Consider the following 56,819-nt stretch of genomic DNA (forward strand, 5'->3'; position numbering starts at 1 on the left):
AGCAGGCCGCCCGCGATGCAGCGGCCCTGGACCGCGGCGATCGACGGCTTGGGCACGTTGCGCCAGCGCAGCGAGTACTCCAGATACCGGCGCGACTCCTCCCGGTAGATCCACTCCAGGGTGATCTTCTCGGGCCGCGTGGCGCCGCTTCTCAGGTCGTGTCCCGCGGAGAAGTGCCTGCCCTCCGCTCTCAGCACGATGACCTTGGCGTCCTCGTCCTGCGCCGCCTTCGTCCAGGCGGCGTCCAGCTCGTCGAGCAGCTCCTTGTTCTGGGCGTTGGCCGCCTCGGGGCGGTTGAGGGTGATGGTCGCGATCCCGTCGGCGACCTCGTAGTCGATGTACAAGTCAGGCTCCTCATCCTCGGGGCAGGCCGAGCACCCGCTCGGCGATGACCGTGCGCTGGATCTCGGAGGTGCCTCCGGCGATCGTGCCGCCGAAGCTCCGTGCGTAACGCTCGAACCAGCCGGTGATGAACACGTCGAGGTTCAGCGGGGCCTGCGGGCCCGTGGGCGTGGGGTACAGGCCTTCGGCACCGTGGGCGTCCAGCATCCGTTCCGCCGCCTTCTGCGTCGCCTCGGAACCGAACAGCTTGAGCACCGACAACGCGGCGACGTCCTGCTCGCCCCGCGACGCCCGCGCCAGGGCGGCCGAACCCATCAGGCGCAGCGCCTGGGCGTCCATGACGAGCGTGGCGTACCAGTCGCGATCGAGCACGGTCGCCGGTTGGAAGTCGCGGATCTGCTCCTCCAAACGGGTGGCGAAGTGCAGCCACAACATGTTGCGCTCGTGGCCGAGGGAGCCGTTGGCGACCCGCCATCCGTCGTTCAGCGCGCCGACGAGGTTCTCGGCCGGCACCTTGACGTCCTCGAAGAAGACCTCGTTGAAGTCCAGGTCGTCGGGGCCGACCAGGGAACCGAACGGGCGGCGGTTCACCCCGGGCAGGTCCGTCGGGACGATCAGCACGCTGATGCCCTTGTGCTTGGGCGCGTCCGGGTCGGTGCGCACGAAGGCGAGGATGAAGTCGGCGTCGTGGGCGCCGGACGTCCAGACCTTCTGCCCGTTCACCACGAAGTGGTCGCCCTGAAGGTCGGCACGGGTGCGCAGGGAGGCCAGGTCCGAACCCGCGCCGGGTTCGCTCATGCCCAGCGCGGCGGTGATCTCCGCGCGCAGGATCGGGACGGCCCAGCGGTGCTTCTGCTCCTCGGTGCCGAACGAAAGCAGCGAGGCCGCGATGATGCCCAGGCCCTGCGGGTTGAAGCTGTGATAGATCTTCCGCTTGGCCAGCTCCTCCAGGTGCACGTACTGCTGGAGCAGGCTCGCGTTCCGGCCGCCGAACTCCGGCGGGTTGGCCGGCAGCAGCCAGCCCTCCTCGAACAGCAGCCGCTGCCAGCGCCTCGCCCACTCGGGGATGTGCGAGCTGGAGCGGGGCCGCTCCGCGGCCTCTTCCGCCGCGGGCGCGTGCTCGGCGAGGAACGCCGCGAACTCGGCGCGGAAGGCCTCGACATCGGGATCGAACGTCAGCTTCATGCGTACTCCTCGGCGATCAGCGCCCGGTGCTCCGCGGCGCCGCCGAGCAGCAGCTCACCCGCCTTGGCCCGCTTGAGCGCGAACTGCAGATCGTTCTCCCACGTGTAACCCATCCCCCCGAACAGCTGGAAGCCGCTCTGGAACACCAGGGACTGGCACTCGCCCGCGGCGGCCTTGGCCATCGAGGCGGCCAGACGGCGGCGCGGGTCGTCGGCGGCGATCGTCAGCGCCGCGTAATACGCCAGCGCCCGCGCCCGCTCGATCGCCACATGCATGTCGGCGGCCTTGTGCTTGACCGCTTGGAACGAGCCGATGGGCACGCCGAACTGGTGCCGGGTGCGCACGTGCTCCAGTGTCAGGTCCAGGATGCGCTGGCAGGCGCCGACCATGGTCAGGGCCAGACCGGCGAGCGCCCGATGCCGAGCCCCCTCCAGATCCGCCGCGCTCCGGTCGTCGGCGGTGACCCGGACGCCGGTGAAAGAGACCTCCGCGACGTGCAGGAGCGGATCGAAGACCTGCTCGCGGGTGGCGGTGACCCGCGCGGCGGGGACGGTGAAGACGCCCTCGCCGGTGACGACGGCCAGCCGGTCGGCGCGGTCGCCGTCCAGGACATGGCGGGCGGTCCCGTCCAGCGTCCATCCGTCTCCGTCGCGGCGGGCGGTGACGCCCTCGAACACGGCGGTCCCGGACACGCCCTTCTCCACGGCCTCCGGGAAGAACGGGGCGAACTGCGTCATCGTCGCCAGGTAGGGGGTGGGATCGGTCGCCCGGCCCAGCTCCTCCAGCACGATCGCCAACTCCACCGCCTCACCGGAACCGGTCAACTCGGTCCAGCCGTGCCGGACGTAGGCCCTCCAGAGCGGCCCGGGGTCGACGCCCTCGTCCACGACCCCGCGGACCAGCGCGGGCGGGCACTCCTTGGCGACGGCCTCGCGGACCGTCGCCTGCCACAGGCGCTGGTCCTCGTCGAATTCAAAGATCATTCCCGACTTCCCTCACACACGGTCTCCCAGCCCTTTCCCTACGAGGCGGTCCCTCAGGGACGGCGCCCCGCCTCATTTCGCGATCAGCCTGGCCAGGTTCCCGCCCATGATCAGCGCCTTGTGCTCCTCGCTGAGGCCCTCGAGCTCGTCGACGTAGGTGATCGGGTCGGCCAGGCCCTCGGGGTGGGGGTAGTCGGAGCCGAACAGCACCCGCTCCACGCCGATGAGGTCGGACAGCCTGGCCATGTCGTCCTCCCAGAAGGGGCTGACGTGGATGTTGCGCTTGACCGCGACCACCGGGTCCTCGGTGAACTCCTGCGGCATCTTCTTGTAGATGCCGGCGAGCTGGTCCAGCAGCGGCCCCACCCAGGAGGCGCCGTTCTCGATCACGGCGATCTTCAGGTCGGGGAACCGCGACAGGGCGCCGTGGATGGCCAGCGCGGCCACGGTGTCCTGGATCGGCCGCCACTCGAAGATCATGCGGAAGGCGTTGGGCTTGAACGGCAGCATCTCGTTGCTGACGCCCTCCCAGTCGCTGATGTAGCGGCTGTAGCCGCTGTCGGAGGAGTGCAGCCCGACCAGGATGCCGTGGTCGACGACCCGCTGCCAGAACGGGTCGAACTCCGGCAGGCCGAACGAGCGGCTGCCCTTGTACCCGGGGACGGGGGCGGGGCGCACCAGGATCGCGCGGGCGCCGTTCGCCACGACCCAGTCGAGCTCCTCGATCGCCTTGTCGAGGATCGGCAGGGTGATGACCGGGGTGGTGAAGATGCGGTCCTGGTAGTTGAAGGTCCAGGTCTCCAGAAGCCACTGGTTGAGCGCGTGGATGACCGCGTGGGTCATCTCCAGGTCGTCCTTCATCCGCTCTTCGATGAGGCTGGCCAGCGTCGGGAACATCAGCGTCTGCTGGATGCCCAGCTCGTCCATGAGCTTCAGGCGCGGTTCGGGTTCGCGGAAGGCCGGGATGGACCGCATCGGCTCGCCGAAGATCTGCCGGCGGTCCTTGCCCTCGGGGTTGCCGACGCGGAAGTACTCCTCCATCGCGCCGGGCCGGGCGACCACCTCGAAGGTGGGGTTGGGGATGTACTCGCTGATGTGGCCGCGCACGGCGATCTTCGTGCGGCCGTCGACCTGCACGTACTTGATCGCGTTCTTGTACTTCTCCGGGAGGTACTTGGTCAGCGCCTCCTGGGGCTCGTACAGGTGGTTGTCCGCGTCGAACAGCGGATAGGGCAGCTCGCGTGACGGCATGGGGGTCTCCTTCATGAGGTCTGCGGATCGGTCGGACATGCCATGTCGCTCAGGTGACGGCGCCGGTCGTCTTGAGCTCGATGATGCGTTCCCAGGTGAGGCCGGACTCCAGGAGGACCTCCTCGGTCTGGGCCGCGAAACCCGGGGCCGGGGCCGGCTCGTGGCCGCGGACGTCGAACTGCACGGGGCTCGCGGCCAGCTTCAGCCCGCCCGCCCGGACCATGTACTCGTTCGCCCGGACCTGCGCGTCGTCGATCACCTGCAGGGAGTCCTGCACCGGCGCCCAGGGCCCGGACAGGGTGGCGAGGCGCTCGGCCCACTCGGCCAGCGTGCGGGTGGCGATCACCTCCCTGAGGATCTCGACGGCCTGCTCGGTGTTGGCCGCGATCAGCTCGCCGGTGGCGAAGCGCGGATCGTCGATCAGGTCGGGCCGGTCGAGGTGGCGGCAGACGTCGGCCCAGAACTTGGCGGCCTGCAGCATGACGAGCGACAGGTACCTCCCGTCGGACGTGCGGTAGAGCCCGACGAGGGGGTTGGCCGTTGAGCCGTGGGCCCCTGTCTCGGGCGCCTCCATCGGCTCGCCGAGGTGGGCCGACAGCGCGACGCCGTGGCCCAGCGACCACAGGCCGCTGCCGAGCAGGGAGACGTCCACGACGGACGGCTCGCCGGTGCGCCCGAGCCGGACCAGCGCCGCCGCGATGCCCCCGGCGAGGTTCGTGCCGGAGATGGTGTCGCCGTAGGCGGGCCCCGGCGGGCCGATCACCCCGTCGACGTCCGGCGGGGTGATGCTGGCGGCGGTCCCGGCCCGCGACCAGAAGGCCGTCATGTCGTAACCGCCGCGGGCGGCCTCCGGGCCGCGGGGACCCAGCGCGCTGCCCCGGGCATAGATGATCTTCGGGTTCACCGCGCGGATGTCATCGACGTCGATGCCGAACCTGCCGCGGTGTCCGGGCAGGAAGCTGGTCAGGAACACGTCGGACCGCTTGGCGAGCTCGTAGAGGACCTCGCGGCCCTCCGGGGCGGAGATGTCGAGGCCGATGCTGCGCTTGCCGCGGTTGGCGTGCTCGAAGTTGGGGTTGGGATCGCCCTCGACCCGCATCCTGCCGGTCTGGCGGAGCCCGCGCTGCGGGTCTCCGTGGACGGCGTGCTCGACCTTGACGACGTCCGCTCCCCAGTCGGCGAGCACCCCGCCCGCCGAAGGGACGAACCCGTACATCGCCACTTCGAGGACCCGGATGCCCTCGAGCGGCCCGCCCGTCATCCGACCACCGTCGCGAGGGTCTTGCGCTCCAGGAACTCCTCGAAGCCCGGGACACCGCCCTCGCGGCCGATGCCCGACTGCTTGTACCCGCCGAAGGACGCGTCGCCGCCGAAGTAGTAGCCGCCGTTGATGCTCAGCGTCCCGGCGCGGACGCGGCGGGCCACCGCGACGGCGCGCTCGTCGTCGGCGCTGAAGACCCCGCCGGAAAGGCCGTATATCGAGTCGTTGGCGATGCGCACCGCCTCGTCCTCGTCGTCGTAGGCGATGACCACGAGCACCGGCCCGAAGACCTCCTCCTGGGCGATCTCGCTCGCCGGGTCGACACTGGTCAGCAGGGTCGGCCGGTAGAAGTAGCCGGGGTCGACCTTCTCGCCGCCGGTCACCAGCGTGGCCCCCGCCTCGACGGCGCGCAGGACCATGCCGTGCACCTTGTCGCGCTGCGCCTCGCTGATGAGCGGCCCCATGTAGGTGGCCGGGTCGGCGGGGTCGCCGTACTTCACCCCGGCCAGCATGGCGGCGGTCTGCTCGACGAACGCGTCGTGGTGCGCCCGCGGGACGAGCACCCGGGAGGTGATCGCGCAGCCCTGGCCCGCGTGGCTGCAGATCGTGAAGGCGGCGGCCATCGCGCACAGGCCGAGGTCGGCGTCGTCGAGCACGATCATCGCCGACTTGCCGCCGAGTTCCAGGAACACCTTCTTCACCGTCTGCCCCGCGGCCGCCATGATGCGCCGGCCGGTGGCGGTCGAGCCGGTGAAGGTGACCATGTCCACGCCGGGGTGGGTGGTGAGCACCTCGCCCACGGCCACGTCGGTCGACGACAGGACGTTGACCACGCCGGGCGGGATGTCGGTGTGCTCGGCGATCAGCTCGCCCAGCGCCTGCGTGATGAGGGGGGTGTCCGGCGCGCCCTTCAGCACGACGGTGCAGCCGGCGGCGAGCGCGGGCGCCAGCTTCGCCAGCGCGATCTGGACCGGGTAGTTGTACGGGGTGATCGCCGCGACGACGCCCGCGGCCTCCTTCTCCACCCAGCGCCGGTGGCGCCTGCCCCGTGCCTCGATCTCGCCGAGCTCCTCGGTCATCGGGTAGGTCCGCAGCAGGTCCGCGTAGTAGCGGACGATCTCGATCGGCTCGTCGAGCTGGGTGCCGTACGTGATCATCCGCGGGGCGCCGGCCTCGGCGATCGTCAGCTCGCGCAGCTCCTCCTTGTGCTCGACCAGCGCCTGGTGGAACTGCTCGAGGCAGCGGACGCGCAGCTCCACGTCGTTCGCCCAGCCCGTCGTGTCGAAGGCGCGGCGCGCGGCCTCGACGGCGGCCTCGGCCTCGGCGACCGTGGCGTCGGGCGCGTACCCGACCACCTTCCCGGTCGCGGGGTCGAGCGATGCGAACGTCTTGCCGGTCTCGAGGAGCCGCCCGTCCACGAGCAGCTTCGCGCGCCTTTCCTGTGTTCCCACCGGTCCTCCTCGTCCATGGGTCGGGAACCACCCTAAATAAGTAAGTGAACACTCATCAAGACTGGTATTCCCCTCCTGTTGAGAGTAAGGTTCTCTCGTTCGGAATTGGAGATTTCGTAAACGAATATCGCCATATTCAAGCAGACGGGCGGCCGGCAGCCCCCCGGCGCCCGGAGTACCCGCCAGCCCACCCGCCCCGAGCGAAGGAGCCACCATGGGACGCGTTGAGGGAAAGGTCGCATTCATCACCGGAGCGGCGCGCGGTCAAGGCCGCAGCCACGCCGTCCGGCTGGCCGAGGAGGGCGCCGACATCATCGCGGTCGACCTCTGCCAGGACTACGAGACCGTCGACTACCCGATGGCGAGCCCGGACGACCTCAAGGAGACCGCGCGCCTGGTCGAGGCGCAGGGCCGGCGCATCGTGACCGCCCAGGCCGACGTCCGCGAGGCCGCCCAGCTCCGCGACGCCCTGGAGCGGGGCATCGCCGAGCTCGGCAAGGTCGACGTCGTCGTCGCGCAGGCCGGCATCGCCCCGCTGCACGGCAACCCCCCGCTGCAGGCCTGGACCGACGTCGTCAACGTCAACCTGCTCGGCTCCATCAACGCGGTCCAGGCGTCCCTCCCGCACCTGTCCGAGGGCGCCTCGGTCATCGCGGTCGCCTCCGCCGCCGCGCTCATGAGCCAGGGCATGGTGCAGAACCCCGGCACCAACCCCGGCGGCAGCGGCTACGCCTGGGCCAAGCGCGCCCTGTCGGACTACATGCACGAGCTGGGGCGGCAGCTCGCCCCCCGCTCGATCCGGGCCAACGTCGTGCACCCGACCAACGTCAACACCCAGATGCTGCAGAGCAAGCCCATGTACCGCTCCTTCCGCCCCGACCTGGCGGACCCCAAGCGCGAGGACGCCGAGCCGGCCTTCCGCGTGCAGCAGGCCATGCCGATCCCCTACATCGAAGCGGTGGACATCAGCAACGCCATCCTGTTCCTCGCCTCCGACGAGGCCCGCTACGTCACCGGCATGCAGCTGCGGGTCGACGCGGGCGGCTACCTCAAGTGGCACGACTTCCACGTCTGATCCGCAGGAGGAACCATGAAGGTCAAGGTCGACCAGGCACTCTGCCAGGGCCACACCCTCTGCGCCATGAAGGCCCCCGACGTCTTCGAGCTGGACGACGTCGACGGGCACTCCTCTCCGGTGAGCCCGGAGGTCCCGGCCGGCCTGGAGTCCCAGGTGGTCAGCGCCGTCAGGTCCTGCCCCGAGCGGGCGATCTCCGTGGAGGGCACAGCGTGAGCACGCAAGACGCGATCGGCGACGAGGAACGCAAGAAGATCAAGTACCACTTCGACCGGCACGCGCCCGACTACCGCGAACGCTTCGAAGACATCACCCACGAGATGCACGCCAAGTGCCCCATCGCCTGGACCGACACCCACGGCGGACACTGGGTCGCCGCCGGCAACCGCGAGGTGTTCGAACTCGCCGCCCGCTCCGCGGAGTTCTTGTCCAACGACCACGACGTCAACAACGAGCGACGCGGCTACCAGGGCATCTCCATCCCCGCACCCGCACGCGGAAAAGGCCGCCGCGGCGGATTCCTGGAAATGGACCCACCCGAGCAGCGCTACTACCGCCAGGCTCTCAATCCTTATCTGTCGCCTGCGGCCATCAGCCGGTGGATCCCGTGGATCGACGAACTGGTGCGCGCCTGCATCGACGACAGGATCGAGTCCGGGCGCATCGACTTCGTCGAAGACCTCGTCAACATCGTCCCGGCGGCGTTCACGCTGGCCATGATGGGCATCCCCATCAAGGACTGGACGGTCTACTGCGAACCGGCGCACGCCGCCATCTACACGCCTTTGGACTCCCCCGACATCGAGCGGGTCGGCCAGCTCCACATGCAGATGGGCATGGAGCTGTTCAAGCAGTTCGCCCACATCAAGGAGAACCCCCGACCCGGCCTGGTCAACGCGCTCATCAACGCCGACATCAACGGGCAGAAGGCGCCCGACATGGAGCTGATGGGAGTGCTCGGGCTGCTCATCGGCGGCGGGTTCGACACCACCACCGCGCTCAGCTCCCACGCCATCGAGTGGCTGTCGGAGAACCCGGCGGAGCGTGAGCGGCTCAGCCGTGAGCGCGACACCCTCCTGGACTCGGCCACCGAGGAGTTCCTGCGCTTCTACACCCCCGCCGTCGGCGACGGACGCACCATCTCCGCCGACTGCGAGGTCGCGGGGGTGCGGTTCAAGGAGGGCGACCGCCTCTGGTTGTCGTGGGCGATGGCCAACCGCGACCCCGCCGTCTTCGAAGAACCCGACCAGGTCAAGATGGACCGCGAGGGCAACCGGCACGCCAGCTTCGGCCTCGGCATCCACCGCTGCATCGGCTCGAATGTGGCACGCACGCTGTTCAAGCGGATGATCCTCCAGGTCCTCGACCGCATGCCGGACTACGTGTGCGACCCCGAGGGAACCGTGCACTACGACACGATCTCCGTCATCAACGGCATGCGCTACCTGCCCGCCACCTTCACTCCGGGCCCCCGGCTCGGCCCCGGCCTCGAGGAGACCCTCGGCAAGCTCCAGAAGGTCTGCGACGAGCAGCGCCTCGCCGAACCCGTCACCGTCCGCAAGAAGCGGGCCGAGATCGCCGGTTAGCGAGCGGTCCGCCGGACGGCGTGCCGTCCGGCGGACACCGCCTGCCTTGCCCTCATCGCCGCCGCGGGACTCCTCGCCGCTTTCCGGCGCCCCCGAGCGGAGGAAGCCGAGACGTCCGCTTTCCGGCGCCGCTCCGCTCGCCCGCCTCTTCGAGAAAGAAGGACCGATGCACGTCGGGTTCATCGGCCTGGGCAGCCAAGGCGCTCCCATGGCCCGCCGGATCATCGACGCCGGTTACGACACCACCCTGTGGGCACGACGGGCCGCCACCCTCGAAGCCTTCACCGACACCCCCGCCAAAACGGCCGGTACCCCCGCCGAACTGGCCGCCGCATGCGACATCGTCTGCGTCTGCGTCGTCAACGACACCGACGTCGAAGAAGTCCTCACCGGCAAGAACGGCGTACTGGACGGGCTGCGGTCCGGCGGCGTCATCGCCATCCACAGCACCGTCCACCCCGACACCTGCCGCAAGCTCGCCGAACCCGCCGGGAAACAGGGCATCCGCCTCGTGGACGCACCCGTCAGCGGCGGAGGCGGCGCCGCCGCCGAAGGACGCCTGCTCGTCCTGGCCGGGGGCGACACCGAAGCCGTCGAACTCTGCCGCCCCGTCTTCGCCACCTACGCCTCACCCATCATCCACACCGGAGCACTGGGCAGCGCACAACTCACCAAACTCCTCAACAACCTCCTGTTCACCGCCCACCTCGCCACCGCCGCCAGCACCCTCGCACTCGGCAGACAACTCGGCATCGACACCACCGCACTCGCCCAAGCCATCACCCACGGCACCGGCACCAGCTTCGCCCTCACCCGCGTCACCGCCGCCGGAGGCACCCTCGACCGCATGGCACCCGTCGCCGGACCACTCCTCCAAAAAGACGCCCGCCTCATCACCGAACTCGCCCGCACCCACCACGCCACCCCCGGCACCGTCCTCACCGCCGCCGACGACGCACTGGACCTCATGAACCACCGCAGATGACGGGCCGATCTGAGATCATCGGGTGACGCGGTGCGGGACGGGCGCGGCCTGGACCACGTCACCGCACCTACTACGATGAAAGTATGTGCCCACTCACCTCCTGTGGAGGACTGGCCGCCAGGAGAAGCTCATGACCAAGCCGGTAGCCCCTTCCCCTCCCGCGGAGGAGACGTCACGGCCCGCCGAGAACGCGCCGCGACGGCGGCGGCTCACCGCCGAGGCCCGCAAGAGCTCGATCCTGGCCGCCGCGAGGCGCGCGTTCATCGAGACCGGTGACATGAACGGCACGACGATCAAGGTGATCGCCGAGCACAGCGGCATCAGCGAGGGCGTGATCTACCGCCACTTCGAGAGCAAGGACCAGCTGTTCTTCGAGGCCGTGGTGGAGCCGCTCAAGCAGGCCGTGGACGACCTCGTCGCCGCGACCGCGGCCGTCGACCTGGACCAGCCGCTCACCCCCGAACGGCAGCTGAAGGCGATGACCGGCCTCTACCGGCAGCTCATCTCGACGCTGGAGGAGATCCTCCCGCTGCTGGGCCTGGTGCTCTTCGGCGACCCGCAGGTGGCCCGGCGGTTCTACCAGGAGAACTTCATGGTGGCCATGGACCGCCTCGCCGAGGCCTGGCGCGAGGTCGAGCACAGGTACGGCTACCCGTTCGAGTCCCCGGACATCTCGGCCCGCGCGGTGATGGGCATCGCGCTCGTCATGGCGCTGGAGAGCCATCACGGCAAGGGTTTCGACCGGCACCGCGCGATGACCCTGATCAGCGACGGCACGGTCAAGGGCTTCTTCCCGCCGCTGGAACCGGCGCGCCGGCGCCAGTGACGCCGCGAAGGGGGGCGAGGCTCGTGCCTCGCCCCCCTTTCCCGTCCCGGGAGCCGGTCTCCCGCTACGCGGGTGCGGGCACGTCGAGGACCAGGGCGGTGCCCATCCCGCCGCCCGCGCACATCGCGGCCACGGCGACGCCGCCGCCGCGGCGGCGCAGTTCGTGCACGAGGGTGAGGACCATCCGGGTGCCGGTCATCGCGACGGGGTGTCCCAGGCTGCAGCCGCTGCCCAGGACGTTCACGGTGTCCTCGTCGAGGCCGAGCGCCCGGGTGGCGGCGATGCTCACCGAGGCGAACGCCTCGTTGATCTCCCAGAGGTCGACGTCTCCCACCGACAGTCCGGCGCGGTCGAGCGCCTTGGGGATGGCCAGCTGCGGGGCCAGGCCCGTCTCGCCCGGCGGCACGCCGACCGAGGCCCAGGCCCGCACGGCCGCCAGCGGCTCCAGGCCCGACGCCTCGGCGAACGCCCGGTCGGTGACGACCACCGCCGCCGCGCCGTCGTTCACTCCGGCCGAGTTCCCCGCGGTGATGCCGAATCCCTTGATCTCCGGGTGCAGCGGCTTCAGCGAGGCGAGCTTCTCCGGCGTCGAGCCCCGCCTGGGGTGCTCGTCGACCTCGAAGGTGAAGGCGGTCCCGTCGCGGCGGACGACCTCGAGGGGGAAGATCTCCTCGGTGAAGCTTCCGCCGTCGATTCCGGCGACGGCGCGCCGATGGGAGCGCAGCGCCCAGGCGTCCATGTCCTCCCGGCTGATACCGGCCTTCACCGCGGCGTTCCACCCCACCGTGATGGTCATGTCCCGGATCGGCGCGTCGGGGGTCTCGCGGTGGCTGGGCGCCAGCCAGTCCTCCTCCCAGTCGTCGGTGCCCGGGACGCGCCGGTTCACCCTGGGCATCGTCGAGCTGGACTGCACGCCGCCCGCGACGACGACCCGGTCCATGCCCGCGATGACCGACGCCGCGGCGCTCTGCAGGGTGGCCAGGCCCGAGGCGCAGTGCCGGTTGTGCGCGAGGCCGGGGGCGTTCACCAGCCCCGCCTCGATCGCCGCGTAGCGGCCGATGGCGCCGCCGCCGTAGAGGGACTCGCCCATGATGACGTCGTCGAAGAGCTCGGGCGGCACGCCCGAGCGCCGCACGGCCTCGGCCACCGCCCTCGTGCCGAGCTCCAGCGCGTCGACGCCGGCCAGCGAACCCCGGAACGCGGTCCCGACCGCGGTCCGCGCGCCCGAGACGATCACCGCCTCATGGCTCATCGTCCACTCCCGTCGAATAAGTAAGTAAGTATTCCCTCACATCCGTTCGGATAGTAACTTCGGGGCATGGCGACGGCAAGGGTGAACGGCCTGAGGGTCGGCTACGAGGTGATCGGCGAAGGACGCCCCTGGGTGCTCACGCCGGGCGGGCGGGACGGCAGGGACACCCCGGGCCTGCGGGAACTGGCGGTGGCGCTGGCCGAGCACGGCAACCGGGTGCTCGTCTGGGACCGCCCCAACACCGGGGAGTCGGACGTGTGCTTCGACGGGGACTCCGAGTCGGCGATGCAGGCCGACGTCCTGGCCGGGCTGCTGGAGCGGCTGGACATGGCGCCCGCCGTGATCGCGGGCGGCTCGGGAGGCTCCCGCGTGTCGCTGCTGACCGCGGCCCGCCACCGCGACGCCGCCGCGGGCCTCGCCCTGTGGTGGATCAGCGGCGGCGTCTTCGGGCTGCTGTCCGTCGGCCTCCACTACTGCGCCGGATCGGTCCAGGCGGCGTGGAGGGGCGGCATGGAAGCGGTCGCCGCGCTGCCGGAGTGGGCCGAGGTCATCGCCAGGAACCCCGCGAACCGGCAGCGGTTCCTCGACCAGGACCCGCGCCGGTTCATCGCGACGATGGAACGCTGGCTGGCCGTGCACTGCCCCTCGGACGAGATGCTGGTCCCCGGCCTGCCGAACGCGGACGCCCGCGCCCTCGACGTCCCCGCGCTGGTGTTCCGCAGCGGCGCGAGCGACATCCACCACCGGCGTGAGACGTCCGAGCAGGTGGCGCGGACGCTTCCGGACGCCCGGCTCGCCGAACCGCCGTGGGGGGACGGGGAATGGCACGAGCGGCAGGCGGCGCGCACGTCCGGCGAGGCGCCAGGCCTGTTCGTGCGCTGGCCCCTGCTCGCCCCCGCCCTGCAGAAATGGGCGGAGGACGTCCTGCCCCCGCACGAGGCATGATCCGCCCTCGCCGTGCCCGCCGCCCGGAAGCCCGGCGCGGGGGCGGACCGGCCGTTCCGGGCCCGCCCCCGCCGCGGCTCAGGACGGGGTGACCAGCCGGCCGGCCCGCGCTCCGGTCAGCTCGTCGTGGTCGACCAGCACCGCCCCGTTGACGAGGGTGTAGTCGTAGCCCCGGGCGCGCTGGGTGAAGCGGTTCGCCCCCAGGGGGAAGTCGGCGAGCATCCGCGGGGTGTCGAGGTGGAGGCCCTCCAGGTCCAGCACGTTGACGTCGGCGTAGGCTCCGGGGGTCAGGACGCCGCGGTCGGCGATGCCCCACAGGTCGGCGGCCTCCAGTGTCAGCTTCCTGACGGCCCTGCCCACGTCCAGCAGCCCCTCCTCCCTGACCCAGTGCTTGAGGAAGTAGGTGGAGTTGCCCGCGTCCATCGTCAGCGCCACATGGGCTCCGGCGTCGGCCACGCCGATCACGACGTCGGGATTCGTGATCATTTGGGCCACGGCGTCCAGGTCCTGGTTGAGGACGGGGTAGTACAGCAGGCCCAGCCCCCGGGTCTCCAGGGTGTAGGCGAGGAAGGCCTCGGCGGGGCTCGTGCCGCGCCGTGCGGCCTCGGCGGCGAGGCTGTTGCGCGCGCTCACGTCGTAGTCGGCCGAGCCGGGGGGCATGAGGTAGATCTTGGCGGGGTCCTTGGGCGCCAGCGGGCCCGACAGCTCCGACGGCCGCCCGGCCTCCTCGGCCAGGCGGGACCGCAGCCCCTCGTCGGACAGCGCGGCCAGCCGGTCGGCGAAGGGCATGCCCATCAGCCCGGCCCAGGCGGGGAGGGCGTCGTAGGGGGTGCGGCCGACCAGCCCGTAGACGATGGCGCTGCCGCGCACCGCGGTCATGGGGCGGATGTCGGCGCCGCGGGAGCGGGCGGCGGCGGTCTCCTCCATCACCCAGGACCACAGGCCGGGGCGGCGGTCGCTCTGCATGATGGAGAAGGCCAGGGGGCGGCCCGAGGCCCGGCTCACCTCCTCCATCCACGCCATCTCGGAGACGGAGTTGCGGCGGTCGGCGCCGTCGCGCTCGCCGATGCGCGGCACCACCTGGAAGGTGCCGCGGCCGCGCGCGGCCATGGCCTGCGCGATGGCGGCGAGCTCGGCGGGCAGCGCGTACGTGCCGGGCACCGGGCGGCCGTCGGGGACGGTGTGCATGAAGCTGCGGGACGTCGAGAAGCCCAGCGCGCCGTCGCCGACGGCCTCCCCCACGATCGCGGCCATGGCCGCGATGTCGTCGTCCGTGGCGGGCGCCTCCTCCAGGCTCCGCTCGCCCATCACGTAGTGGCGCAGGGCGCAGTGCCCGATCAGGCCGCCCGCGTTCACGCCGAGCTCGCGGCGGCCCAGGGACTTCAGGTACTCGCCGTAGGTCTCCCAGTCCCAGTCGAGACCGGCCATGATCGTGTCGGCGGGGATGTCCTCGACCGACTCCATCATCGCGGCGAGGTAGCCCTCCCGGCCGGGGCGGACCGGCGCGAAGGTGACGCCGCAGTTGCCCATCACCACCGTGGTGACGCCGTGGTGGCAGGAGGGAGTGGCGTCCGGGTCCCAGAACAGCTGGGCGTCGAGGTGGGTGTGCACGTCGATGAAGCCGGGCGTCACCAGCCTGCCGGCGGCGTCGATCTCGCGCCTGCCCCGCTCCCCGACCTCGCCCACGGCGGTGATCCGGTCGCCGTCCACGGCGACGTCGGCCCGTCTCGGGGGCGCGCCCGTCCCGTCGACCACCTCGCCGTGGCGGATCACGATGTCATGCATGGTCAAGGTCCTTCCGGCAGCACGGGAAGCTAAAAAAGCGGGTACTCACTTACAATAACGCGCCACTCCTGGGAAAATAAGAGAGTATGCATTCACTTTGCTAGGCTGGCCGGTCCAGCCTCCGGCTCAGCTCAGGAGTTCTCTGTGGGATCGATGGACGGCCGCGTGGCGATCGTCACCGGCGCGAGCCGCGGTATCGGACGGCACATCGCCGAGCGCATGGCGGCCGAGGGGGCGGCGATAGCCCTGGTGGCGCGGACGGTCACGCGGGGCTCGTCCGCGCTGCCCGGCTCCCTGGAGGAGGTGATGGAGGGCATCAGGGCACGGGGCGGCCGGGTCGAGGCGGTGCCCGCCGACCTCACCGTGCCCGAGCAGGTCGAGACGGTCGTGACCCGGGCCGAGGAGCTCTTGGGCCCGGCGGACACGCTGGTGAACAACGCCGGCGTCAACTTCTACGGGCCCGCCCTGGACATCCGGCCCCGCCGCTACGCGCTGATGTTCCAGATGATGGTCCACGCCCCGTTCCGGCTGTGCCAGCTCGCGGTGCCCGGGATGATGGAACGCGGCCGCGGCTGGATCCTCAACATCACCTCCAAGCAGGCGCGGCACCCGGCGGGTCCGCCCTACCCCGACTGGGCGTCCGACGGCTGCGTGCCGTACGGGATGTGCAAGGCGGCGCTCGACCGCCTCACGACCGGGCTCGCCGCGGAGGTGCACGGCACGGGGGTGAGCGTCAACGCCCTCGGGACGTCCGGGCTCGTGATGACGCCGGGCGTGGCCGTGGTCTCCCCGCACACCCCCGACAACACCCCGGTCGAGGACGACGGCGCCATGGCGGACGCCGCCCTCGTGCTGTGCGGCGCCGATCCCGGCACGGTGACCGGGCGGATCTCCTACAGCATGGACCTGCTCGGCCGCCCCTTCCCGGAGGGCCCGTGGGCCCTCTCGTCCACGTTCTGAACCGCCCGCGACAAGGAGGACAGCCCGTGAAGGCCACCGTCGATCCGGACCGCTGCCAGGGACACGCCCGCTGCTGGGAGATCTCCCCCGAGGTGTTCGACCTCGACGAGGAGGGCCACGGGGTCGTCCTGACCGCCGAGGTCCCCGCCGGGTTCGAGGAGAACGCGCGCAAGGCGGCTCTCAACTGCCCCGAGCGCGCCATCACCGTGCGCTGAACCGCCGCGGCCCGCCCTCCTTCCGGAGGGCGGGCCGCGGCGTGCGCGGTTCAGGCGACCCTGATCGTGGCCGGGTCGGCCGGGGTGAAGCCGTAGACCCGTGCCGCGTTGCCGACGGTGATCTTGTGCTGGACGTCCTCGGGCAGGTGCCCGAGCCACTTGCCGGCCATCTCGACGGTGTCGGGCCAGGTGGAGTCGGAGTGCGGGTAGTCGCACTCGAGCATCACGTTGTCCTCGCCGATGACGTCCAGCAGCCGCAGGCCCGCCTGGTCCTCGATGAACGTGCCGTAGACGTGGTCCTTGAACAGCTGCCGGATGTCGGTGTCCAGGTCGAAGCTCGCCGCGCCCTTCTGCTCGCCGCGGTCGTGCGCGGCGTTCATGTCGATGTCGAAGCGGGACGCCCAGTGCTTCTGCTTGTCGACGACCTGCTCGGCCCGCTCCAGGAAGTAGGGGATCCAGCCGATCGAGCCCTCCGACAGGGCGATCTTCAGGTTGGCGAACCGGGGGAAGATGCCGCTGAAAAGCCAGTCCAGCAGGGTGCCCGCCTGGTTGACCGCCGCCGAGTAGGCCATGAAGGCCAGCGTCGGCATGTCGTCGGAGGTGCGCAGCAGGTTCGACGAGGAGCCCACGTGCATCGACACGACCATGCCGGTCTCGTCGCAGGCCCGCCAGACCGGGTCCCAGGCGCCGGTGTGGACGGAGGGCAGCCCGAGCTTGGTCGGGTTCTCCGAGAAGGCGATCGACCTGGCGCCGAGGGCGGCGGTCCGCTCGATCTCGGCGGCGGCGGCGACCGGGTCCCAGAGCGGGATGATCATCATCGGGATGAACCGGCCCGGGTGGGCCGCGGCGAAGTCCTCGAGGATGAAGTCGTTCCAGGCGCGCACGCACAGGAGCGCGAGCTCCTTGTCCCTGGCCTCGTGGAAGACCTGGCCGCAGTAGCGGGGGAAGGACGGGAAGAGCATCGACGCCAGCACCCTCCCCTGGTTCATGTCCGCCACCCGGGCGGCGGGGTCGTAGCAGCCGGGCCGCATCTCGTCGTAGGTGATCGGCTCGGGCGAGAACTCCTCCTTCCGCTTGCCCGCCACGGCGTTGAGGCCGGTGGTGACGATCTGGCGGTCCTCGTACACCCAGAACTCCGAGGCCCCGTCCCGCACGATCCGGGGTCCGGTGTCGCGCCACCGCGCGGGCAGCCGCTCCTGCCACAGCCCGGCGGGCTCGATGAGGTGGTCGTCGACGGAGATGAACCAGCTGAACGCCATGTGGGGACTCCCGACTGCTCCCGCCGGCGAGCCGGGGACCGGTACCGGCGAAGGAATAAGAAAGCGAACGCTCACATACTAGCTCAGGCGTTCGCCCGCTCCCAGGCCGAAGGCGGGATATCTCCCGGCCAGACGCCTGCGGTGCGCAGCGGGCGAGCCGGACAGCGAACGGTTGAGCACGGCGCGCTTCAGGTAGACGTGGATGCCGCTCTCCCACGTGTAGCCCATGCCTCCGTGCAGCTGCATCGCCTTGCCCGCGACCTCCACCGCGGCCGCGCAGGCGTGGGACTTGGCCATGGACGCCGCGACGCCCGTGCCCCGCCCGCCGTCGACCTGGCCGCGCACCGCTCCCTCGACGAGCTTCCCGCTCACCTTCACCTGCACGAGCATGTCGGCGCACGCGTGCTTCACCGCCTGGAAGGAACCGATCGCCCGGCCGAACTGCTCCCGCACACCGGCATAGGCGACCGTCGCCTCCAGCATCGCCTCGCTCAACCCGAGGCTGTCGCAGGCCACGGCGATGGCGGCCCGTTCGTGCAACCGGCGGACGGACGCCTCCGGGTCGCCGCGAAAGCGCCACACCGCGTCCGGCCCGGCTTCGACGCCGCGCGCGGTGACGAGACCGAACCGGCGCGTCTCGTCGACGACCGGCTGCTCGGTGACCTCCAGCCCGGGGGCGTCCGGTCCCGCCTCCACCACCACGGGCGTCCCGTCCGGGCCGAGAGCCGGGAGGAGGAGCCGGTCGGCGACGGGCGCCCCGGGCACGAAGGCGGCCGTGCCGTGCAGGAGCAGGCCGCGCCCGGTCCGTTCGAGGCGGAACGGCACACCCTCGACGGCCTCCCCCTCCAGCGCCGTCACCGGGACTGCGGCTCCGGCCACGGTCTCCCGGAACAGGCGGTCCCGGCCGGGAGAGGGCTCCAGCAGGCCGAGCGCTCCCACTCCGAGGGCCGCCACCGCCGGGTACGGGCCGCGCGCCGCCGCGCGGCCCGCCTCCCGCAGGACGACGGCGACCTCGGCGAAGGTCGCGTCCGCGCCGTCCAGCGGCTCGGGCGCCTCGAGGCCGAGCCACCCGGAGCGGGCGATCGACCGCCAGTCGGGCGCGGCCCCGGAGGCGGCCTTGCCGAGCAGGCCGCGGGCGAGGACGCGCAGCTCCTCGTGGAACCCGGTGAGGTCGGCGGTCATCGGCTCCCCTTCGGTTCGCGGGGGAGGCCGAGGCCGCGCTCCCCGATGATGGAGCGCTGGATCTCGCTGCTCCCGCCCGGGATCGTCCACTCCCACGAGCCGATGAAGTCCAGGACCCAGGCCCCCGACTCCCATCCGCTCGACAGCGGTTTGCGCAGCTCGGCATGGGCGGCGAGCCCCGCGACCTCGGCGCCGAAGTCCGTCATCCGCTGCAGCAGCTCGCTGTAGTACAGCTTCACGATCGAGGCGTCCGCGGGACCGGGGCTGTCGTTCTCCACCAGCTCCGCGCACAGCGCCCGCAGGCCGGTGAGCTCGGTCTCGAGCACGGCCAGCCGGTCCTGCACCCGCGCGTCGTCGACCGGGCGCGCCCCTCCCGGGCCCGGCCTGCCGCACAGCTCCACGAGCCACCGGAAACCGCCGTTGCCCAGCCGCTCGGCCAGCTCCAGCATGGTCATGCCGCGTTCGGCTCCCAGCGTCTCCTGCGCCACCCGCCAGCCGTCGTTCTCCGGCCCGATGCGGCACCCCGCCGGGATGACGGCGTCGTCCAGGAAGATCTCGCAGAAGTGCGACTCGCCCGTCGCCTGGCGGATGGGGCGCACGTCGACGCCGGGTGTGCGCATGTCCATCAGGAAGTAGGAGATGCCGCGCCGCTTGGGGGCGTCCGGGTCCGTGCGGGCCAGCAGCAGGCACCAGTCGGCGTGCGCGGCGCCGCTCGCCCACACCTTCTGCCCGTTGACGACGTAGGAGCCGCCCTCCCTGCGGGCGGTCGTCCTGAGCGCCGCCAGGTCGGATCCCGCGTCGGGCTCGGAGAAGCCCTGGACCCAGATCTCGCCGTCGAGGATCGCCGGGAGGTGCCGCTCGCGCTGCTCCCGGGTGCCCGCGGCCAGCAGCGTGGACGCCGCGTGGTGGATCGAGACGAACGCCAGGACCAGCCGGGGCGCGTCATGGGCGGCGAGCTCCTGGTAGAGCACGGCCTGCCGTGCGACGGGCATCCCGCCGCCCCATTCCGCAGGCCAGTGCGGGACCGCGAAACCCGCGCGGCGCAGCTCCTGGAACCACTCCTTCTGGAAGGCGACGAACTCCTCGTCCGGGACCCCCGTCTGCGCCCGGCGCCAGCCGTCCGGGATGTGCGTCCGGCACCAGTCGCGCACGTGGGCCCGGAAATCCGGGAGGTCCAGGGCCGCGCCCGTCATGGCCGCGCCTTCTTCGCCAGGGCCAGCAGCCGCTCCCGGTGCTCGGCGGACCGCATGGTGACGGCTTCGGCCGCGAAACCCGCCTGCATCGCGCCGCTCAGCGCCTGCGACAGGTACGTGTTGGTCACCCGCTTGGTGCCCTGGAGCGCCTCGGCGGGCTGCTCGGCGAGGCGCAGGGCCAGCGTCCGCGCCTGTTCGGGCAGCTCCTCCGGCGGGACGGTGCGGGAGGCGAGGCCCAGTTCGACGGCGGTGGCCGCGGGGATGCGCGCGCCGGTGTAGAGGTACTCGCGCGAACGCAGGATCGGAGTGAGCAGCGGCCAGAAGGCGGCGCCGCCGTCCCCCGCCACCAGGCCCACGCTGACGTGCGGGTCGGCCAGGTGCGCGGTCTCGGACATCAGCACGATGTCGCAGAGCACCGCCAGGCTGCAGCCGAGGCCCACCGCCGGGCCGTTGACGGCGGCGATCACCGGCAGCGGGAAGCGGAGCATCTCCTCGATGATCTGCGCGCCCTCGCGCAGGCTCTCGTCGCGGGCGGCCGGGTCGTCGAGGAAGGAGGTGATCCACCCCAGGTCGCCGCCCGCGCTGAACGCCCGGCCCGCGCCGGTGAGGACGACCACCCTGGCCTCGCGGTCCTGGGACAGCAGCCGCCAGACGTTGGCGAGCGCCCAGTGCAGCGGCCGGTTGACGGCGTTGAGTTCCGTGGGCCGGTTGATGACGAGGGTGCGGATCGGCCCGTCGGCCTCGACGGCGAGCTCCTCGGGCAGGTCGTCGTACTTCACGCCGTCACCTCCGTGTCGCGGAACAGCCCGGTCAGGCCGCGCCGCCCGATCTGCCGGGTCAGCCTGTCGCGGGTCGCGGACGGTCCCCACGGCAGCCGCCGCAACGGCTGGCTGTAGCGGGACACCCAGGAGAGGGCCGTCTCGTCGCAGAATCCGACGGCGCCGTGCAGCAGGTGCGCGGTGCGGAACACCGCCTCGGCCGCCTCGACGGCCGCCAGCCGCAGGGCGAGGGCGTCGTCGAGCGCCTCGGGAAGGCCGGCCTGGACGCTCCAGAGCGTGTACCTGGCGAGCATCTCCACCCCGCTGCGCTCGACCTCGGCGTCGGTCAGCTGGAACTGGACGCCCTGCTGCTCGGCGAGCGGCTTGCCGAACTGCCTCCGGACGAGCACGTGCGCGCGGGTGAGGTCGATCGCCCGGTCGAGCATGCCCAGGAGCGTCCAGCAGGGCAGGACGAGGCCGAGTGCCACGTCCCGCGCGCCGTCCTCGTCGATCGGCCGCAGGTCGAGTCCCGTGACGAAGGCCGAGGTGCGCGGCGGCGCGTCCGGCGGCCGGGCGACGGCGTCGCTGCGCCGGCCGTCCGCCGTCACCGCCGCCCAGCGCAGGCCGAGTCCGGCCACCGCGGCCTCGGGAGCGGTGTCGTCGACGACGAGCAGGCCGTCGGCGTCGAGGCCGGCGGGACGTGCGAGGCGTTCGGCCACCGGGTAGGCGACCGCCCAGTAGCCGGCGCTCCGGCACAGCGCCGCAGCGGCCTCCAGGTCGTCGGCGTCCTCGCGGGGCGCGAGCTCCCACGCGCCGATCTCGCGCAGGACGGGGGCGAGGACCTTCTCGCGGCTCCAGGGCGCCTCCTCGGCCCGCTGGACGAGCCTGTCGCCGCCCGCCGCCTCCAGCGCGCGCAGCGCCTCCCGCCCGTACTCGGCGGCCTCCGGGCTCAGGTCGATGTTCATGAGGCTCCCAGCAGTGCGCGGGCCAGCAGGATCCGCTGGACGTCGATGCTCCCCGAGGCGACGGTGGAGGCGTGCGAGTAGCGCCAGTGGTCGGCCACCTCGGCGCGGAACCGGCGCGCGGCCTCGCCCTCCCTCGGGACCGAGGCGGCGATGTCCATGAGCACCTCGGCGCTCTCCTGGTCGAGCCGGGTGACCGCGATCCGGTACGCCGCGGCGTCGCCCGGCCTCACCCGGCCCTCGTCCTGCAGCGCCACCACCCGGTAGGCCAGCAGCCGGGCGCGGCGGCAGTGCACCAGCATCCGCGCCCACCGCACGCGCAGCTCTCCGGGCAGCCTCTCCCAGGCGTCGCCCAGGACCTCCGGCGCGGCCTGGAGGAGGTGCTCGCAGCGGGCGTACCGCGCGATGCCGACGCGTTCGAAGGCCAGGACCTCCTGGACGACCTTCCAGCCCTGGTCGACCGTGCCGAGGACGTCCGCCTCGGTGACCCTCAGATCGTCGAAGAAGACCTCGTTGAGGTGGTGGGGGCCCATCAGGCAGCCGAGCGGGCGGACCTCGACGGCGGGGTCGTCCATCGGCACGAGGAAGATCGTCAGCCCTTGCTGCCTGCGCTCGCCCCGGGAGGTGCGGGCCAGCAGGAAGCACCACTGCGCCATGGTGGCGTAGGACGTCCAGACCTTCTGCCCGGAGACCAGCCAGCCCCCGCCGTCGCGCCGGGCGGCCGTGCGCAGCGACGCCAGGTCGGAGCCCGCGTCGGGCTCGCTGAAGCCCTGGCACCAGATCACCTCCCCGCGGGCGATCGGCGGGAGGTGCCTGCGCCGCTGCTCGCCGGTGCCGTGCCGCATGATCGTCGGCCCGACCCAGTTGACCCCCATGTACTGGGCGCCGCGCGGCTCGTGCGCCGCCCACATCTCCTCGCGGACGGCGGTCTGCTCCCACACCGAGGCGCCGCGCCCGCCGTACTCCTCGGGCCAGGCCGGGCAGAGCAGGCCCCGTTCGGCCAGGATCCGGCAGAACTCCTGCGCGGTCTCCAGATCCGCCGGATCGTCGGTGAACGCCCCCAGGTACTCCGGAGGGACGTGCTGCGCCACCAGGCCTCGCAGCTCGCCGCGGAGCTCCGTGGCGGCCGCGCCCATCGTGAAGTCCATGAAGAGAAGGTAAGTAATCCTTATAAGGATTTCAATTCTTGCTGTGTATCTGCCCGGCCGGTAGAATCCGCGCATGACTCCCGAGCCGTGCAGGAAACCGACCGCGTGACCACCGCCCGCCCCCGCCGCGTGCCCCAGCGCCGCATCGCCGAGACCGTCGCGGCCGAGCTGCGCACCCGCATCCTGGCCGGTGAGGACGGCTACCGGCTGCCCACCCAGGAGCAGCTGGTGCAGGAGTTCGGCGTCAGCTACCCCTCGATCCGGGAGGCGCTGCGGATCCTGGAGACGGAGGGGCTGGTGACGGTACGGCGCGGCAGCGTCGGCGGGGCCGAGGCGCACCGCCCCGACGAGGCGTCGGCCGCCTACCACCTCGGCCTCGTCCTGCAGGGCGGCCGGGTCACGCTGCGCGACCTCGCCGAGGGCCTGCGGATGCTGGAGCCGATGTGCGCCGCCGAGTGCGCGCGCCGACAGGACCGCCTCGAGGAGGTCGTGCCCGCGCTCGCCGCCAACGTCGAGGCGTCCGCCGCCCTCGTCGCGGACGGCGTGGCCTTCACCCGCACCGCCCGGGAGTTCCACGACCTCCTCGTCTCGTTCACCCCGAACGCCACGGTCCGCTACATGGTCAGCAGCCTGGTCGCCCTGTGGTCGGCGCAGGAGGAGTCCTGGGCGGAGGTCCTCACCCGGCGCGGCGAGTACCCCTCCCCCGCCGAGGCGGAGAGCGCCGTCCGCGTCCACCGGCGCATCCTCGACGAGATCGCCGCGGGCCGCGCGCCGGAGGCCGAGCGGGTGTACCGCTCCCACCTCGCCGCGACCCAGCGGCTGCTGCTGGACCACTTCGACGACGGCGTCGTGAACGCCTCCTCCGCCGGCGCCCGCCAGGCCGTGCGGTCCGCCCGCGGCACCCGGATCTGAGCCGCCGCCTCAGCGGGCGGTCCAGCCCCCGTCGACGACGATCGTCTGGCCCGTCACGTAGCGGCCCGCGTCGCCGGCGAGCCACAGGACGGCTCCGGCGAAGTCCTCCGGGACCCCCTCGGCGGGCAGCGGCGTGTTGCGGCGCAACCAGGCCAGGGAGCGCTCGTCCTCGTACATCCCGTCGGTGATCTCGCTGCGGAAGAAGCCCGGGGCGAGCGTGTTCACGCGGATGGAGTGGCGCGCCCACTGGACGGCCAGCTCGGAGGTGAGCCCGGACAGCCCCAGCTTGGCGGCGGCGTAGGAGGCCTGGGGGATGCCGGGGACGCCGACGTGCCCGCTGATCGAGGAGACGTTGACGATCGCGCCGCGGCCTGCGGCGGCCATGTGCGGGAAGGCCGCCTGGGCCAGGCGGAACGGGGCGACCAGGTTGAGGTCCAGGGTGCGGCGGATGTCCTCGGGGGACTCGTGCTCGGCCCGTTCGCGGCTGAAGATCATGCCGGCGGCGTTCACCAGGATCTCCGGACCGCCCAGCTCCGCGGCGACGGCGGGCACCACCTCGTCCACCTGGCCGGGGTCGAGCAGGTCGCAGCCGACCGCCAGCCCCCCGATCTGCTCGGCGAGCTTCACCAGGCGGTCGCGGCGGCGTGCCACGACCGCGACCCGCGCCCCGGCCGAGGCCAGCGCCCGGGCCATGGCCTCGCCCAGGCCCGAGGACGCCCCGGTCACCACGGCCACCCGGCCGTCGAGGCGGAACGCCCGCAGCGCGTCGGGCAGGTCGGAATCGGGCATGGCGGCCTCTTCTCAGGTTCGCTGGTTGTCAGATGACGACGGTGCGGACGCCTTCGGCGCGGGACACCAGGTCGATGCCGCGGGCGATCTCGTCGAGCCCGACGCGCTGGGAGACCATCGAGCCGAGGTCCAGCCGTCCGGACTCGGCGAGGCGGATGAACCGCGGGAAGTCGCGCAGGATCTGGGCGCCGCCGAGGGCGGAGCCGGCCAGCCGTTTGCCCGAGAACACCGCCTGGATCGCGGGGATCGCCAGGACCGAGCCGACCGGGGGCATGCCGACCAGCGTCACCGTGCCGTGGCCGCGCGCCATCTCGAAGGCCTGGACCATGAGCTCGGGGCGGCCGACCGCCTCGAAGGTGTAGTCGGCGCCCCGGCCGCCGGTCAGTTCCCGCACCCGCGCCACCGGGTCGCCCCCGGCCGGGTCGACGGCGTGGGTCGCGCCGGCCAGGAGGGCCGCCTCCCGCCGTCCGGGCGCGGGGTCGACGGCGATGATGACCGCGGCTCCGGCGATGCGGGCGCCCTGGACCGCCGCCTGCCCGACCCCGCCGCAGCCGATCACCGCGACGCTGGAGCCCGGGGTGACGGCGGCGGTGTTGAACACCGCGCCCAGGCCCGTGGTGACGCCGCAGCCGAGGAGGGCGAGCTGCTCGTCGGGCAGGTCGGTCTCGACGGGGACGACCGAGGCCTCGTGGACGACCATCGCCTCGGCGAACGTCCCGCAGCCGCAGACCGCGGCGGCCCGCCCGCCGTCCGGGAGGTCGAAGCGCGGCGCCGCCTTCACCAGCGGGTTGAGCTCGCACTGGTTGGACATGCCGTTGACGCACTGCCAGCAGGTGCCGCAGGCGGGAGCCACCGACGCCAGGACGCGGTCTCCGACCCTGGCGCGCCGCACCTCGGGGCCGACCTCCTCGACGGTCCCGCAGCCCTCGTGGCCCAGCGCGATCGGCAGCGGCAGCGCCGACCTGCCTTCGAGCACGTTGAGGTCGGTGTGGCAGATGCCGCTCGCGGCGATCCGCACCAGGACGTCCCGCGGGCCGACGGCCGGTACGGGCAGGTCCTCCACCACGGGCGGTGCGCCCGCCTCGTAGGCGATGGCCACTTTCACGTCACGCCCCCACCGGGGAGTGGTCGCGCAGCCCGAGCAGCCCGGCGGTGTTGCCGCGCAGCACCTTGCGCGCGACCTCCGGCGGGCAGCCGTCCAGCCGGGGAACGTAGTCGCGCGGCTCCCGGAGCCCTTCGGGGTGGGGGTAGTCCGAGCCGAACAGGACGTGGTCGGGCCCGATGAGCCCGAGGAGCTCGTGCACGTCGTCCTCGGGGAACGGGCAGATCCACAGGTGCTCGGCCAGCGCCTCGCTGGGGCGGTCCGGGAGCCGTCCGCCGATCATGGGGCCGCGCCGTCCCAGCGCCGCCGCCTTGTCGACGGTCTTCATCAGGTGCCTCAGCCAGTTCGACCCGTTCTCGATGGAGAGGATCTTCACCTCGGGGTGGCGGCCGAAGAGGTTGTGCAGCGCCAGCGCGGTGAGGGTGTCCACCAGCGGGCGCTCGGTGTTGCACAGCGCCCACTGCAGCGGGGACTGCCGGTGCGAGGGGTTGGCGGGGTCCTCCGACCACAGCCTGCCGTAGAAGTGCTGGTAGCCGCTGTTGGAGACGTGGAAGACGACCGGGATCCCGGCCTGGGACACCGTGTCCCAGAACGGGTCGAAGACCGGGTCCGCGGGCGACCTGCCGCCGGTCGGTCCCGGGCACAGGTGGACCAGGCGCGCGCCCGCGCCGATCACCCGGAGCAGCTCGGCCACGGCATGCTCGACGTCCAGGAGCGAGAGCATGGGCACCGCGAAGATCCGTCCGTCGTCCCCGTAGCCCCAGTCCTCCTCCAGCCAGCGGTTGAACGCGCGCAGGCTCGCATACGTCAGCTCGACGTCGTCGCGCATGTCGTTCTCCACGGCGACGCCCATGGTGGGGAGCATGACGGTCGCCTCGACGCCCTGCTCGTCCATCAGCGCCAGGCGGGCGCCCCGCTCGGTGAACTCCGGGTGGTCCCGGGCGTTGATGACCTCGCGGTGGGTGAACCCGTCGGACACCCCGCCCACGAACAGGCCCTGCAGCGCGCCGGGGGCCGAGGCGTGGTCCCCCGGCATCACGCTCATGAACGTGCGCCCCTCCCGCAGGAAGATCCGGCCGAGCCCGTCGGGCCCCCGCCTGACCCGCACCGTCTCGTCCCGGAAACGCGGCTCGATGTGGCGGGTGAAGCAGTCGTCGGGCTCGTAGTAGTGCCCATCGGCATCGATCAACGGGTAATCCATCGCCGTGCAACCTCCGGACCGTCCACTGCCGAGATCGAATTAAGTAAGTGAGTAACCATTTACTATGGTCCATCGTGCCCGTCCGCCTGTCAAGAACGCGGCGGCCCGTCCAGGGTGGCCAGCAGGGCGTGGGTGTCCTGCTGGAACACCCGGATCTCCCGGATGAGGCCGTCGGCGGCGGTGAACAGCTCGACGACGTCGACCGTGGCCGAGCGGCCCGTGGCCTTGGCCGTCCAGGTCTGGGTGGTGACCTGGACGGCCTGCTCGCCGCCGTCCAGGACGCGGGGGCCGGTGATCGTGCGGTCCCAGTGGCGGGCGAAGAGCACGCCCATCTCGGCCATGCCCGCACGGCCGTGGTGCCAGCCGCCGTGCGGCAGCGAGGCGGGCTGCTGGATGCGGAAGTCCGGGTGCAGCAGGGCGAAGGCCGCCTCGAGATCGCCGGCCGTGAAGCGGCCGTTCATCTCGCGGACCAGCCCGGCCGCGTCCTTCGCCCCGTTCACGGCCGCTCCTCGTCCAGTTGCCGGGCGGCCTTGGCCGCCAGTATCGCCTCGGTCTCCCAGCGGGACAGGCCCAGTTCGGCGAGGACCTCCACGGTGTGCTCGCCGACGCGCGGAAGCATCGGCCTCGGGCCTTCCGCCGGGCCGGGTCCGTAGCGCAGGAGCGGACCGATCTGTTCGAAGCGGCCCCAGTCCGCGGTCTCGTAGGCGATGACCCGGCCGATCCGGCGGTTCACGGGATCGTCGAGGACCGTCCGGCGGAACCCGTCGCGGTCCAGGGGCTCGATGGGCTCGACGAGCAGGCCGAGACCGCGCAGCCGGTCGGTCCACACGGCCGCGGGCTCGGCGGCGAAGGCCGCCTCCAGGACGGCTTCCGCCTCGCGGGCGGCGGCGTCGGCGGCTCCGCCGCGCAGCGGCGCGTACGTCTCCGGGAGTTCGCCGACCTCCGACCCCAGCCGCCGCCAGCCGTCCGCGTCCGGGACGACCAGCGCGAACCAGGCGCCGTCACCGGCTTCGTAGATGCGGTAGCCGGGTCCGTATCCCGTCTGCTCCGCGTCGAGCCCGGGGCCGGGCACCGGCTCGCCGTCCCTGATGAAGACGCCGCTGTGCGTCAGCATCCCGGCTCCGAGCAGGCTCGTCACCACGCGGCGGCCCCGGCCGTCGGCGGCTCTGGCGTACAGCCCGGCCATGATGCCCGCCGCCGCCGTCCACCCGCCCGCCATGTCGACGGGGATCCAGGTGGCGGCGATCGGGTCGTTGCCCTCACCGCCGACCGCCCGCTCGAACCCGGTGACGGCCTGCATGAGCGCGTCGTTGGCGGGGAGGCGGGCGCGGGGGCCGGTGTCGCCGAAGGCGCTGGCGTGGCAGTACACCGCGCCCGGGTTCAGCCGGGCGACGTCCTGCGCGCCGATGCCCAGCCGTTCGGCCACGCCGACCCGGAAGTTGTGCACCACGACGTCGGCCCACGCCAGCAGCTTCTCCACCACGGGCCGCGCCTCGGGTGCTCCGATGTCGAGAGCCAGGCTGCGTTTGCCGCGCTGGCACGCCGCGATGGCGTAGGCGGCGGCCCGCATGGCCTCGCCTCCGGGCGGTTCGATCTTGACGACGTCCGCGCCGAGGTCGGCGAGGACCTCGGCGGCCAGCGGGCCCGCGACGAACGCCGAGAAGTCGGCGACGCGCAGACCCGACAGCAGTCCCCGCTCTCCGCCGGTCGTCCGGCGCCCGGCGGGCTTCTCCTCGCTGAGGGAGGTGAGGGAGATCGGTGAGCCGAGGACGGTGTCGTGGTGCTTGCCGTCGGTGCGGTCGACGGCCAGCCCGATCTCCTTCAGGTGCGGGTCCGCCAGCGCCTCGCCGGGGCCGAAGACCGGCTCGCACGCCACTCCGGCCTCGCGGAGCTCGGCGATCCACGCGTCGCGTGGCTTCTTCGCGAACAGGGAGACCCACCGCTCGGCGCGGACGCCGAGCCTCCCGGTCATCTGGTCGGTGTAGTAGCCCTCCTCGCTGGGCTCGTCCCCGAGCACCCCGATGAGCGCGGCGTACATGCCCTTGCCGCCGAACCACACCTGGACGAGCTCGCCGTCGGCGCAGCGGTAGAGGAAGTTGGGGAAGGTGGAGCCCTTCTCCCAGTACCCCTCGATCTCGGGTGCCGCCCGCTCCGACCGGCCGATCATGCAGCCGAGCGTGGCGAGCATCCCGTCGTACAGGGAGGTCTCGGCCCAGCCGCCCTCGCCCTTCAGCACACGCCGTCGCAGCAGCCCGAGCACCGAGACCGTCAGCAGGGACGCCGCGCCGATGCCGGGCGCCCGCACGTCGACGAAGACCGGGCCCGGCCGGTGCCCGTCGAGCTGGGTGCAGAATCCGGCGGCGGCCTCGACCAGGAGCCCGTAGTCGGCCGTCGTGCCCTTGGCCGTACGGCCGGACCGGCACCGCGCGTACACCAGCGTCGGGTTCGCCTCCGCCAGGTCGCGGTAGCCCAGGCCGCGCCGTTCCACGAGTTCCTCCGGGCCGTAGACCAGCGCCACGTCGGCTGTGCGCAGCAGCGCGAGGATCTCGTCCGGGTCGTCGGTGGCGACGATCCGCTTGTCGCGGTGCCAGGCCCGGCCCCAGGGCACGTCGGCGTCGATGGGCGCGGGACGCGTGCCCGTCACGCGCGTCACCCGGGCGCCGAGGTCGGCGAGCAGCAGGCCCGGCACTCCCCCGGCGAGACCGAGTCCCAGGTCGCTGACACCGGCGGCCACCTCGACGACGGACAGTCCCGTACACGGGCGTGCGGCGGAAGGAGCGTTCACGACATCACCTCACCGAAGCGGGGACGGACAGGCGCGGGAGGACCTCTTCGGCGGCGAGCCTGACGACTTCGAGGGTGTTCTCGTGGGCCGCCGGGGAGATGACGATGTGCCGGGCGCCCGCGTCGACGTAGGCCTGGAGGCGCGCGGCCACCTCCTCGGGAGTGCCGGCGGGGGCGATCCTGTCGAGCATGGCACCGGGCTTGTCGCCGTAGGCGGAGCCGAGGAAGCCGACGACGTCGTCGCGGGCCCGGTCGCCGTCGGCGCGGATGGAGCAGTAGACGTACGCCATCCATGCGAAGTCCGCCAGGTCCCGGCCGACCGTGCGCGCCTCCTCCTCGATGGTCTGCACGGAGCGGGCGTAGGCGTCCGGGGAGACGAGGTAGGGCATCCAGCCGTCGCCGAGGCGGGCGGCACGGCGCATGGCGGGTGCCTTGCGGCCGGAGACGACGAGCGGCGGGCCGCCCGGTCGCATCGCGGATGCCGGTGCTCCCGGCGGGCGCACCGGGCGTAGTTCCAGGTCGTCGAAGGAGTGGAACCTGCCGTGGTGGCTTACCGGGCCGCCTTTCCAGAGCTTGCGCAGGATCGCCATCCCCTCGTCGGTGCGGGCGCCGCGCTCGCTCACGGGCACGCCGACGGCCTCGAACTCGTGGCGGAACTCCCCGCCGACGCCCACGCCCACGGTGACCCGGCCGCCGGAGCGGGAGTCGAGGTCGGCGAGCTGCTTGGCGGCGAGCACCGGCTGGTAGAGGGGCAGGAGGAGGACGGCGGTGCCCACCCGCACCCGCTCGGTCCAGGCGGTCAGCAGGGCGAGCCGGGTGATCGCCTCGCCGGTCCCGCTCGGCGGCAGGACGTGGCCGCCCTGCCAGACCGACGCGACCGGGAGCCGCTCGACCGCCGCCAGCCAGTCGCGGTCGGGTTCGGGGATCGCCGCCGCCCCGAGGGTGATGCGATCGCCTGGCACCGCGTCTCCTTAGGCCTCCCGGCGTCCGGTCCGCTCCGGCCGCACCGACCCGAAGATAGCAAACGCTCACTTTTTTATGTAGTAGTAAGAGAATGACATTCTCCCCCACCGGAGGCCGAACGTACATGGACGCGACGACCGGGATACCGCCCGCCGTCACCGAGGAGACCGAGCCGTTCTGGACCGCGGCGCGGGAGGGCCGCCTGCTCGTCGAGCACTGCCCGGCCTGCGGCGCCGAGTCGTTCCCGCCGCGCGGGATCTGCCGCTCGTGCCGGTCCAGGGACACCGGGTTCCGCGAGGTCACCGGCCGCGGCGAGGTCTACAGCCTCACCGTCAACCACCAGCGCTGGCTCCCCGGCCTCGAGGTGCCCTACGCCGTCGTCCTCGTGGAGTTCCCCGGCCGTCCCGGCGTGCGGGTGGCCGGACGGCTGCGGGGCTGCCCGCCCGAGGACGCCGCCGTCGGCATGGCCGTCGAGATCGGCTTCGAGCCGGGCCCCGGCGGCTTCGCCGTCCCCAGCTTCATCGCCGCGAGCTGAACGGAGACTCCCCTCTTGGGCACCGACCTCTTCGAACGCCGGGTCGTGATCTCCGGTGTCGGCCAGTCCGCGATCGGCCGCCAGGTCGACCGGTCCGGCTTCCAGCTCACGCTCGACGCCGTCCTCGCGGCGGTCGCCGACGCGGGTCTGGCCGTCGACGACATCGACGGCCTCGCCATGTTCCCCGGCGGCGGCGCGGCCAACCTGCCCGGTTACGCCAACGGCAACCTCTACGAGGTCCAGGACGCGCTGCGGATCACGACGACCTGGCGGCAGGGCCTCAACGAGGGCATGGCGCTGCCCTTCTACGGCCCCGCGCAGGCGGTGGCCACCGGGCAGGCCCGCCACGCCGTCATCTGGCGGACGGTGAAGGAGGGCAGCGCCGCCCGCAACGCCGGCGGCCGTCCGGCATACGGGTCGACCAAGCCCGTCGCGGAGGGTCCGCTGGCCTGGCTGCTGCCCGTCGGCATGCTGTCGCCCGTCTGCCAGATCGCCCCCTACGCCACCCGCTACATGCACGAGTACGGGGTCACCCGCGAGCAGCTCGCTTGGATCCCGGTGACGCAGCGGGCGCACGCCGCCCTCAACCCGGACGCCGTCTACCGGTCGCCGCTGTCCGTCGAGGACTACCTCGCCGCGCGCATGATCTCGACGCCGATGTGCCTGTACGACTGCGACGTGCCCGCCGACGGGGCCACCGCCGTCGTCGTCTCCGCGGCCGAGACCGCGCCCGACCTGCGCGCCCCCGTCCGCGTCGAGGCGATGGCCGGAGTCGTGGAGGGGCGTCCGTCATGGGAGCAGTGGGAGGACATGGGGCGGGTCGGGTACGGCGCGGCGGCGGCGATGTGGGCGCGCACCGACCTGCGTCCCGGTGACGTGGACACCGCCCAGCTCTACGACGGTTTCACCATCGAGGCCGTCTGGTGGCTGGAGGCCATGGGCTTCTGCGGGCCGGGCGAGGCCGGGGCTTTCGTGGAGGGCGGCAAGCGCATCTCCCTCGGTGGAGAGCTGCCGCTCAACACCTGGGGCGGCCAGCTGTCCGGCGGCCGCCTGCACGCGGCCTTCGGGCACACCGCCGAGGCGGTGCGGCAGTTGCGCGGCGAGGCGGGCGCGAGGCAGGTCGAGGGCGCCGAGGTCGCCGCGGTGACCAGCGTCGGCGGCATCGAGGCGGGCGCGGCGCTGCTGACGCGCTGGTAGCAGGACTCATCACACGAGCGAAAGGGATTCCATGGTGGAGCGCAGAGGCCGGGTCGAGGGCAAGGCCGCGATCGTGACGGGGGCGGGTTCGACGCCCGGCCCGGGGATCGGCACGGGGAAGGCGACGGCGGTCGTGCTGGCCCGGGAGGGCGCGAGCGTGCTGCTCGTCGACCTGTACGCCGAGCGCGCCGAGGAGACGCGCAAGCTCATCGAGGCGGAGGGCGGCCGGGCCGAGGTCTTCTCCGGCGACGTCTCCCTGTCCGCCGACTGCGAGGAGATGGTCGCCGTGGCCGTCGAGGCGTTCGGGACGGTCGACATCCTGGTCAACAACATCGGCCGCGCCGCGCTGGGGACGGTCGTCGACACCTCCGAGGAGGACTGGGACCGGGCTTTCGACATCAACCTGCGCACCGCGTTCCTGGCCTCCAAGCACGCCGTGCCGGTGATGGCCGCCCAGGGGGCGGGCTCGATCGTCAACATCTCGTCGATCTCGGCCCTGCGCGGCGACGGCACGGTCGCCTACTCGGCGGCCAAGGGCGGTCTGATCGCCATGACCGTCGACATGGCGTACGCGCACGGCCGCCAGGGCGTCCGGGTCAACGCCGTCGCACCCGGGCACATCACCACGCCGATGGTCATGTCGGTCTCCGCGCCGGGCCCGCGCGCGGAGTTCATGAACACGATGCGCAGCGAGGCGGGCCTGCTGGGGACGCCCGGCGACGGCTGGGACGTCGGCTGGGCCGCCGCCTTCCTGGCGAGCGACGAGGCGCGGTGGATCACGGGTGCCGTCCTGCCGGTGGACTCCGGGGTGCTCAGCGTGACACCGCTGATGATGGCCCCGCATCTGCGCGGCGTCCCCGACCCGCAGGCCTGACCCGTTGCGCGCGCGCAGCCTCGAGCCTAATGTAAGTGAGCACACACTCTCTTAGTCGGACGCAGAAGGAGCCCCCGCGCATGGCCGACCAGGACGCGACCGAGACCGCGCTGTGCGAGCGTTACGCGGTCGCCGACGTCGACTCCCACATCATCGAACCCGCCGACCTGTGGACGTCCCGCATCCCGACGTCCAGGTGGGGCGACCTCGTCCCGCACGTGCGGTTCCACGAGCGGCGGCAGGAGGACGTCTGGTACATCGGCGACCACAAGCTGTACGGCGTGGGCGCCTTCGCCCAGGCGGGCTGGGCCGAGTTCCCCCCATCGCACCCCAAGCGCCTGTCGGAGGCGCTGCCCGCCGCGATCGACCCCAAGGAGCGCCTGGCCTACAACGACCGGGTGGGCGTCCACTACCAGGTGATGTATCCGAACATCGTCGGCTTCCACAGCCACCGGTTCCTCAACCAGATGCCGCGCGAACTGGCGACCCTGTGCGTCAAGGCCTACAACGACTGGGTCACCGAGTTCTGCTCCGCCGACCCCAAGCGCCTCATCCCCATGATGATGCTCCCGTTCTGGGACATCGACGAGTCCGTCGCCGAGATGAAGCGCGCCCACGAGATGGGCCACAAGGGCGTCCTGTTCGCCGCCCGCTACGACAAGGTCGGCCTCCCCCGCCTCATCGACGACTACTGGGAGCCGCTGCTGGGCCAGGCCCAGGAGATGAACCTCAGCATGAACTTCCACGTCGGCTTCCTCGCCAGCGACGAGGACCTCAAGGGCGCCGTCGACCAGTCCAAGAAGGAGGACTTCACCCGCGAGAGCTCCCTCGTCCTGCTCGGCAACGCCCAGAACATCGCCGAAGTGGTCCTGACCGGCGTCTGCCACCGCTACCCGGACCTGAAGTTCGTCTCCGTCGAGAACGGCGCCGGCTGGCTCCCGTTCTTCAGCGAGACCATGGACTGGCAGTGGCTGAACGTCGGCGCCCACAAGGACTACCCCGACCGCCTCCTGCCCAGCGAGTACATGAAGCGCCAGATCTACGGCATGTTCTGGTTCGAACGCCAGTCCGTCCGCTCCGTCATCGACCAGCTCGGCGACAACCTCATGTTCGAGACCGACTTCCCCCACGCCACCAGCCTCTCCCCCGGCCCCGCCTCCGAGTCCCCCAGCCCCCGCGACGTCATGGAAACCGCCCTCGGCGGCCTCCCGGAGGACACCATCGGCAAGGTCCTCCAGCACACGGCGACAAAGCTCTACAACCTGGAACCCCCGGTCCGAGGCTGACTCCGAAGGCGCTCCCCAGGCTTACGAGAGTCCGAGCAACGCCAGTGAGAGAGCACGAAGACGATCGTCGTCGGGGACGAGGGAGGTCGAGAAACACGGTTCGTCTTCGACGGTGCGACGCCGGGAATGCGCCCACTCATCGAGATGGGGGCGGATTCCCTCGGAAACAACCTCGGTCTCCAGCAGCCCCTCCAGCGCACGTATGCCGACCGGCGAGGGACCGGCCAACCCGGTCAGGACCGGGACGGCACAGGCGTGTGGGTCGCCGGTGATCCTGCGGTGCGCGTCGGCGGCGTGCAGGCGAGCCCACTCGTAGGAATGACCGAGGAACCTTTCGACACGTGGCAGGAGGGGTGCTCCGGCGGGACCGAGAAGCGCGGTGTCCTCCAGGAACCGGTGATTCGTGGAGAGGGCCAGCCGCTCCTCCAGCAGAACGATGGCCGGTTCCACGGGCCCGCCCGAGCGGGCCGCCGCGACCGCCGCGGCGACCGCGAGTTCCTCGGCACCGTCCCGGGCGATCTCGCCGAGCAGTACGGCGAGTTCGGCGTCCACCACGCCCCAGCCGCCGAATCGTCTGACGGTCCGGGCGGAGACGCGGCGGGCGCGCAGCAGTTCCTTGAGCTCGGGCAGCAGCACGGCGACCGCTTCAGGCGTGAGCACGGCCAGGACCGCGTCCAGCTGGTCTCCCTCCCAGATCGGGCTCCACGGCACGTGCGCGCCGGGGACGGCCGCGCGGAGGGCGATCCGCTGGTGATCGAGCCGGCCGGTACGGGCGGCGAGGACGGCCAGTGCGGCGGGGCGCGGGGCGGGCACTTCGGTGAGCAGGCGCTCGTCGCCCAAACCGCCGAGGGCGAACTGGGCCACGTGAGCCGCTTCCCCGTCCTCGCTGCGGGAGTACGCGAGCAGGACGTCGGCCAGCGCGGTGCGCGGTGGCCGGACGGTGCGCGGTGTCCAGCGCGCCAGCGTCTTCAGTGTCCGCGAATCCGCCCTCCGTTCCAGGGCCAGGCCGAGGAGTTCCACGGCCTCGTCCTCCCGGTCCCGCCACATGGCGGCGAGCCGCCCGGCCATGTCGGAGCCGCAGCCGTCGTGATCGCCTTCGTCTATCCACCGGCGTGCCACCGCCAGCGTGCTGTCGGGGTCTTCGTCGAGCACCTCGTCCATGCGGTCCCGGATGAAGCCGAGCCCGGGGAACGGCCCCCGATCCCACACCGTTCCGGAATGGCTTCCCGCCTCGGCCAAGACCTCCACGAGCGCCGGGGTATGCGGTGCGCCCTCCTTCTCCAGCAGCGTCAGCGCCGCCACAGCGCGTACGGCGGGCGACGGGTCGTCCAAGGCCTCGTGCAGGAGGCGGCCGACCTCTGGGTAGAAGCCGAGGCAGGTCAGCGCCAGCAGCACATCCGCACGGATCTCGGCCACCGGATCCGCCGCGTACCGACCAGCCAACGACTCCAGCACGATCGGCACGGCATCACCGGCCGTCATCGACGCGAGGCGGATGACGGCGCGCCGAACGTCGGCGTCATCGTCGTGCAGGAACGGCAACAGTGCCGGCATGGCGGACCCCACCAGAGCACGCCCCATCTCCTCGTATCCGCCGCACGCAGGCTCGCCTTCCCCGGCCGCTCCCGCAAGCATCCCCAGCACCTCCGCCCGCCGGTACGGAACGTGCACGGCGACATGCACCAGGAAGGGCACGGCCTCAACGGTGGCCGGATAGACCGATCCCTGATGCAGAAGGGCGGATTCCAGCTCGTCGAGGGCCTTGTCGTAGCGCCCCGGATCACCGGTGTACAGCTCTCGAAGCAGATCCGGAACGCCGCCCGCGTCGCCGTACGCGTGCCAGTGCGCCGCCCAGTCGACGGCCTCGAGTTCGTCAGGTGATCTCACGGTCAGCACGGTAACCGCCTCCTCTGACAACGCCCGGCCCGTGCTTGGGAGGTGCGGCCTTCCGGGCGGTGTGGTCAGCGGTGGCGGCCGGAGCAGTAGAGGTCATGGAGTGCGGCGACGAGGACGGCGATCAGGAGGACGGTGCCGATGACGCCCAGGGAGGTCACAGGGCCTCCTCGATCTCGGTCTGGGCGGCCAGGGCTTCGGCGAGGAGTTCGCAGGTGTCCTCGATGAGGGTCATGGCCGGGCCCGCGGTCAGTTCCTCGGGGGTGAGGTGGGAGCGGCCGAGGCGGGTGGCGATGAGGGCGGTGCCCTGTGTCGTGGGGCGGATCAGCCAGGACGGGTGGAGGGTGCGGAGCGTTTCCCACTGCCGGTTCGTGTGCGGGTCCTCTGGTCGCGGGTCGGGTTCGTCGCGACCAGGGTGCGGGCGGGCGGTGGTCTGCCGGCTCTTTCCGAACGGTCAGCAGCCGGGCGGGACGGTGGTGTCGGCGCTCATGGTGATCCCGGTCCCGGGTTTCGGGTCGAAACGGGGCTGGACGGTGGCGGGGTCGGGGATCACAGGGGCGGGGACGGGAACGCCGAAGTCGGTGTAGGTGATGAGGGTGTCGGACGTCAGTCCGGCTGCGACGCGTGTGGTGGGGCCGGTGTGGAGGGGGCGCAGGTCATAGCGGAGCAGGGTGCCGGTGGTCTCGTCGAGGTACAGGTCGATCACGAGGGTGGCGGCGGGGCAGTGGGGGTCCGGCATGCGGGCGATGGTCTGCTTGCGGAACATGTCGACCAGGCCGGTGAACCTGCCGGCGGGACGTCCGCGCACGGTGGTCGTGCCTTCGTCGTGGACGTAGGTGAGCGCGCGCTCGTAGCTCGTCCAGGTGATCCATTCCACGGCGTCCAGGACCCGCCACGGCTGCCGGGAGTCAGGCGGATGGTCGGGGTGTACTGGTCGTCGCCGTTCAGGACGGTCTCGATCCGTGAGGTCCGCAGGGTGCCGTCGCCGCCGCGGTCGGCGCTGGTCCCGGTGATCCGGCCGATCCTGGCGCGGTAGTCCATCAGCCCGGTCGTCTCCCGGCTCTTCAGCGTCCTGTGCTCGTCGCGCACCTCGGTCCTCTGCTCCTGGCGGGTGCTCGTACGGTTCCCCGTCCAGCCGTGGAAGGCGGCGAGCGCCTTCCTTTCGCGTTCGCTCGCCGCCGGAAGAACGGTGTGCTCGGACCGGCAGGCGTTCCCAACGCCAGCAGCATGACCATCAGAACACAGCGGATCCGCGACATGTCCACCCTTCAGCCGACACACAACGAAAGGATAATTTCAGACCGGATAGTTCACCGTTCCGCCGATTCACCTGAGGGCGATCAGGCCCGTTTGCCAAGAACGGGCCCTTTTCTCTTTGCCGTTCTCCCGTTTCGCGACTTCCGCGAAGCAATGCATGGCCAAGGGCAAGGACTCCTGGTGGCGTGTCATCAAGCGAAACTCGAACCGTTCAGGGGTTCTGACATGGCGCTTCCGCCGATGGCCGCGGGAGAAGCAGCGATCGACGCCGAACAGTCGACCGATGTCTCTCATCCGGACGGCGCACGCTCAAGGCGGTCCCTCTGCCTGGTCGATTCGCGAGCGCACTTCTGCGGCCAGGGGCGAAGCGACGTCCTCCAGCAGAACGAGGGCACGCCGCAGATGAAGGACTCCTTCGTCCCGCCGGCCGAGCTCGAGGGAGAGGTCTCCCAGAGCTCTTTCGGTATCGGCTTCCTTGCGCTTGTCTCCGAGCGTTCTGTACACGTCCAGGCAGTTCTCCAGATGGGAAAGAGCCGTGGACTCCTGGCCGGTCTCTACGTACGCGACTCCCAAGCTGTACAGCGCGTCGGCCTCCCCCAGCCGGTCTCCCAGCTCGCGGTAGGTAAGAAGAATCCCTTGCAGATCCTCTAGAGCTCGAGCTCCGAGACCGGACATGACCCGAACGTCCGCGATACCGTGCAGCACGCGTGCTTCACCCACCGCGTCACCCAGTTCGCGGTAGACCGGAAGGACGGCCTGGTAATGGTCCACGGCTTCCGGCCCGCGGCCGGAGAGACGGTGCGTGTCCGCGATGCTGTGCCTGGCGCGTGCCTCTGCGAGGCGGTTGCCCGCGCCCTGGTAGGAGGCGAGGGCCTGCTCGTAGATGTCTATGGCGGTGCCATAGCGCAGCTGCATGCGCTCCAGATCACCGATGGAGTGCAGGACTCTCGCCTCGTGGTGCGCGTCGTCGAGTTCCCTGTAGATGTTCAACGCCTGCTGATAGAGCGTCAACGCCTTCTCGTGGTCGCAGGTGAGCCGGGCGATGTCGCCCTCGAGGAACCTCATGTCGGCGCCGCAGGCTCGGTCCCCGAGTTCATCGCACCATCGCGCCGCTCTGTGACACAGTTCCGCTGCGTCGGTCCAGTATCCCTTGAGCCGCAGGAAGTAGGCCATGGCGCGGGCCAGACGGGCGGCGCGTGCTCCTTCACCGGCGTTCACCGCAAGTTCCACGCAGGCGTGCACGGTGGGCCGCTCGTTCTCCAACCATGCGACGGCCTCCGTGTGGTCGGAGAACGACGGCAGGACCGCCGGACTCATATCGACCGCGTCCTCCATGTCCCGGAAGCCGAGAAGGTTGATGATCCTGTCGACCCGGATCGTCATCACCGTGTAGTAATCGATGAGCCGGTTCCTGGCTGCGATGATCTCGCCGGGTGTGTCCTCGCCCGCGCGGTGCCTCGCGTACTCCCGTACGAGGTCGTGCAGTTGGTAGCGCCGGTACATGGGTTCTTCGAGCAGGTTCTGGTCGACGAGAGCGTCCAGCCGCCCGGCGGCCTCGGCGACCGTCGCACCGTCGAGCGCGGCGGCGGCATGGACTCCGAAGTCATGGTCGGGGTGAAGCGCCAGCCTGCGCAGGAAACGTCTCTGCTCCTGATCGAGCGATTCATATGAAAGGTCGAAAGCAGACATCAGCACTTCATGCCCCATTAGCACCGCTTCACGCCCAAATCGGTCGGCAGTCAGCTCTGCGAGCAGATCCTGGACGCTCCAGGCGGGGTGGAGGACGAACTGCCTGGCGACGAGCCGCAGAGCCAAAGGCAGGTGACCGCAACGAGAGGCGATGTCCTGCAGTTCGTTTGCGGCGCCCGCCACTCGTTCCCGGTCCGTGGACCGGGTCAGGAGCCTGATGGCGTCGCGGTCGTCGAAAGTACCCAGCACTATGGTGCAGCCCCCGTCCACGACCATGCGGCGGCGGCTTGTGACGATCACCGTGCTCGGGCCGGAGGGAAGGAGAGCCAGCACCTGGTCGGCATCGGCGGCGTTGTCGAGAAGAAGCAGGATCCGGGAATCCGCGGTCTCCGAGCGCCACAGCGAAGCCCGCTCCTCCAGAGTCTCGGGAATCTGCCGGGCCGGGATGCCCAGCGCGCCCAACAGCGCCTCCAGCGCTCGTTCCACTGTTACCGGCGGTCGATCCGTGCTACATGCGTGCAGGTTGAGGAAATACCTGCCGTCCGGGTGCGCACCCGCGATCCGGTGTGCGGCCCGCACCGCGAGCACGGTCTTGCCGACTCCCGCCATTCCACTGATCGTGCAGACGGCGGGCGGGCCGGAACCCGTATGCCGTGGGCTGCCTTCTATCCGCGCCAGTTCTTCTTCCCGGTCGACGAAGTCCATGAGGTCGGAGGGAAGGCCGTGCCGTATCCGCACGGGGATGGCGGAGGCGATCTGCGCCGCTTGGGCCGGCCCGAGCAGTTGTTCACCCCTGACACCGGCGATCTCCCGCTGAGAACGCTGCGCCTGCGACAGGCCCACCGCCGCCACGACCAGACCGGCCGTTCCCATGAAAGCACCCACCACGCTGCCGAGCTGGTCCGCCGTTTCCAGGCCCAGGTATACGACCAGCGTGCCGAACCCAGTCACCGACAGCCCTATGGCCACCACCGACAGAACGATGACGATCCGACGCCGTATGGACACCGCGCAATCTTCCGCCCCCGCCAAACCGGAAGGGAACAAGGTCCGGCAAAAAGTCCACAACCGGCAATATTTTCCTTTACCCTTGGTCCAAGGTGTATCGGCCGTCGCGCACCTCGACTTCTGCTTCTTTCACGACCGCCCGCGAAGTGGCGGCAGAGCCCATGACAGGGGCTCCCAGGAGGGGCCGGTCATGCGGAGCACGATTTTCGGAGAAGGCGGAACATTCGTCCGGCTGTGGGGGCACCTCAGCGACACCGGCCATGCGCCGATCCTGCTGCCCGGATTCCCCGAGTACCGCGAGCGAGAGCCGGGAGCCGAATCCATCAAGCTGTTCTGCGGACTGCTTCTGAACGGCCTGTTCCAGACCCCGGACACGATCCAAACGATCATGCAGATGGTCAACGAACCCTCGACCGCCGCAGAGCAGACGACCGAAAGGCTGGATTCGCCGTAACGTTTGACCTGATTCAAGGCTACGCCCTACGGGAAAGCGACTCCCTTGTCTTGATCAGGACCGTGTTGGAGGAACTATGAGGCAGAGCTCTGAGCCGCAGTGGCGCAAGAGCAGCCGCAGCAGCCACGAGGGGGGCAACTGCGTAGAGGTCGCAGAGCTGTCCGGCAAGATCGGCGTACGCGACTCCAAAAACCCTTCCACACACATGCACGCGTTCGAAAGAACCGCTTTTCGAGCCTTCCTGCACGCGGTCAGGACAGGCCGCCGCCACGGGTAAGTCCGCTTACCTGCGAGCCCGTCCTCACACGTTCCTGAAAGAAGGGCAGGCTTCTCGAGAGCCTTTCCTTCGAACGGTTCAGGGGAGGCGGACCGGGAGGGTTGCCCAGCCTCGGACGGTGGAGGTGGGGGCGAGTTCGGCGGCGGCGGTGTCGACCTCCCATTCGGGGAAGCGCTTGAGGATCTCCTCCAGGACTATGCGGCCCTCGAGGCGGGCGAGGGCGGCGCCGAGGCAGAAGTGGGCGCCCTTGCCGAAGGTGAGGGTCTGGCCGGGTCTGCGGTGGATGTCGAAGGTGTCGCCGTCGGGGAAGCGGCGGTCGTCGCGGTTGGCGGAGCCGGTCAGGAAGAGCATGGAGCTGCCCGCGGGGACGACCTGGCCGTGGAGTTCCACGTCCCGGGTCATGTAGCGGGCCATGTGGTGGGCGGGGGGCTCGTAGCGCAGGAGCTCCTCGATGGCGGCCGGGATGAGGGCGGGGTCGGCGGCGAGTTCGCGGCGCTGGGCGGGGTGGTCGGCCAGGACCTTGCCGGTCCAGCCGATGAGGCGGTTGGTGGTCTCGTTGCCGGCGCCGGCGACCACGGTGACGTAGGTGAGGATCTCCTCGCGGGTCAGCCTTCGGCGGGTACCGGTCTCGTCCTCGAACTCGGCCTGGAGCAGGTCGGTCATGATGTCGTCGGAGGGGTTGTCGGCGCGCCAGTCGATGTACTGGCCGAAGGCCTCGCCCGCCAGGAAGTCGAGGTCGAGTTCCATGGGCTTGCCCTCCTCGGTGCGGAGGTTGTCGTCGACCCGGTCGCGGATGGCCTCCTGGTCGGCCTCGGGGATGCCCAGGAGCATGCCGATCGTGCGCATGGGGACCTGGGCGCCGAGGTCGGCGATGAAGTCGAAGCCGTCGGCTCCGGTCAGGCGGTCCAGGCTGCGGGCGCAGAAGTCGCGGATCTTCGGCTCCAGGGCGAGCACCTTGCGGGGGGTGAAGATGCCGGAGAGCAGTTTGCGGTGGACGGTGTGCAGCGGCGGGTCCTCGAAGATGATCACGCCGGGCGGGAACTCCATGTCCGCCTTGATCAGCTCGAGGATCGCGCCCCGGCCCGAGATGAAGGTCCTCGTGTCGTTCAGGCCCGCCTCGGCGTCGTCGAACCGGCTGACCGCGTAGAAGCCGTGCTTCTCGTTGTAGTACAGGGGCGCCTCCTCCCGCAGCCTCCGGTACACCGGGTACGGGTCGGCGTCGATCCCGACGTCATATGGGTCGTAGTAGACGTCGTCGGCCATGGGGGTCTCCTCTTCGGGGCGGGTGGTGCCGGTTCTGTCTCAGCCGCGGACGAGGCGGCCCGGGGCGACGTCGGCGATCTCCTCGCCGCCGGTCCGGGTGGCCACTCCGTTGACCCACATGTGCTCGACGCCGGTGCTGCGCACGACGAGGCGGTCGGCGCCGCCGGGCTGGTCGTGGACGCGTTCGACGGGGGTGGTGCCGACGGTCGCGGGGTCGAACGCGACGAGGTCGGCGTGGAAGCCCTCCCTGACCAGGCCGCGCCCGGCGATGCGGAACGCCTGGTGGGGGTGGCCGGTCAGCCGCCAGACGGCGTCCTCCAGGCTGAGCGCGCCGCGTTCGCGCACCCAGTGTCCGAGCAGGTGGGTGGAGTAGCAGGCGTCGCACAGCTGGGTGGCGTGCGCTCCGGCGTCGGAGAGGCCCAGCAGGGTGCGCTTGTCGGCCAGGAGCCGGCCGACCTCGTCGTCGCCGTCGTTGTCCAGGACGATACGGAAGCGGGTGGCCATGCCGTCGGACAGGGCGAGGTCGAGCATCAGGTCGAAGGGCGTGGTGCCCCGCTCCCCGGCCAGCCGGTCGAGGGGGACGCCGACCGCGTCGTGGTGGATGCCCGTCTCCTCGACGCTGGTCTTGGGCCAGCGGTGGCTCCAGGCCTTGAGCGTCGCCTCGCGGGCGCGCTCCCGCCACGCGGCGTCCCGGTAGAGGCCGGCCCGTTCGGCGCGGGGCAGGGCCAGTGCCTCCTTCCACTCGTCGATCTCGGCGAGCGGGACGGGGTCGGCCATGCCGATCTGCATGACGATCGGGCGGCAGGCGATCTGCGGGTAGACCTCGCCGGGCAGGGCCGCGCCGCGCTCCACCGCGCGCAGCGCGGCGCCGGGCTTGTCGGCGCGCGCCACCAGTGCGGTCCAGGTGACGGGGATGCCGTGGCGGGTGGCGATCTCGGAGAACTGGTCGATGAACATCCCCGGGCCGATCGACACCTGCAGGACGCCCTTGCCGAGCGAGCCCATGACCGAGGCGATCGCCTCCACCTCGTCGGTCTCGGCGAAGCGGCTGGGCACCGGACGGCCGAAGGCGCCCTGGTGGGCGGGCTGCCGCGAGGTCGAGAAGCCGATCGCCCCGGCTTCCAGGGCCTCGCGCACGAGGCCCTTCATGGTCTCGACCTCCTCCGCCGTGGCGGGGCGCTCCTCTCCCCCGGTCACGAACAGGCGCAGCGGGGTGTGGCCGAGGAAGGCGCCGACGTTGAGGCGCTTGCGCCGCGCGTCGATGGCGGCCAGGTACTCGGGGAAGGTCTCGAAGCACCAGTCGATGCCGGCGTCGAGCGCCTCCATCGACATGCCTTCGACGTTCTCCAGCGTGCGGACGATGATCTCGCGGTGCTCCGGGAGCGTGGGGGCGACGCCGAAGCCGCAGTTGCCCATGACGACGCTGGTCACGCCGTGCCAGCTGGAGGGCGTGAGGTCGGCGTCCCAGAGGATCTGCGCGTCGTAGTGGGTGTGGACGTCGATGAAGCCGGGCGCCAGCACGAGCCCGTCCAGGTCGACGACCTCGGTGCCCGGTCCCGGGACGAGTTCGCCGGGGTCGCGCACCGCGGTGATGCGGTCCCCTTCGACGGCGACGTCGGCGGGCCGGGCCGGTGCCCCCGTCCCGTCGACCAGCGAGGCCCCGCGCAGCAGCAGATCCATCGGCTCTCCACTAACAAGTGAGTACTCACCTACTTTTGGCCTACAATAGCGGGCGTTCACTCACCAAGCTAGGCTCCGGATCCTGATCGCGGGAGGGCACGTGGACGACCGGCTCATGTACCGGCGGGAGTTCTTCATCGGGGGCTCCTGGACGGCGCCCGCGGGCGGCGACCGCCTCGGCGTCGTCTCCCCGTCCACCGAGGAGGTCGTCGGCGAGGTGCCCGTCGCCGTCGCCGCCGACGCCGACCGCGCGGTGGACGCGGCGCGCACGGCGTTCGACACGGGACCGTGGCCCCGCATGACGCCGGACGAGCGCGCCGACGTCCTCAAGCGGGCCGCCGTCATCCTGCGCAAGCGCGAAGCCGACATCGCGGGCATCACCGTCGACGAGATGGGCTGCGCCGTCAGCCAGGCGCCCCGCGCCCAGACCGGGATGGTCGCTCCCCTTTTCGACTACTACGCCGACCTCATCCGCACCTACGAGTTCGAACGCGAGGTGGCCGCCGGAGACCGCGCCGGTCTGGTGACCGGCGAACCCGTCGGAGTCGCTGCGGTGATCGTCCCGTGGAACGCGCCCGTGACGCTCGCCGCCTGGAAGACCGCACCGGCGCTGGCCGCCGGATGCAGCGTCGTCGTCAAGCCGCCGCCCGAGGCCCCGCTCAGCGGGTACGTCCTGGCCGAGGCCCTCGCCGAGGCGGGAGTCCCGGACGGCGTGGTCAACCTGCTCCCCGGCGGACGCGAGGCCGGCGAGCACCTGGTGCGCCACCCCGGCACCGACAAGATCGCGTTCACCGGTTCGACGGCGGCGGGCAAGCGGATCATGAGCCTGTGCGGCGAGCAGGTCAAACGGGTCTCCCTGGAGCTCGGCGGCAAGTCCGCGTCCGTCGTCCTCGACGACACCGACATCGCCGCGGTCGTCCCGGCGCTCGTCGCCGGAGCCATGCACCTGTCGGGCCAGGTCTGCGGCGCCCACACCAGGGTCCTGCTGCCCCGCTCCCGCTACGCCGAGGCCGTCGAGGCCGCCGCCGCGGCGGCGGCCTCCGTCCCCGTCGGCGACCCCCGCGACCCGGCGACCGTGGTCGGCCCGCTCGTCGCCGAACGCCAGCGCACCCGCGTCGAGGGCTACATCGCCCTGGCCCGCGAGGCGGGCGCCCGGATCGCGGCGGGCGGCCGCCGCCCCGGGCACCTCCCCCGAGGCTGGTACGTCGAACCCACGGTCCTGGCCGACGTGGACAACTCCATGCGCGTGGCCCGCGAGGAGATCTTCGGCCCGGTGCTCTGCCTCATCCCCTACGACGACGAGGACGACGCCGTCCGCATCGCCGACGACTCCCCCTACGGCCTGGCGGGCGGCGTCTGGTCCGCCGACCCCGCCCGCGCCCTGCGGGTCGCCCGCCGCCTGCGCACCGGAAGCATCGCCGTCAACGGCCACTACCCGCCGTTCCCCCACGTTCCCTTCGGCGGCTTCAGGGAGTCCGGCCTGGGCCGCGAACTCGGCCCCGAAGGCCTCCGGAGCTTCCTGGAACCCCGCAGCATCGGCCTCCCCCCGGAGCTGCACCCGGCCTGAGCCCGCCCCGGCTTCACTCCAGGAGTTCGTAGAGCGCGATCGACGGCGGCGGGTCGAGCTGGAGGACGTCGCTCATCCCGATCCGGCCGGAGGCGGAACGGGCGCGAAGCTCCTGGAGCGGCGAGTTCAGATCGTCGGCTTCGAGCTCGTAGACGGCCAGGTAGGCGTGCCGGGACGGGTCGCTCCCGTCGACCACCCTGTACCGGCGCGCGCCGACGATCCCCGGCACCTCGCAGACCTCGGGCAGGTGCGCGGTGCCGTACCACTCGTTGTACTCGTCCTCCCGCGAGGGATCGGACGGACGGGAGTGCACGACCATGATGCCCTTCGGCATGGAACCTCCTGCTTGCCACTTGCTCCCGATCGTTCCCCCGAGTCGAAGTGGCTTCTTCCCTCACGGAAATGGATTAACACCCAAAGAGAAGAGGATTCTCACCGCTCGATCCGGTTGACTCTCACCCCGCGTGAGACATGACCGTGGACGAACCAGATGATGACGGGAGTCGGCGATGGAACGGCTTGTGCCGATCGGGATGTTCTCGGCCATGACCCGGCTGTCGGTCAGGGCATTGCGCCTCTACGACGAGCTGGGCCTGTTGCGGCCGACGAAGGTCGACGCCTCCAGCGGTTACCGCTACTACGCGCTCGGCCAGGCGGGCGAGGCGGAATCGATCCGCAGGCTGCGGGCACTCGACATGCCGATAGAGGAGATCAGGCGGGTACTGGCCGCGTCCCCGGCGGACGTCACCGCCCTGCTGTCCGCGCACCGGCAACGCCTCCAGGCCGAACGTGACCGCCACGACCACATGCTGGCCGTCATCACCCGATTGATCAACGGCGAGGAGAACCTCATGAACCACACGATCACTGTCGAAGTCCTCCCCACGCGGACCGTGGCCTCGGTACGTCGCCACACCGATCTCGCCGGCACCGGCGCAGCCGTCGCCGACGGCTTCGGCACCCTCATCGGGGCTCTCACACAGGCCGGTCGGCACCCGGTCGACGCCCCCTTCCTCGTGTTCCACGACGTCATCGACGCGGACAACGCCGGAGAGATCGAGGTGTGCATACCGATCGGAGCCCCCATCGCCGCGACCTCTTCGGTGCAGGTCGGCGAGATGGCCGAGACCACCGCCGCGGTCACCGTCCACCAGGGCCCCCATGCCGGGATCGCTCCCGCCTATCACAGCCTGACCGGCTGGATCACCGAGCAGGGGCACGAGATCGCCGGTCCGCCCCGGGAGATCTACCTCAACGACCCCGCCGTGACCGCCGAGGCCGACCTGCTCACCAAGGTGGCCTGGCCGATCCGGCCGGCGGCGACCAGACGTGGGGGGTCGTGGTGGTGACGGCCTCGAAGCCGAGGCGTTCCAGGATGGGGCGGCTGTCCCCCGAGGCGTCGACCTGCAGGTACCGGTAGCCGCGCTCGGCGGCCAGTCCGGCCCGGGCGGCCACGAGCGCCCGGTAGACGCCGCGGCCCCGCCACTCCCGCAGTGTCGATCCGCCCCACAGGGACGCGAAGGTGCCGTCCTCGCGCAACGCCATCCAGCCCGCCGCGACGACCCGGCCGGCGGCCTCCGCCGTGAAGATCGCCAGCCGGTCGGGGGCCGCGGCCAGGTTCCCGGCCAGACGGTCGCCGACGAAGGAGCAGTCGTGCCCCCACACCCGCGACTCCAGCTCCACGATCGCCGGGATCGCCTCACCGCCGACCCGGCGGACCACCACGCCGTCCAGGGCGGGCGGCGCGGTCGCAAGACCGGAGATCCGCCCGATCATGACCGTCTCGACGGGCTCGGCGACGAACCCCGCGGCCCGCAACCGTTCGGGCAGGTCGCCGGGCAGGTCGTGCCCGTGGGTCTTCCACTCCACGGCCTCACCGCGCGCCCCGAAGAAAGCGGTCTGCGCGGCGATGAGGGCGTCGACGTCGTGGCCGGACAGGTCTCTCGGACCGATGACGAGCCCCCGGTGCTCCCCCACGACCCTCAGCACCGGCCCGTCCCGTTCGGTCCGGGCCCCGGGGGAGGGCAGGCCCGCCCCCCGCAGATGCTCGTCATAGGCCGCCAGGAGATCTTCACTCATCCAGCGAAACTAACGCCATCCGGCTCCGGACGGCGAAGGCTTTTCATCGCGCTGTGGTGCTTCCGGGAAGCCCGACACCCCCGAACTCCTCACCACCGCGAAGGCCGCCCTGCGTTCGCCCGGCCGGGTTCAGTCGAGGAGTTCGTAGATGGTCGCGATCGGGGGCGGACCCAGCGGAGGCAGGTCGTTCTTGCTCGTGCCCCGGGCGCGGAGCTCCTTGACGGGGGCGGTGAGGTCGTCGGCTTCCAGCTCGTAGACGGCCAGGTAGGTGTGGCCTTCCGGGCCTCCGCCGAGCACCTTGTAGCGGCGGGCTGAGACGAAGCCCGGGACCGCGAGGACCTCGGGCAGGTGGGTGTCGGTGTACCAGGCGTTGTACTCGTCCTCCCGCGAGGGATCGGACGGGCTGGACTGGACGACCATGATGCCCTTCGGCATGGGCGACCTCCTTGTCGGCGTTATGGAAGCGGGACGACCTCTTCCCGGACGGCGAGGAACGCGGACCGGCCGAAGAGGCCGGGGTCCGCGCCGTCGGGGACGTTCTCGGCGAACCAGGCGATGCGGGTCCGCAGTCCTGCGAGGTCGTCGAAGTAGACCTCGTTGACCGCGTCGTAGGCCCACTCGCCCGCCTTGCGCACGTACGGGTGGCTCTGCACGTAGGCCTGGCCGCGCACCGCCTCGGGGATGGGCGTCTGCCTCTCCGCGCCCGGTCCGCGGACCCGGCCCGCGTGGTCGCGCCAGCGGGCGGAGAACTCGGCGGAGGTCAGGTCCGCGGCCCGGACGGCGACGGCCATGTGCTTGAACCGCACGCCGCCCGCCCGCCACCGCCGGTCCAGCCATGCGGCGCCGCGCAGCACCGCCTCCTCCGCGACGACCACCGGGCTCGCGTCGGAGTCGACGACCCGGTCGAGCCGGCTCAGCACCGCCCCTCCTCTGGGCGTGCCGACCCAGCCCCGGAACCTGCGCAGGTGGTCCGCGTCGGCGAACCAGCCGATCTCGACCCCGTCATGGACGGGGTCGGGGAGGCCGGGCAGGGTCGTGCACAGCACGATGCGGGAGGGTCGGACGTCCGGCGGCGCCTGTGCGACCGCCGCGACCGCGGTCGGCCAGACCTGCGCGAGTTCCCCGGGCGTGGCGCCCGCACGCCTGGTGACGAACCGGATCCCTTTGATCATGCGGGCGGTCCGGTGAGTGCGGCGGCCCGTGCCCGCCAGGCGGCCGCGGCCTGCTCCTTGATCCCGGCGTAGCCCCTGACCGGCATGACGGACGACGCGAGCTCCACGAGCGTGTCGTACGGCAGTCCTGCCCGGAGGCTCTCGCCGACCAGCCGCTCGTACTCCGCGATGAGCGCCCGTTCGAGGCGCCGGTCCGGGTCCAGGCCGAAGACGTCCAAGGGTGTTCCCCGGAGGCGCCTCATCCGGCGCAGTACGCGAAATGCCAGCTCGTACGGTCTGCCCATCGGCAGTTTCCGCTTCATCCCCAGACGGCGCAGGGTGGGCGGGTGGAGGTGGAACGTCACCGTGTACGGGCCCTCGATGCCGAGGTCGCTCGCGATCCGGTCGTAGTCGGCCTTCAGGTGCAGGCGGGCCACCTCGTACTCGTCCTTGTAGGTGAGGAGCCTGAACCATGCCTCGGCCACGGCCCGGGTGAGCGCCCAGCCGCGGTCGGCGCCGTCGTGCGCCGCCGCGCGCTCCACCAGGTCGAGGAACCGGGCGGCCCTCGCCGTGTCCTGGTAGTCGACGGCCTGCGCGGCCCGCCGGACGAGGACGTCGCGCAGTTCGTCCGGCAGGTCCCTGCCGTCCAGCAGCGGGGCGGCCGCCGCGAGTGCGCCGGGTGAAGGGTCGAAGAGGGTGCTCACGCTCCCGGCCCCGTCCAAAGCGGCTTCGACGGCCGCCGGGTCGTGTGCCGCCCAGCGCCCCCAGGCGAACGCCGCCAGGTTGGCCTCAGCCGCGCGGCCTCTCCTCATCGCCTTCTCGAGTTCGGCGAACGGGACCGGCAGGCCGCCGAGCTGGAACGCCGCGCCGAGCAGCACGACGTTCGCGAGCAGGTGGTCGGCGAAGACGTTCTCGGCGATGCGCCGCGAGTCGACGAAGGCGGTGTTCTCCTTGCCGACGCGTTCGGTGATCTCCTTTTCGAGGTCCGCGAGACCGGGCGGGGCGAGGCCGCTCTGCAGCATGGCCGCGGTGGGGGTGAGCCGGGAGTCGATGACGGCGACCGTGCGGCCGGGGCGGACCTTCGCGAGGTGGTTCGCGGCGGCGGCCTGCAGGATGTCGCCGGACAGGTAGAGGTCGGCCCCGCCGGAGCCGACGGCCGCCGCGCCCAGGGCATCCAGGTCGATGGCCAGGTGGAGGTGGGAGACGACCGCGCCGGCCTTCTGGGAGAGCCCGGTCTGGTCCATGCCGCCGACCGCCAGCCCCGCGGACTCGGCGGAGGAGGCGATGAGCCGGTTCGCGGTGATGACGCCCGTGCCGCCGATGCCCGTGAAGTAGACGCCGTACCGGCCGTCGATGGCGGGCGTGCGAGGCTCGGGGAGCGTGCCGGTCGGCGGTGTCGGCCGTACCTCGGTCCGCTTCCGCGATCTGCGCCGTCCGCGTTTCTTCGGCTTCAGGGTCACGAACGAAGGGCAGTCGCCTTCGAGGCAGGTGTAATCGCGGTTGCAGGACGGGTCGTGGATCTGCCGTTTGTCGCCGAACTCCGTCTCGACCGGCAGCACCGACAGGCAGTTGCTCTTGGTGCCGCAGTCCCCGCATCCCTCGCACACCGCCTCGTTGATGACCACCCGTCGCGGTGGCTCGGGCAACAAGCCGCGTTTGCGCAGCCGCCGGGCCTCCGCCGCGCACCGCTGGTCGTAAATGATCACCGTGACGCCCGGCACCGACCGCAGCCGCTCCTGGGCCTCGTCGAGCCGGTCGCGGCCCAGCACCTCCACGCTCCGCGCCCAGCGCGCCCGCCGTCCGTACCGCTCGGGATCCTCCGCGCACACGACGATCCTCCCGACGCCCTCGGCCTCCAGGGCTCGGGTCATCGCCGGGACGTCCATCAGCCCGGTGACGTCCTGGCCGCCGGTCATGGCCACGGCCGCGTTGTAGAGGATCTTGAAGGTGATGTCCGCTCCGGCGGCCACGCTCGCCCGGATGGCGAGGGTCCCGGAGTGGCTGAGCGTGCCGTCGCCGAGGTTCTGGATGAGGTGCGGTTCGGCGACGAACGGCGACAGACCGATCCACGGCACGCCCTCGGCGCCCATCGGCGTCGGCGGCAGGCTCCGCGTGCCCTGGTGGCGCGCCTCGAAGTACATGATCCCGTGGCAGCCCACTCCCCCGCCCGCCAGCGCCCCGTCCGGCAGGACGGTCGAGCGGTTGTGCGGGCACCCACTGCAGTAGCCCGGAGCGCGAGAAGCGACGGGCAGCAGCGGCAGCCGGGCCCGCCGCGGCTCCTCCGGGCGGGCGAGCCCGGGGAGAAGCCGCGCAAGGACCTTCGCCACCGAGGACGGATCCAGTTCACCGGCGGACGACGTGAGCGGCCTCCCCGCCCTGTCCCGCTTCCCGTTCGCGGGAACCGGACTCCCCGCCTCGTGCAGGATGCTCCGCAACTGCGTCTCGACGAACGGCCGCTTCTCCTCGACGACGGCGAGTTCCTCAACGGAGGCCGCGAACTCCAGGACGGTCTCCTCGACCAGCGGGTAGGTCATGCCGAGCCGCAGGATCCGCACGCCGGCCGCTTCCGGTGACGTCCCGAGGTCAGTGAGCGCCTGGAGCACGTCGAAGTACGTCCGCCCCGCGCACACCACCCCCAGACGCGCGCCCGGCCCGGCCCCCGTCACGCGGTCGAGCCCGTTGTGGCGCGCGTAGGCGCGGGCGGCGCGCAGCCGGTGCTCCGACACCAGCGCCTCCTGTCCGGGCACGGCATGCGGCCCGATCCTCCCCAGAGGCCGGTGGCGCCACGGTTCCCCGTCGATGACGACGCCCTCGGGATCGCGCGGGGCGTGCCGCCCGGGATCGAGGTCGACGGTCCCGATCCCGTCGGCGACCGCGGTGACGATCTTCATTCCCGCCCACGTTCCCGCGTACCGGGAGAGGCGGAAGGCGTGCACCCCGAGGTCGAGCACGTCCTGCTGGTCACCGGGAACGAGCACGGGGACGCACATGTCCTCGAAGGTGTACTGGCTGTCGCAGGCCAGCGTGGACGACTTCGACGCCGGGTCGTCGCCGCAGAACATGACGACGCCGCCGTTCGGCCCCGCGCCCATCGCGTTCGCGTGCTTGACCGCGTCCCCGCTGCGGTCGAGGCCGGGCCCCTTGCCGTACCAGGCGCCCGCGACGCCGTCGACGCCGTCGTAGTCCACGACCGCGCCCATCTGGCTGCCCCAGACGACGGCGGCGGCGAGCTCCTCATTGAGGCCGGGGCGGTGGACGATCCGGTTCTCGGCGAGCGCGTCGCCCAACCGGTCGAGGGCCAGGTCGAAGCCGCCCAGCGGCGAGCCCGGGTATCCGGAGACCATCGTGGCCGTCCTCAGCCCGTCCCTCTCGTCGAGGTGCCGCCGCAGGACCAGCAGGCGGACGAGCGTGTCGACCCCCGACAGCACCTCGGCCGTCACGGATAGACCTCCGGGTTGACGTACGCGAACTTCCCGCCCTTCATGACGGCCCGCCGCAGCGCGGGGTCGAGCAGCACCGACACGTCCGCGCTCGGGTCGCCGTCGACGACGAGGAGGTCCGCGAGGAGGCCTTCGCGGACCTGCCCGGTGTCGAGCCCCGCGGCCGGCCCCGTGTTCCGGGTGGCGGTGTGGATCGCCTCGACCGGGGTCATGCCCGCGAGCTCGACGTACCGCTGCAGTTCCGCGGCGTAGGTGCCGTGGCGCGTCCACTGGTGCCCGAAGTCGCCGCCGGAGAGGATCTTGATCCCGGACTCTCTCAGCCGGTGCATCCCCTCGATCTGGGAGCGCAGCTCCAGCGGGTATCCCGCCGCCTCGATCCGCTCGGGCGTCATGCCGTACGGCTCGGCGTGGCCGCTGACCATCGCGTACAGGTAGTGCAGGCCGGGGCACACCCAGATGTCGTCGCGCCGTGCCTCCAGGGCCTTGAGCGCCGCGTCGTCGAGGAAGCACGCGTGGTGGACGATCCGCACGCCGGTGCGCGCCGCCATCGCCACGCTCGCCGACCCCCGCGCGTGGACGGTGAGGAACGCGCCGTGCCTGTCGGCCTCCTCCACGGCGGCCGAGAGCATCTCGTCGTTCATGTAGACGTCGTCGGACGGGAACTCCGGCACGACCCCGTCGCCGGAGATGAACAGCTTGAGCGCGCGCACGCCCAGGTCGCACTGGCGGGCGACGATCTCGCGCAGGCTCTCGGCGTCGGAGGCGACCTCCATCATCTCGCCGTCGCCGCCGAGGCCGTCGACCTCGGCGATCATCGGCCCGCTGGGGACGATGCGCGGCCCGGGGACGAGCCCCCGGTCGATCGCGTCCTTGGCGTGCAGGTCGTCGAGCGGCTGGGTGGTTCCGGCGCCGATGACGGTGGTGTAGCCGGACTCCAGGAACGTGCGGGTCACCGCGGCGACGTCGAGCATGTGCGGGCCGGGGTCGGCGGCCGCCACGGCGGCGTGGTCGAACACGAAGTCCAGCGGCCAGCTGAGGTGCACGTGCGCGTCGCCGAGGCCGGGCAGGACGGTGGCGCCGCGCAGGTCGACGATCCGGGCGGAGTCCGTCCCGATCCCGGGCGCGACCGCGGCGACGCGCTCGCCCTCGATGAGGACGTCGGCCTCGAGCGGCTTCTCGTGCGGGCCGCCGGAGCAGGTCAGGACGCGGGCGTTCGTCAGGAGCGTGCGTTCGGCCATGGCGTCACACCGCTTTCGGGAAGCGGCGCGGTCCGGGGGTGAAGGTGATCGGCAGGGTGTCGGGCGAGCGGGTCAGGCCGCGGTGGTACTCCACGGTCGCGCCCTCCTGGAGCCTGATGCCGTCCAGGCGGCCGAGCAGCTCCTCCAGGGCCACCCTGAGGTTGAGGCGGGCGAGGTTCGACCCGGCGCAGCGGTGCGGGCCCGCGCCGAAGGCCAGGTGCCGGTTGCGCTCGCGGTCCGGGTCGAAGGCGTCGGCGTCCGCGAACTCGGCGGCGTCCCGGTTGGCCGAGGCCCAGTGGATCAGCACCTTGTCCCCCGCCTTGACCTGCCGCCCGCCGAGCTCGGCGTCCCGCACGGCGGTGCGGCCGACGGCGACGAACGAGCCGTCGAGCCGGAGCAGCTCCGTGACGGCGGACGGGATCAGCTCGGGCCGGGCGCGCAGCCGGGCGGGGATCTCGGGATGGGCGCAGAACCGCTCCAGCATCTGCCCGAGGGTGCCGGCGGTCGTCTCCAGGCCGCCGAGGATGAGCAGCTGGACGGTGCCGATCACCTCCTCCTCGGTGATCGGGCGGCCGTCGATCTCCGCGTGCACCACGGCGTCGACGACGTCGCCGCGCGGGGGTTCGGCGCGCCGCCGCCGGGTGAAGTCCCTGATCCACTCGTACAGGCCCCGCCAGCACTCGCGCGCTTCGGGGTCGTCGGGCGTGGAGGACTTGGAGGCCAGGTACGCGACCTTCTCCAGGTCCTCGGCCGGGGCGTTGATGGCGAGCTGGAAGAAGGTGAGGCTGGGGAACGGCCGGGCGAAGGCGTCCATGAACTCGCAGGAGCCCGACTCGACGAACTCGTCGATGAGGCGGCCGGCCAGCTCCCGGGTCGCCTGCTCCCACGGGGCGACGGCGGCGGGGGTGAAGAAGGGGTTGATGAGGCGCTTGTAGATCCGCTGCTCCGGCGGGTCCGCCTGGACGGGGAGGTTGCGGATGACCGTCGGGGCGCTGGAGATGCCCAGGCCGTGCGCGGAGCTGAACACCTCCCAGTCCTGGGCGACGGCGAGCGCCTCGTCGTAGGTGCTCACGACCCAGAACCCGCCGTGCTCCTCGCTGCGCGCCACGGGGCACAGCTCGCGCATGCGGGCCATGGTCGCGGGCATCGTCGCGGCCAGTTCCGGGGAGAGGTGGTCGAAGTGCCGCCGGCACCACTCGTCGGACATGGAGTCGGCGTTCGGGGTGGGCTTCTCCATGGGCACAACGTAACAGGGTGAGTAATCACTTTCTAGAGCCTCTGCTCGCCTGCCGCCCTGAGCTCTGGCGCCGGGCGGTTCGAGGCTGTATTTAGTAAGTGAGCGTTCTTTCATCTACCGGCCCGCCCGTGTACCGCCCGAAGGAGCTTCCATGCCGGCACCTCCCCGCACCGACACGTCCGCCCTCCTCGACGGCCGCCCCCGGCGGTTGCTGATCGGCGGCCGCTGGGTGGACGCCGCGTCCGGCAGGACGTTCCCGAGCGTCAACCCGTCGAACGGCGAGGTGATCGCCGAGCTGGCCCGCGCGGACGCCCGCGACGCCGGCCGCGCGGTCGCGGCGGCCCGGGAGGCCTTCGAGGGGCCGTGGAGCCGCGCGAAGCCGCGCGAGCGCCAGGCGCTCCTGCTCGCGCTCGCCGACGTGGTGGACGAGCACTACGACGAGCTCCGGCACCTGGAGTCGCTCGACATGGGCCTGCCGATCGGGCGGCCGCGCTCCGGCAGGACCCCCGCCTGGGAGGCGGAGATCCTGCGCTACTTCGCCGGGTGGGCGACGAAGATCCACGGAGAGACCATCCCCAACTCGGTGCCGGGCTCGGTCTTCAGCTACACGCTCAAGGAGCCGATGGGCGTCGTCGCCGCGATCGTCCCCTGGAACCGCCCCGTCAGCAACGCCGTCTGGAAGATCGCGCCGGTGCTCGCCACCGGCTGCACGATGGTGCTCAAGCCCGCCGAGGAGGCGGGCCTCGTCGCCGTTCGCCTGGGCGAACTGCTGGCCGAGGCCGGTGTCCCCGACGGCGTCGTGAACGTCCTGACCGGTTTCGGCGAGGAGGCCGGCGCGGCCCTCGTCGCGCATCCGGGCGTCGACAAGGTGGCCTTCACGGGGTCCACCGCGGTGGGCCAGGAGATCGTCCGCGCCTCCGCAGGCAACCTGAAGCGGCTGTCCCTGGAGCTCGGCGGCAAGTCGCCCGACATCGTGTTCGCCGACGCCGACCTGTCGCGCGCCGTCCCCGGAGCGGCCATGGGCGTGTTCTACAACTCGGGCCAGGTGTGCTGCGCGGGCACCCGCATCTACGTGGAGCGGCCCGTCTACGACGAGTTCGTCGAAGGGGTCTCGCGGTTCGCCGAGAAGCTCAAGGTCGGCGACAGCATGGACCCGCAGACCAAGATCGGGCCGCTGGTGTCGGCCGAGCAGCTCGACCGCGTCGCCGGGTACCTGGACCTGGGGCCCAAGGAGGGCGTGCGCACCGCCTTCGGCGGCCGCCGGATCGAGACCGGGGAGCTGGCGAACGGCTACTTCGTGCAGCCCACCGTCTTCGCCGACGTGCAGGACACCATGCGAATAGCCCGGGAGGAGATCTTCGGGCCGGTCGCGTGCGTGCTGCCGTTCGACACCCCCGAGGAGGCCGTCACCCGGGCGAACGACACCTCCTACGGGCTCGCCGGGGGCGTCTGGACGCGCGACGTGGGCAAGGCGCACCGGATGGCGCGCGAACTGCGGGCCGGGACGGTCTGGGTGAACTCGATGCTGCTCATGGACCCCGCCGTCCCGTTCGGCGGCTACAAGATGAGCGGCTGGGGCCGCGAGATGGGGCAGCACGCGCTGGACGAGTACCTCGACGTCAAGTCCGTGTGGATCGACACGGACTGACCGGCAGGGGCGCGCGGCCGGACGGGCCGGCCGCGCGTTCAGCGGTGCTCCCGCGCCTCCCGGAGGGCGGCTTCGAACCCCCGGTGCAGGTGCTGGGGCGCCGGTTCGTTGCGGCCGAAGACGACCGTGTCGAGCAGGCCCGTCCGGACGCCGGGCTCGGTGCGCCCGGCGACCCAGAAGTCCTCCCCGTCCACGACCGTCTCGCAGATCCAGGGCGCCATCTCCGTGGCCTTGGCCAGCTCCGCCTCGCTGAGGCCGGGCCGGAAGTAGGAGGTGTGCAGCACCTCGGAGGTTCTCTCGTCGACGGGCACGATCTGCCACAGCTCGATGTGCCGGCTGTCCAGGGTCAGGTTGGTGTTGGGGAAGAGCGCGTACTGGTAGCTGAAGTGCTGCGCCACGTCGCCCCACTCCTGCTCCGGGACGTCCTTCAACGCGTCGATGGAACGCAGCGCCGAGCAGTTGCGCAGGTGGCGCCCGAACGGGTCGAAGGTCAGCACGCCGCCGTGGGCGTAGGTGGCCAGCGTCTTGCTGTGCAGGAAGTCGAAGTGGTAGTTCTCGCGGAAGGTGTCGAGTGTGACCTTCCAGTTCGCCCGGACCCGGTGGACGTGCGGCTCGCCGTGGATCCGCCAGTCCGCGAAGTCGAACATGGCGAGCTCGTCCGCGAGGCCGGGGCCGAGGAAGGCGTCGACGT

The 56,819-nt window shown here is 71.7% G+C and carries 51 protein-coding genes (1 of these 51 running past the window's edge); 18 read left to right on the top strand and 33 right to left on the bottom strand.

The features are described from left to right. From C2865_RS13155 to C2865_RS13180, 6 genes are all read right to left on the bottom strand, one after another. The coding region (locus tag C2865_RS13155) for an enoyl-CoA hydratase-related protein (RefSeq protein WP_198653296.1) at positions 1–344 on the bottom strand (344 nt) is incomplete at its 3' end. Positions 345–354: 10 nt separating this feature from the next. Further along, positions 355–1,527, bottom strand: a complete 1,173-nt coding sequence (locus C2865_RS13160) for an acyl-CoA dehydrogenase family protein (RefSeq protein ID WP_106398750.1) — start codon at positions 1,525–1,527, stop codon at positions 355–357. Beyond that, the gene (locus C2865_RS13165; RefSeq protein ID WP_106398751.1) at positions 1,524–2,510 is read right to left on the bottom strand and encodes an acyl-CoA dehydrogenase family protein; all 987 of its coding nucleotides are present in this window, start codon (positions 2,508–2,510) and stop codon (positions 1,524–1,526) included. Before C2865_RS13165 ends, C2865_RS13160 begins: the two co-directional genes overlap by 4 nt. Positions 2,511–2,582: 72 nt before the next feature. Further along, entirely contained in the window at positions 2,583–3,761 is a 1,179-nt protein-coding gene (locus C2865_RS13170) for an amidohydrolase family protein (RefSeq protein ID WP_106398752.1), read from the bottom strand. Positions 3,762–3,810: 49 nt separating this feature from the next. Then, positions 3,811–5,022: a CaiB/BaiF CoA transferase family protein gene (locus tag C2865_RS13175; protein ID WP_106398753.1), complete on the bottom strand. Its 1,212-nt coding sequence runs from the start codon at positions 5,020–5,022 to the stop codon at positions 3,811–3,813. Then, positions 5,019–6,473 carry an aldehyde dehydrogenase family protein gene (locus tag C2865_RS13180; RefSeq protein WP_232835578.1) on the bottom strand — a complete coding sequence of 485 codons (1,455 nt, stop codon included), beginning with the start codon at positions 6,471–6,473 and terminating at the stop codon, positions 5,019–5,021. Before C2865_RS13180 ends, C2865_RS13175 begins: the two co-directional genes overlap by 4 nt. A gap of 214 nt (positions 6,474–6,687) precedes the next feature. Here C2865_RS13180 and C2865_RS13185 point away from each other — a divergent pair, with 214 nt between their 5' ends. From C2865_RS13185 to C2865_RS13205, 5 genes are all read left to right on the top strand, one after another. Further along, positions 6,688–7,548, top strand: coding sequence for a mycofactocin-coupled SDR family oxidoreductase (locus C2865_RS13185; RefSeq protein WP_106398755.1), 861 nt, complete (start codon positions 6,688–6,690; stop codon positions 7,546–7,548). A gap of 15 nt (positions 7,549–7,563) precedes the next feature. After that, positions 7,564–7,764, top strand: coding sequence for a ferredoxin (locus tag C2865_RS13190; protein ID WP_106398756.1), 201 nt, complete (start codon positions 7,564–7,566; stop codon positions 7,762–7,764). Continuing rightward, a complete protein-coding gene (locus tag C2865_RS13195) occupies positions 7,761–9,134 on the top strand; it encodes a cytochrome P450 (RefSeq protein WP_106398757.1) in 1,374 nt (457 codons plus the stop codon). Before C2865_RS13190 ends, C2865_RS13195 begins: the two co-directional genes overlap by 4 nt. Positions 9,135–9,300: 166 nt before the next feature. Continuing rightward, positions 9,301–10,119, top strand: coding sequence for an NAD(P)-dependent oxidoreductase (locus tag C2865_RS13200; RefSeq protein WP_106398758.1), 819 nt, complete (start codon positions 9,301–9,303; stop codon positions 10,117–10,119). 130 nt (positions 10,120–10,249) lie between these two features. Beyond that, positions 10,250–10,945 carry a TetR/AcrR family transcriptional regulator gene (locus C2865_RS13205; protein WP_106398759.1) on the top strand — a complete coding sequence of 232 codons (696 nt, stop codon included), beginning with the start codon at positions 10,250–10,252 and terminating at the stop codon, positions 10,943–10,945. 64 nt (positions 10,946–11,009) lie between these two features. Here the strand turns inward: C2865_RS13205 and C2865_RS13210 are convergent, their stop codons facing one another. Next, a complete protein-coding gene (locus tag C2865_RS13210) occupies positions 11,010–12,197 on the bottom strand; it encodes a thiolase family protein (protein ID WP_106398760.1) in 1,188 nt (395 codons plus the stop codon). A 66-nt stretch (positions 12,198–12,263) separates the two neighbouring features. On the opposite strand from C2865_RS13210, the gene C2865_RS13215 reads away from it, so the two are divergent. Then, a complete protein-coding gene (locus C2865_RS13215; RefSeq protein ID WP_106398761.1) occupies positions 12,264–13,142 on the top strand; it encodes an alpha/beta fold hydrolase in 879 nt (292 codons plus the stop codon). Between the two features lie 78 nt (positions 13,143–13,220). On the opposite strand, the gene C2865_RS13220 is transcribed toward C2865_RS13215, so the two are convergent. Continuing rightward, positions 13,221–14,927: an N-acyl-D-amino-acid deacylase family protein gene (locus C2865_RS13220; protein ID WP_106398762.1), complete on the bottom strand. Its 1,707-nt coding sequence runs from the start codon at positions 14,925–14,927 to the stop codon at positions 13,221–13,223. A 153-nt stretch (positions 14,928–15,080) separates the two neighbouring features. Between C2865_RS13220 and C2865_RS13225 the strand changes: the two genes are divergently transcribed. Next, entirely contained in the window at positions 15,081–15,887 is an 807-nt protein-coding gene (locus C2865_RS13225; RefSeq protein ID WP_232835636.1) for an SDR family NAD(P)-dependent oxidoreductase, read from the top strand. 26 nt (positions 15,888–15,913) lie between these two features. Next, on the top strand, positions 15,914–16,102 hold the full coding sequence (locus C2865_RS13230) for a ferredoxin (RefSeq protein ID WP_106398764.1): 189 nt from the start codon (positions 15,914–15,916) through the stop codon (positions 16,100–16,102). 50 nt (positions 16,103–16,152) lie between these two features. Here the strand turns inward: C2865_RS13230 and C2865_RS13235 are convergent, their stop codons facing one another. The 6 genes from C2865_RS13235 to C2865_RS13260 form a co-directional block, all read right to left on the bottom strand. Beyond that, entirely contained in the window at positions 16,153–17,361 is a 1,209-nt protein-coding gene (locus C2865_RS13235) for an amidohydrolase family protein (protein WP_106398765.1), read from the bottom strand. Between the two features lie 78 nt (positions 17,362–17,439). Continuing rightward, entirely contained in the window at positions 17,440–18,543 is a 1,104-nt protein-coding gene (locus C2865_RS13240) for an acyl-CoA dehydrogenase family protein (protein ID WP_106398766.1), read from the bottom strand. After that, positions 18,540–19,736, bottom strand: a complete 1,197-nt coding sequence (locus C2865_RS13245; protein WP_106398767.1) for an acyl-CoA dehydrogenase family protein — start codon at positions 19,734–19,736, stop codon at positions 18,540–18,542. Before C2865_RS13245 ends, C2865_RS13240 begins: the two co-directional genes overlap by 4 nt. Continuing rightward, positions 19,733–20,515 (bottom strand): enoyl-CoA hydratase/isomerase family protein, encoded by a 783-nt coding sequence (locus C2865_RS13250; RefSeq protein ID WP_106398768.1) that lies wholly within the window; start codon positions 20,513–20,515, stop codon positions 19,733–19,735. Before C2865_RS13250 ends, C2865_RS13245 begins: the two co-directional genes overlap by 4 nt. Then, positions 20,512–21,459: an acyl-CoA dehydrogenase family protein gene (locus C2865_RS13255; RefSeq protein ID WP_106398769.1), complete on the bottom strand. Its 948-nt coding sequence runs from the start codon at positions 21,457–21,459 to the stop codon at positions 20,512–20,514. The genes C2865_RS13250 and C2865_RS13255 overlap by 4 nt, the downstream gene beginning before the upstream one ends. After that, entirely contained in the window at positions 21,456–22,604 is a 1,149-nt protein-coding gene (locus tag C2865_RS13260; RefSeq protein ID WP_106398770.1) for an acyl-CoA dehydrogenase family protein, read from the bottom strand. The genes C2865_RS13255 and C2865_RS13260 overlap by 4 nt, the downstream gene beginning before the upstream one ends. A gap of 105 nt (positions 22,605–22,709) precedes the next feature. Between C2865_RS13260 and C2865_RS13265 the strand changes: the two genes are divergently transcribed. Further along, positions 22,710–23,516, top strand: a complete 807-nt coding sequence (locus C2865_RS13265; RefSeq protein ID WP_106398771.1) for a FadR/GntR family transcriptional regulator — start codon at positions 22,710–22,712, stop codon at positions 23,514–23,516. 9 nt (positions 23,517–23,525) lie between these two features. Here C2865_RS13265 and C2865_RS13270 read toward each other — a convergent pair whose 3' ends face one another. The 6 genes from C2865_RS13270 to C2865_RS13295 all read right to left on the bottom strand — a co-directional run bounded on the left by C2865_RS13270 (position 23,526) and on the right by C2865_RS13295 (position 30,354). Continuing rightward, the gene (locus C2865_RS13270; RefSeq protein ID WP_106398772.1) at positions 23,526–24,305 is read right to left on the bottom strand and encodes an SDR family NAD(P)-dependent oxidoreductase; all 780 of its coding nucleotides are present in this window, start codon (positions 24,303–24,305) and stop codon (positions 23,526–23,528) included. A 28-nt stretch (positions 24,306–24,333) separates the two neighbouring features. Continuing rightward, positions 24,334–25,410, bottom strand: a complete 1,077-nt coding sequence (locus tag C2865_RS13275) for a Zn-dependent alcohol dehydrogenase (protein WP_106398773.1) — start codon at positions 25,408–25,410, stop codon at positions 24,334–24,336. 1 nt (position 25,411) lies between these two features. Beyond that, the gene (locus C2865_RS13280) at positions 25,412–26,596 is read right to left on the bottom strand and encodes an amidohydrolase family protein (protein WP_198653298.1); all 1,185 of its coding nucleotides are present in this window, start codon (positions 26,594–26,596) and stop codon (positions 25,412–25,414) included. 101 nt (positions 26,597–26,697) lie between these two features. Continuing rightward, the gene (locus C2865_RS13285; RefSeq protein ID WP_198653299.1) at positions 26,698–27,108 is read right to left on the bottom strand and encodes a nuclear transport factor 2 family protein; all 411 of its coding nucleotides are present in this window, start codon (positions 27,106–27,108) and stop codon (positions 26,698–26,700) included. Continuing rightward, on the bottom strand, positions 27,105–29,393 hold the full coding sequence (locus tag C2865_RS13290) for a CoA transferase (protein WP_106398775.1): 2,289 nt from the start codon (positions 29,391–29,393) through the stop codon (positions 27,105–27,107). Before C2865_RS13290 ends, C2865_RS13285 begins: the two co-directional genes overlap by 4 nt. Positions 29,394–29,397: 4 nt before the next feature. After that, on the bottom strand, positions 29,398–30,354 hold the full coding sequence (locus tag C2865_RS13295) for an LLM class flavin-dependent oxidoreductase (protein WP_106398776.1): 957 nt from the start codon (positions 30,352–30,354) through the stop codon (positions 29,398–29,400). Between the two features lie 125 nt (positions 30,355–30,479). On the opposite strand from C2865_RS13295, the gene C2865_RS13300 reads away from it, so the two are divergent. From C2865_RS13300 to C2865_RS13315, 4 genes are all read left to right on the top strand, one after another. Continuing rightward, positions 30,480–30,890, top strand: coding sequence for a Zn-ribbon domain-containing OB-fold protein (locus C2865_RS13300; RefSeq protein ID WP_106398777.1), 411 nt, complete (start codon positions 30,480–30,482; stop codon positions 30,888–30,890). Positions 30,891–30,905: 15 nt separating this feature from the next. Further along, positions 30,906–32,087, top strand: a complete 1,182-nt coding sequence (locus C2865_RS13305) for a thiolase family protein (protein ID WP_106398778.1) — start codon at positions 30,906–30,908, stop codon at positions 32,085–32,087. A 31-nt stretch (positions 32,088–32,118) separates the two neighbouring features. After that, positions 32,119–32,961, top strand: a complete 843-nt coding sequence (locus tag C2865_RS13310; protein WP_106398779.1) for an SDR family NAD(P)-dependent oxidoreductase — start codon at positions 32,119–32,121, stop codon at positions 32,959–32,961. 80 nt (positions 32,962–33,041) lie between these two features. Beyond that, the gene (locus tag C2865_RS13315; RefSeq protein WP_106398780.1) at positions 33,042–34,247 is read left to right on the top strand and encodes an amidohydrolase family protein; all 1,206 of its coding nucleotides are present in this window, start codon (positions 33,042–33,044) and stop codon (positions 34,245–34,247) included. A gap of 21 nt (positions 34,248–34,268) precedes the next feature. On the opposite strand, the gene C2865_RS13320 is transcribed toward C2865_RS13315, so the two are convergent. From C2865_RS13320 to C2865_RS13330, 3 genes are all read right to left on the bottom strand, one after another. Continuing rightward, on the bottom strand, positions 34,269–36,134 hold the full coding sequence (locus C2865_RS13320; RefSeq protein WP_157963690.1) for a hypothetical protein: 1,866 nt from the start codon (positions 36,132–36,134) through the stop codon (positions 34,269–34,271). A 460-nt stretch (positions 36,135–36,594) separates the two neighbouring features. Continuing rightward, positions 36,595–37,017 (bottom strand): hypothetical protein, encoded by a 423-nt coding sequence (locus C2865_RS13325; protein WP_106398782.1) that lies wholly within the window; start codon positions 37,015–37,017, stop codon positions 36,595–36,597. A 689-nt stretch (positions 37,018–37,706) separates the two neighbouring features. Further along, a complete protein-coding gene (locus tag C2865_RS13330) occupies positions 37,707–40,094 on the bottom strand; it encodes an ATP-binding protein (protein ID WP_198653300.1) in 2,388 nt (795 codons plus the stop codon). Between C2865_RS13330 and C2865_RS39355 the strand changes: the two genes are divergently transcribed. Next, complete coding sequence (locus C2865_RS39355) at positions 40,087–40,548, top strand: hypothetical protein (protein WP_198653301.1); 462 nt, start codon at positions 40,087–40,089, stop codon at positions 40,546–40,548. The two genes, C2865_RS13330 and C2865_RS39355, sit on opposite strands and share 8 nt — an antisense overlap. Positions 40,549–40,624: 76 nt before the next feature. Further along, positions 40,625–40,825 (top strand): DUF397 domain-containing protein, encoded by a 201-nt coding sequence (locus C2865_RS13340; RefSeq protein ID WP_106398785.1) that lies wholly within the window; start codon positions 40,625–40,627, stop codon positions 40,823–40,825. 78 nt (positions 40,826–40,903) lie between these two features. Here the strand turns inward: C2865_RS13340 and C2865_RS13345 are convergent, their stop codons facing one another. Continuing rightward, positions 40,904–42,088 (bottom strand): cytochrome P450, encoded by a 1,185-nt coding sequence (locus tag C2865_RS13345; protein WP_106398786.1) that lies wholly within the window; start codon positions 42,086–42,088, stop codon positions 40,904–40,906. Between the two features lie 39 nt (positions 42,089–42,127). Then, a complete protein-coding gene (locus C2865_RS13350) occupies positions 42,128–43,768 on the bottom strand; it encodes an N-acyl-D-amino-acid deacylase family protein (protein ID WP_106398787.1) in 1,641 nt (546 codons plus the stop codon). Between the two features lie 100 nt (positions 43,769–43,868). Between C2865_RS13350 and C2865_RS13355 the strand changes: the two genes are divergently transcribed. Further along, positions 43,869–45,335 carry an aldehyde dehydrogenase gene (locus tag C2865_RS13355; protein ID WP_106398788.1) on the top strand — a complete coding sequence of 489 codons (1,467 nt, stop codon included), beginning with the start codon at positions 43,869–43,871 and terminating at the stop codon, positions 45,333–45,335. 13 nt (positions 45,336–45,348) lie between these two features. Here C2865_RS13355 and C2865_RS13360 read toward each other — a convergent pair whose 3' ends face one another. Further along, the gene (locus C2865_RS13360; protein ID WP_106398789.1) at positions 45,349–45,669 is read right to left on the bottom strand and encodes an EthD domain-containing protein; all 321 of its coding nucleotides are present in this window, start codon (positions 45,667–45,669) and stop codon (positions 45,349–45,351) included. Between the two features lie 175 nt (positions 45,670–45,844). Here C2865_RS13360 and C2865_RS13365 point away from each other — a divergent pair, with 175 nt between their 5' ends. Then, entirely contained in the window at positions 45,845–46,684 is an 840-nt protein-coding gene (locus C2865_RS13365; protein ID WP_106398790.1) for a MerR family transcriptional regulator, read from the top strand. Here C2865_RS13365 and C2865_RS13370 read toward each other — a convergent pair. The 6 genes from C2865_RS13370 to C2865_RS13395 all read right to left on the bottom strand — a co-directional run bounded on the left by C2865_RS13370 (position 46,623) and on the right by C2865_RS13395 (position 54,480). Continuing rightward, on the bottom strand, positions 46,623–47,414 hold the full coding sequence (locus tag C2865_RS13370; protein ID WP_106398791.1) for a GNAT family N-acetyltransferase: 792 nt from the start codon (positions 47,412–47,414) through the stop codon (positions 46,623–46,625). The genes C2865_RS13365 and C2865_RS13370 overlap by 62 nt on opposite strands. A gap of 129 nt (positions 47,415–47,543) precedes the next feature. Further along, positions 47,544–47,849 (bottom strand): DUF4286 family protein, encoded by a 306-nt coding sequence (locus C2865_RS13375; RefSeq protein WP_106398792.1) that lies wholly within the window; start codon positions 47,847–47,849, stop codon positions 47,544–47,546. A 20-nt stretch (positions 47,850–47,869) separates the two neighbouring features. Beyond that, positions 47,870–48,586, bottom strand: coding sequence for a hypothetical protein (locus tag C2865_RS13380; protein ID WP_106398793.1), 717 nt, complete (start codon positions 48,584–48,586; stop codon positions 47,870–47,872). Then, positions 48,583–52,005, bottom strand: a complete 3,423-nt coding sequence (locus C2865_RS13385) for an indolepyruvate ferredoxin oxidoreductase family protein (protein WP_106398794.1) — start codon at positions 52,003–52,005, stop codon at positions 48,583–48,585. The genes C2865_RS13380 and C2865_RS13385 overlap by 4 nt, the downstream gene beginning before the upstream one ends. Further along, positions 52,002–53,243, bottom strand: coding sequence for an amidohydrolase family protein (locus C2865_RS13390; protein WP_106398795.1), 1,242 nt, complete (start codon positions 53,241–53,243; stop codon positions 52,002–52,004). The genes C2865_RS13385 and C2865_RS13390 overlap by 4 nt, the downstream gene beginning before the upstream one ends. Before the next feature lie 4 nt (positions 53,244–53,247). After that, positions 53,248–54,480 carry a cytochrome P450 gene (locus tag C2865_RS13395; protein WP_198653302.1) on the bottom strand — a complete coding sequence of 411 codons (1,233 nt, stop codon included), beginning with the start codon at positions 54,478–54,480 and terminating at the stop codon, positions 53,248–53,250. Between the two features lie 151 nt (positions 54,481–54,631). Between C2865_RS13395 and C2865_RS13400 the strand changes: the two genes are divergently transcribed. After that, the gene (locus tag C2865_RS13400) at positions 54,632–56,128 is read left to right on the top strand and encodes an aldehyde dehydrogenase family protein (protein ID WP_106398796.1); all 1,497 of its coding nucleotides are present in this window, start codon (positions 54,632–54,634) and stop codon (positions 56,126–56,128) included. 38 nt (positions 56,129–56,166) lie between these two features. On the opposite strand, the gene C2865_RS13405 is transcribed toward C2865_RS13400, so the two are convergent. Then, positions 56,167–56,819, bottom strand: the 3' portion of a protein-coding gene (locus C2865_RS13405) for an aromatic ring-hydroxylating oxygenase subunit alpha (protein WP_106398797.1). Its footprint extends 508 nt past the window's final position; the window shows 653 of its 1,161 coding nt (coding positions 509–1,161); its start codon lies beyond the right edge, outside the window — the gene reads right to left on this strand; the stop codon is at positions 56,167–56,169.

This window comes from Actinocorallia populi, from assembly GCF_002995495.1.
Classification (GTDB): domain Bacteria; phylum Actinomycetota; class Actinomycetes; order Streptosporangiales; family Streptosporangiaceae; genus Actinocorallia; species Actinocorallia populi.

Excerpts from the sequence above, each read along its gene's own strand:
- C2865_RS13225 (WP_232835636.1), top strand. The coding sequence starts at position 15,081 with ATGGACGGCCGCGTGGCGATCGTCACCGGCGCGAGCCGCGGTATCGGA.
- C2865_RS13315 (WP_106398780.1), top strand. The coding sequence starts at position 33,042 with ATGGCCGACCAGGACGCGACCGAGACCGCGCTGTGCGAGCGTTACGCG.
- C2865_RS13235 (WP_106398765.1), bottom strand. The coding sequence starts at position 17,361 with ATGGCGTTCAGCTGGTTCATCTCCGTCGACGACCACCTCATCGAGCCC.
- C2865_RS39355 (WP_198653301.1), top strand. The coding sequence starts at position 40,087 with ATGGACACCGCGCAATCTTCCGCCCCCGCCAAACCGGAAGGGAACAAG.
- C2865_RS13300 (WP_106398777.1), top strand. The coding sequence starts at position 30,480 with ATGGACGCGACGACCGGGATACCGCCCGCCGTCACCGAGGAGACCGAG.
- C2865_RS13310 (WP_106398779.1), top strand. The coding sequence starts at position 32,119 with ATGGTGGAGCGCAGAGGCCGGGTCGAGGGCAAGGCCGCGATCGTGACG.
- C2865_RS13345 (WP_106398786.1), bottom strand. The coding sequence starts at position 42,088 with ATGGCCGACGACGTCTACTACGACCCATATGACGTCGGGATCGACGCC.
- C2865_RS13240 (WP_106398766.1), bottom strand. The coding sequence starts at position 18,543 with ATGACCGCCGACCTCACCGGGTTCCACGAGGAGCTGCGCGTCCTCGCC.
- C2865_RS13160 (WP_106398750.1), bottom strand. The coding sequence starts at position 1,527 with ATGAAGCTGACGTTCGATCCCGATGTCGAGGCCTTCCGCGCCGAGTTC.
- C2865_RS13395 (WP_198653302.1), bottom strand. The coding sequence starts at position 54,480 with ATGGAGAAGCCCACCCCGAACGCCGACTCCATGTCCGACGAGTGGTGC.
- C2865_RS13340 (WP_106398785.1), top strand. The coding sequence starts at position 40,625 with ATGAGGCAGAGCTCTGAGCCGCAGTGGCGCAAGAGCAGCCGCAGCAGC.
- C2865_RS13375 (WP_106398792.1), bottom strand. The coding sequence starts at position 47,849 with ATGCCGAAGGGCATCATGGTCGTCCAGTCCAGCCCGTCCGATCCCTCG.
- C2865_RS13370 (WP_106398791.1), bottom strand. The coding sequence starts at position 47,414 with ATGAGTGAAGATCTCCTGGCGGCCTATGACGAGCATCTGCGGGGGGCG.
- C2865_RS13220 (WP_106398762.1), bottom strand. The coding sequence starts at position 14,927 with ATGCATGACATCGTGATCCGCCACGGCGAGGTGGTCGACGGGACGGGC.
- C2865_RS13255 (WP_106398769.1), bottom strand. The coding sequence starts at position 21,459 with ATGAACATCGACCTGAGCCCGGAGGCCGCCGAGTACGGGCGGGAGGCG.
- C2865_RS13260 (WP_106398770.1), bottom strand. The coding sequence starts at position 22,604 with ATGGACTTCACGATGGGCGCGGCCGCCACGGAGCTCCGCGGCGAGCTG.
- C2865_RS13175 (WP_106398753.1), bottom strand. The coding sequence starts at position 5,022 with ATGACGGGCGGGCCGCTCGAGGGCATCCGGGTCCTCGAAGTGGCGATG.
- C2865_RS13210 (WP_106398760.1), bottom strand. The coding sequence starts at position 12,197 with ATGAGCCATGAGGCGGTGATCGTCTCGGGCGCGCGGACCGCGGTCGGG.
- C2865_RS13170 (WP_106398752.1), bottom strand. The coding sequence starts at position 3,761 with ATGCCGTCACGCGAGCTGCCCTATCCGCTGTTCGACGCGGACAACCAC.
- C2865_RS13350 (WP_106398787.1), bottom strand. The coding sequence starts at position 43,768 with ATGGATCTGCTGCTGCGCGGGGCCTCGCTGGTCGACGGGACGGGGGCA.
- C2865_RS13390 (WP_106398795.1), bottom strand. The coding sequence starts at position 53,243 with ATGGCCGAACGCACGCTCCTGACGAACGCCCGCGTCCTGACCTGCTCC.
- C2865_RS13400 (WP_106398796.1), top strand. The coding sequence starts at position 54,632 with ATGCCGGCACCTCCCCGCACCGACACGTCCGCCCTCCTCGACGGCCGC.
- C2865_RS13165 (WP_106398751.1), bottom strand. The coding sequence starts at position 2,510 with ATGATCTTTGAATTCGACGAGGACCAGCGCCTGTGGCAGGCGACGGTC.
- C2865_RS13190 (WP_106398756.1), top strand. The coding sequence starts at position 7,564 with ATGAAGGTCAAGGTCGACCAGGCACTCTGCCAGGGCCACACCCTCTGC.
- C2865_RS13245 (WP_106398767.1), bottom strand. The coding sequence starts at position 19,736 with ATGACGGGCGCGGCCCTGGACCTCCCGGATTTCCGGGCCCACGTGCGC.
- C2865_RS13270 (WP_106398772.1), bottom strand. The coding sequence starts at position 24,305 with ATGCCCGATTCCGACCTGCCCGACGCGCTGCGGGCGTTCCGCCTCGAC.
- C2865_RS13360 (WP_106398789.1), bottom strand. The coding sequence starts at position 45,669 with ATGCCGAAGGGCATCATGGTCGTGCACTCCCGTCCGTCCGATCCCTCG.
- C2865_RS13215 (WP_106398761.1), top strand. The coding sequence starts at position 12,264 with ATGGCGACGGCAAGGGTGAACGGCCTGAGGGTCGGCTACGAGGTGATC.
- C2865_RS13205 (WP_106398759.1), top strand. The coding sequence starts at position 10,250 with ATGACCAAGCCGGTAGCCCCTTCCCCTCCCGCGGAGGAGACGTCACGG.
- C2865_RS13365 (WP_106398790.1), top strand. The coding sequence starts at position 45,845 with ATGGAACGGCTTGTGCCGATCGGGATGTTCTCGGCCATGACCCGGCTG.
- C2865_RS13200 (WP_106398758.1), top strand. The coding sequence starts at position 9,301 with ATGCACGTCGGGTTCATCGGCCTGGGCAGCCAAGGCGCTCCCATGGCC.
- C2865_RS13380 (WP_106398793.1), bottom strand. The coding sequence starts at position 48,586 with ATGATCAAAGGGATCCGGTTCGTCACCAGGCGTGCGGGCGCCACGCCC.
- C2865_RS13185 (WP_106398755.1), top strand. The coding sequence starts at position 6,688 with ATGGGACGCGTTGAGGGAAAGGTCGCATTCATCACCGGAGCGGCGCGC.